Source organism: Capnocytophaga sp. oral taxon 412 str. F0487 (genome assembly GCF_000271925.1).
GTDB lineage: Bacteria > Bacteroidota > Bacteroidia > Flavobacteriales > Flavobacteriaceae > Capnocytophaga > Capnocytophaga ochracea.
On the sequence record NZ_AJZR01000014.1, the window covers coordinates 1 to 57,671 of the forward strand.

Sequence of the window (57,671 nt, forward strand, 5' to 3'; positions counted from 1 at the left end):
TTCAGATGAGCAGACTCAATATTTTGTCACCCGAATTTACAAAGACTCAAAGTATATTTTAGCAGAAGGGAGTCAAGTAAAGAAATTAGCTGAGCAAGATGAGCATCTGCGCTTAATTAGCAGTCAGAAAGTACATCTTTTCACTAAAAGTCAAAAGAAGACAAAAAATACCTTTCGTTTGATAGAGGGTAGACTGCTAAAGAAGGATGAGAAGAGAGGAGAAATTAAAGAAGAGAAGATACTGTTTTTAAGTAACTTAACCGATGATTTTAGTGATGAGCAAATAGCCGGAATTTATAGGAATCGTTGGAAGATAGAGCAGTATTTTCGTTTTATAAAGCAAGAGCTTAACTTTAAACATTTCTTTTCAAGAAATCTCAATGGCATACAAGTGATGATGTATGTAATATTAATAGCATCAATATTACTATTGACATACATAAAAGAAGAAGGATTGAAAGGCTATAAAATCCCTAAAAGGCGATTTTGTTATGGTTTACAAGATGAAATAATTAAAGAAATTGTAATCCATTGCGGAGGAGATCCTTCAAAAATGTATTCTTATTCAGATAGTTAAAAATGTTCCTTACAACCTTAGTTTTAAACTTTGGCAAAGTGTATACCCCTAAAAGTGAGACATCTGAGATATCGGAAGGAAACGGAGAGATTCGGAAGGAGTGATTTAGGAGAGAGGTAAAAAATGAGCTATAAGATGGGTGGGGTTAGCTTATAGAGAGCTTATAGAAAGCTTATACGAATCTTGGACGATTGGTATAGAAAGGGTGTATAAGCAATTGATTCATAGTATAATACAACAAGGTTAAAAATGTTAAAAACGGGGTTTCGAGGCGAAAGAAAAAGAATCCTCACCCCGTCCCTCTCCCAAGGAGAGGGGGAGTGTAGCGACGGAAAAGGGGAGTGTAGCGACGGAAAAGGGGGAATGTAGTGACGGAAAAGGGGGAATGTGGCGAGTCATTTATTCAATAAGCCCCCGAACCCCCGAAGGGGGACAAGCTGGAAAAGAAGACAGGCCTCCCTCCTTACACATACCCAGCTGTCGCGAGGCACATACACAGTTATTGCTGGCTACCTCAAAGAGGGAGAATGTGGGGACGGGAAAACGACTATGAGGTTGTAAATCAGAGACAATTATTTCTCAAAACCTTGATTCTTACTGATAATTTTCTTACATTTGTGCGCTTTCGCAAATTGTGAAATTTGCTCATTTGCTAATTATGCCCTACCTTTGCGCTTTATTACTCAATATGACAATAGATTTTGAACATAAACAGTCGGCGCACTGTGAAAATGGAGTAGCATCTAATTTGTTGCACTTCAATGGAGTGGAACTGAGTGAACCGATGGTCTTTGGGATTGGGTCGGGACTGTTGTTCTTCTACTTTCCTTGGATAAGAGTGAACGAAGCACCTGCTATTAGTTACCGCACAATGCCGGGACACATTTTCAGTAAAGTAGCCAAACGTTTAGGATTTAAGGTGAAACGCCAAAAGTTTTCTTCCCCCGAAAAGGCAGAACAAGCCCTCGATGACAATCTTGCCAAGGGTATCCCTACGGGCTTGCAAGTGGGGGTTTTCAACCTACCTTATTTCCCCGATGAGTACCGCTTTCATTTTAACGCGCATAACTTAGTGGTTTATGGCAAAGAAGACGGCAAGTATCTTATTAGCGACCCTGTGATTCCTTATACTACGACCCTTACGACTGAGGAACTCAGCAAAGTGCGTTTTGCTAATGGGGTATTGGCACCCAAAGGACACCTCTACTACCCTACTCATTTACCCAAAGAGCTTCAGTTGGAAAAGGCAATATGGAAGGGTATCAAGCAGACGTGCAGTACGATGCTCGCTCCTGTGCCCATAGTGGGTGTAGCAGGAATTAAGAAACTCAGCAAGGATATACTGAAATGGCACCGCAAGAAAGGTGCGAAGACTACCAATCACTACCTCGCTCAGCTGATACGTATGCAGGAAGAGATAGGTACTGGGGGTGCAGGTTTTAGGTTTATCTACGGTGCTTTCTTGCAGGAAGCAGGCAAACTCCTGAAAAACGATGCCTTATTAGAGCTCTCCAAAGAAATTACCGATATCGGTGATGCGTGGCGCGATTTTGCGGTAGCCATAGCCCGCGTATACAAAAACCGTAGCACCCAAGCCGATGTCTATAACGCCCTCTCACAACAGTTGTACGCTATAGCCGAGAGAGAGGAAGCGTTTTTTAAGAAACTGAAAGCGGTAAGTAAAAAATAAATCCTTATATTTGCAGAATTAATAATTAAAAACATCATAAAATGAAAAAACTAATTAACGTAACATTTGCATTATTACTACTCTGCTCAGCAGTTACTTTAGTCTCTTGTGGAAAAGATGATGATAAAGGGGGTAAAACTGAACTTCCAGGAGGTGCAGAAGCCCCAGAAGGAACTAGAGAACTCACCCAAAACGGGATTACAGCGAAAATAGATAAAGAAGAATGGCGATTTAATAATACAGTATTGTATGTAACTGTAAAACTGACAAAACCGGATTTCAACTCAAAACCAAAAGGAAAAGTTTATGTGCAAGCGAGAACTACCGATGGAGAGGTTTTACTTGCTTGGAGAAATGGCGTCCAAGGACAAGGTGGGGAATTTGGCAATTATTGGAATGGGAAAGAATGTGAAATTCAATTTTCAATCGCCCTCCTGAATGGGAAACAAATGAAAGCAAACTCTTTAACTATTTTAAAAATTGAAGTGAACTGAAATAAGTGAGGAGTGAAAAGATAAATGAGAGCCACGAGATATTTCCAGAACTCCGATTAAAAAACTACTGATTTATAAAAATGAACAAAATCAACCTTTTACTTTTATTAGGCGTTGTCGCTACAAGCTGGGCGCAACAACAGCAAACCCTCGAAAAAGGGTGGAAATTTACCCGTGAGGACAAACCCGCGTTCTCACAAACCAATTACAACGATGCGAAATGGCAACGCGTAATCGTGCCCCACGACTGGGCTATCTATGGTCCTTTTGATATGGAAAACGATATCCAGCGCACGGCTATCAAGCAGGACGGACAAAAAGCAGCTATTGAACACACAGGGCGTACTGGCGGACTGCCTTTTGTAGGCGTAGGTTGGTACCGCACGCAGTTCAACGTACCTGAACTTACGTCCGATAAGCAAGTGTTTGTACAGTTTGACGGGGCGATGAGTAACCCGGAAGTATTTGTAAACGGACAAAAAGCGGGTGAATGGCACAACGGCTACAATACTTTCTTTTTGGATATCACTCCTTACGTAAAAGCCAATAACAACACTTTGGCAGTGCGACTCAACAACCTTACCCAGATGTCGCGTTGGTATCCAGGGGCTGGCTTGTACCGCAATGTGCATATTATCACTAAAAACAAGACGCATATCCCTATTTGGGGCGTACAGATTACCACCCCCGAAATAACAAACAACTTCGCCAAAGTAGTAGTAAATACTGAGTTTGTAGCTGATAAGAAGACTTCTATTGTAGCAGAAACTGTTATTTTCAATAATCAAGGTGAAAAAGTAGCGTATGCCAATACCAAAGCAACTCCTTACACTACCGATAAGATTTCAGCAGAACTGTATATTGATAATCCTCGCTTGTGGGACATCGGCAAGCCGTACCTCTATAAAGCTGTTACCAAGCTCTATGAAGGTGATACTGTAAAAGATGAGGTAACCACTACTTTTGGGGTGCGCTCTATCGAACTCAAACCTAACGATGGTCTGTACCTCAACGGACGCAAAATCAAAATACAAGGGGTGTGTATGCACCACGATTTAGGTCCGCTGGGCGGGGCGGTAAATGAGAGTGCCATACGCCGGCAAATACGCATTATGCAGGATATGGGAGTGAATGCTATACGCACTTCGCACAATATGCCCGCACCTGAATATGTGCGCGCTGCCGATGAAATGGGTATGCTACTCGCCGTAGAAAGTTTCGATGAGTGGGCTATCCCAAAAGTGGATAATGGCTATCATTTGTACTTCAAAGACTGGGTTGAAAAAGACCTCACTAACCTTGTAAAACACTACCGCAACAACCCTAGCGTGCTGATGTGGTTCATCGGTAATGAGGTGGAAGAACAGAGTGTAGAAAGTGGCTCGCAAGTAGCGCGCTATTTGCAAGATATCATCAAAAAATACGATACTACCCGCCCCGTGAGCAATGGTATGGATAGACCCCACGATGTGCTTAAAAATAATATGGCAGCAACGATGCAGTTAATGGGTTTTAATTACCGTCCGTTTAAGTACAAAGAGGCTTACCGCAAGTTGCCACAACAGCTTATTTTGGGTAGTGAAACCGCTTCAACAGTGAGTTCGCGTGGGGTGTATAAGTTCCCCGTAGAGCGCAAATCAATGGCTAAATACCCCGATATGCAATCGTCGTCTTATGACGTAGAACACTGCGGTTGGTCGAACTTGCCCGAAGACGACTGGATACATCAAGAGGATTTGCCTTATACCATAGGAGAGTTCATCTGGACAGGTTTCGACTATCTCGGCGAACCTACTCCTTACTATGTAGAATGGCCTTCACATAGTTCCTATTTTGGAGCAGTAGATTTGGCTGGGCTACCCAAAGACCGCTTCTATCTCTACCGCTCGCATTGGAATAAGGAAGCCGAAACCTTGCATATCCTGCCTCATTGGAATTGGGAAGGGCGCGAGGGTGAAGTAACTCCTATCTTTGTTTATACTAATTATCCTTCCGCCGAATTGTTTATCAATGGCAAGAGTCAAGGCAAACGTAGTAAAGACCTTTCGGTGAAATTAGAAGAGAAAGAACAAGAGGGTAATCCGTCAGACCTCAACCGCCAAAAGCGTTACCGCCTAATGTGGATGGATACTAAGTACGAACCTGGTACTGTGAAAGTAGTAGCTTACGATGCCAATGGTAAGGCAGTAGCCGAAAAAGAAATTCGTACCGCTGGCAAGCCTTATGCTTTGCGTCTCAGTACTCAATACAAAACAGTGCTTACCCCTAATAGCAAAGACCTCGCTTTCATCACTGTAGAAGCGGTAGATAAGGACGGCAATTTATGCCCAACAGTGAATGACCTTGTGCAGTTCAGCGTGAAAGGAGCTGGCTTTTATAAAGCAGCTGCCAATGGCGATGCTACTTGCACCGATCAATTCCATTTACCTAAAATGCACCTCTTCAATGGAAAATTAGTGATGATGGTACAAGCAGGTGAAAAAGCAGGCGAAATTACTATTGAGGCAAAAAGTAAAACGCTAAAAGGAAAGATTTCAGTAGAAGTTAGAAAATAGAACATAGAAATTAGATGCTGTTATTTTTATATATTTTGCCAAAGGACAAGAGCCTTTGGCAAAGTTTTTTATAGTAGAGGTAAAGCCAAGAACAATTGGTGCATTAACAAAAATATTGTATCTTTGTACTTTCATCTACAAATCGTCCACTTATGAACTACCGTCTTGCCTCTCCCGCCGATGCCCGCAAAGTAGCCACTGTGCTCACCGATGCTTTTGCTAACTACAATATGTATCGTGAGGTGCTCAACTCTTTTTTTACTACCGATAGCAAGTATATCGACTATCTGAACAAATTGCATTATGTGCAAGTGATGAGCAATATCCGTAAGGGTTATTGCTTGATAGCCGAAGAAAACAACGAAATTATAGCCGTCGGAGTGATGCAATCGTTGCAATACACTCGTATTACCCTTTGGGACTACCTACGCTCAGGAGCTTTTGCGCTTTGGCGTTATGCCAAACCTACTCAATACTTTTTACCTTTCTTAGACAAGAGCAGCGAGCACGCCAAAAAACAAACTTCTGAAAACAGATGGTATTTAGAGAGTTTTGTAGTGAGTCCCGCGTAGCAAGGTAAACACATAGGAGGTAGATTTTTAGACGAAGCCGTTTTGCCTTTAGTAGCGCGTGAAGGTGGAAACCAACTCAGTTTGGTTACCAATACCGAAAAAAATGTATCTTTCTACCAAAAACACGGTTTTGAGCAAATCCACCAAACCAAAATAGGAGGCGTAGATGTTTGGACGATGCTAATGGAAGTGAAGAGTTGCTATAAAGCACCTGACAACCCTGATTAGAAGAGTAACTTGGTACTTTGAAACTTTTTTTCTACTTTTGCGCCAAACTAACGTCTAACAACTATGTCAGTAACAGTAACCATAGAGCAAACCAGTCCGCAAGCCAATGCTATTATAGAGATGTTGAGAGCTTTTGATTTTGTAACGTTCAAAGAACCCAAAAAAGCAAAAGCCTTAGCAGCGCCTACCCAGTATGTAGCTTCTGATGAAATATTAGAAGAGGACGAAAATGGTATTCCTTTAGAGCACAAGGATTTTATTTTAGACCTCTCGAGGAAAATTAATAAGAAAATAGCCAAACGCTGGGATGAGCATTTTAACTTCTAAAGAATCTTATTATCTTAAAATTACAAATAAAATAGATGCAAAAAGCTGAATATAAAGATTTTGATTTGTTTATAAATGAAAATAACACTTATAAACCTATTGCACTTGAGAGTAGGCGTTATATAGGGAGTAAAGCCAAACTTACAAGTTGGATAATGAGTATTATTGATTCAGAAACTGAGAATATCCATACATTTTGTGATATATTTGCAGGTACAGGCATAGTAGCCAGTGAGGCTCTAAAGCGATATGCTAAGGTAATTATAAATGATTTTTTATATTCTAACAACATTATTTACAAAGCTTTTTTCGGGAAAGGAGATTATAATGAGCAAAAATTAATAGAAATTGTTAATTATTACAATACACTTGATCCAAGAGAGCTTAGTGAGAATTATTTTTCAGAATATTTTGGAGGAAAATTTTATGAACATCAAACGGCAAAACTTATAGGGTATATACGTAATGATATTGAACAATTACGTACAGAACTTACAGAAAAAGAATATTGTATATTATTAGCTACCCTTATTTACAATATTGATAAAATAGCCAATACTGTAGGGCATTTTGATGCTTACATAAAAAAGCCTATAAAATCTCAGCCTTTATTTTTACGATTAATAGATGCTCATTCATACACTAATGTGGTCATTCATCAAGAAGATGCAAATCTTTTAGTTAAAAAGATAAAAGCAGATATAGTATATATAGACCCTCCTTATAATTCAAGACAGTATAGCAGGTTTTATCATTTGTATGAAACTCTTGTAAAATGGGAACAACCTACGCTTTTTGGGGTTGCACTTAAACCCAAACCTGAAAATATGAGTAGGTACTGTACTACTAAAGCAGCAGCAGTATTTGAACATTTAGTATCTCACTTACAAACACGATATATAGCGGTTTCTTATAACAATACTTATAATTCAAAGAGTAATTCGTCAGAAAATAAGATTAGATTAGAAGAGTTAGAAGCTATTTTACAACGTTGTGGTGATACAAAAGTGTTTGAGCACACGCATCCTTTTTTTAATACAGGGCGCACTTCATTTGAAGACCATAAAGAAATATTATTTATAACAAAAGTGGATGAAGGACGAAGAAGTAAGACGTTCACCCCTTTTTTATGTGGGTGATAAATATAAGTTGATAACTGAAATTAAAACATTTTTCCCCAAACAAATAAAGCGATTTGTAGAGCCCTTTGTAGGAGGAGGATCTGTTTTTTTAAATGTAGAAGCCGAGAGTTATCTATTAAATGATTTAGATAAAAATATTATAGAGATACATCAGTTTCTTTGCTCGCAAAACAAAGAAGAAACTCATTTTTTTGAGGATATTTTTGAAGTGATAACTCATTATGGATTATCGTGCTCTTATAAAAAAGATGTAGTACCTTTATCGCTTAAACAACAGTATAAAAAAACATATTACGCTCATTTTAATAAGGAAGGTTTTACTAAGCTTAAAAACGATTATAACGCATCTGATAGAAGTAATATATTGTGGCTATACGTACTTTTGATATATGGCTTTAATAGAATGTTACGTTTTAATAGTAAGAGAGATTACAATTTACCTGTAGGAAATATTGATTTTAATAAAAATGTATATAGTGCTTTAGTGAATTACTTTTCTATCACTAAAAAAAGAAAAATTTACTGGAAGAGTTTAGATTTCAGAAGATTTTTTGAACAAGAAAAGTTCTCAAAAAACGATTTTATATATTTTGACCCTCCTTATTTGATTACTTTTAGTGAATATAATAAATATTGGACAGCACAGGAAGAGAGAGATTTACTTTTAATACTTGACAATTTAAGTACTAAAGGCATTAGTTTTGCCATTTCAAATGTAACACACTATAAAAACAAAGAAAATAAAAAATTTATTGAATGGGCTAAGAAATACCAATTAAACCCTATTAAAAGCAATTACATAAGCTATCACGACAACACTATCAAAGATTTTAATGAAGTTTTGGTTACTAATTATTAATGATGAACAAGAGAACAGCAGAATATAAACCCTTATTATTTACTACTACTGTTAGAAATCCACAGCGATTAAAAGGCTTATTATGGGTTTTTAAACAATTTGATGGGCAACAACTTACTGATGAAATAGCAACTAATGTAGTAGCAGAAGCCATACGTTATGGATTGTATCGCCCTACGACAGTCACTACTGCGATAAAAGAAAAATGGAAAACTTCTCCTAAAGGAGAGTTTGCCGATAAAATACTTACTGATGAAGAAGTAACCTATTTGTTAGAAAATAATCCACAACAACATAAAGAAGCAGGTTTTGCCAGAGGCTATCCTTCGCGATTTGCTACCTTGTATGATTTTTCAAAGGAGTTAGGCTTTGTTTATTATCAACCTAATGAACCTATTGAATTCTCAACTTTAGGAACAAAGCTTGCTCAAATTTATGAGATAACACTTTCTGATGATAATATCATAACCCAAGAAGTGCATCCTGAATATGAGCAACAAGTATTCCTACAGGCAATGTGTAAATACCAAAGAGCTAATCCATTTGTGAGAGTACTTAATGATAATGTGCCTCTTATTCTGTTATTAGAAACCATTCAGAAGCTAAATGCAGATACCGAATATAACGGAGCTGGTATATCACGCAAAGAGTTACCCTTGCTCATTTTCTGGAAAGACAATAATGCTGAAGCACTTTATCGGCGCATCAAAAAATTAAGAGCAGATTATCAATACAATCCTAGTGATGAGGTCATTATAGATATATGTACCCAAGAAATAATGGGAAATTTCAAGCAATTCAAGCCTAAATCAATTATTGATGAATATCCCGATGAGTTTATAAGAAAAATGCGACTCACGGGACTTATTTCGTTAAGAGGCGGAGGTAGGTTTATAGATATTAATCATAATGAAAATAATAAGATACAATATATTTTAGCCAATTATAGTACTTATACACACTACACTTCTGAAAGAGCTTATTTTGAATATATGGCTCAGATAGATGAGAATTTGTTTAGTATACCTACTTATCAGAATGATGCCTCTAAAAATGAATTGTTATTATTGCAATGGTTAAAACAATACCAATGGGAGGTTATAAAAGAAGAATTGCTTAACTTGGCTCACCGAAAAGTGTCTAAAGATGAAGTGCTTAAGTTTTTACCAAATGCTACACGATTGGAGTTTTTGATAGCTCTTTCTATAAAAGCCAAATTGCCTAATGTAAGAGTAGTCCCTAATTATCCTGCTGACGATACAGGACTACCCACTTCAACCGCAGGAGGAAATAACGGAGATATAGAATGTGTAGAACACCCTAACGGCATACTTGTAGAAGTAACAATGGCTGAAGGAAGAACACAAACAATGATGGAGATATGGCCTATTGAGCGTCATTTAGAAGACTTTAAAAAACAATACAATAACTCACAATGTGTTTTCGTTGCTCCTACTATTTTCAGTGATTCATTAAGGCAAATAAAATTTGTTGAACAAGATAAAAATCTTTTTATTCGTCCTTATAAAATAACAGAGTTTATTTCTTATCTTGAAGAAACAAAAAGGCTGTATAATAGTTAGAAAATTAGTTATTTTGCCTATTATTTTCTACTTTTGCGCCAAACTAACGTCTAACAACCACTGCCCTTGTGGTTCACACTTATGATTAATAATAACCAATATATGAAATTCAACGAGTACAAACACTTAGACCTTACTAAGATAGCAGAAGAAATATTGGCTTTCTGGAAAGCCGCTAACATCTTTGAGCAGAGTATCGCCTCACGTGAGGGCGCTATTCCGTTCGTGTTTTTTGAAGGACCGCCATCTGCCAATGGTGTGCCTGGTATTCACCACGTGATGGCGCGCTCTATTAAGGATATTTTCTGCCGTTATAAAACTCAGAAAGGATTTCAAGTAAAACGCAAAGCAGGTTGGGATACCCACGGCTTGCCCGTAGAATTGGGAGTAGAGAAAGAACTCGGCATCACCAAAGAAGATATAGGCAAAAAGATAAGCGTAGAGGACTATAACAAGGCTTGTAAGGAAGCCGTGATGCGCTATACCGACATCTGGAACGACCTTACCGAGAAAATAGGCTACTGGGTGGATATGGAAGACCCTTACATCACCTATAAACCTAAGTATATGGAAAGCGTGTGGTGGCTTTTGAAACAACTCTATAACAAGCAGTTGCTGTACAAAGGCTACACCATTCAGCCGTACTCACCTAAGGCAGGGACAGGCTTGTCATCGCACGAGCTCAACCAACCGGGTTGCTACCGCGATGTGAGCGATACTACGGTAGTAGCTCAATTTAAAGTAAAAGCGCTATCAACGGCGGCAAGTAAAGCATTGGGTAACCCTACAGCACCTATCCATATCCTCGCTTGGACAACTACCCCTTGGACGTTGCCTTCTAACACCGCGCTTGCCATGGGCAAAGAGATTGATTATGTACTCGTAAAAACATTCAATCAATATACTTTTGAGCCGATTACTATCATCATCGGCAAACCGCTTTTGGCAAAACAATTCGGCAAAAAGTTTGTAGAGGGCGATACTGTTGCTTTGGCGGCTTACACACCCGAAAGCAAGACGATTCCTTATCAAATTATAGGGGAATGCAAAGGTGCTGACCTTGTGGGTACTGCTTACGAGCAACTCATTCCTTGGTGCACTCCTACCGAAAACCCTACTGAGGCTTTCCGTGTGATTGCAGGCGACTTTGTTACCACCGATGACGGTACAGGTATCGTGCATATAGCACCTACTTTTGGTGCGGACGACGCCCGCGTAGCTAAAGAATACGGCGTGCCCCCAATGCTTGTGAAAGACGCACACGGCAATTTGATTCCGCTAGTAGATTTGCAAGGAAAATTCATCACAGGGCACAATATTCCTGAGGCTTTTGCCGGTAAATATATCAAAAATGAGTATTACGATGCAGGGCAAGCGCCTGAAAAGTCGTGGGATGTGAGCTTGGCTATTCTCCTCAAAGAAGAAAACAAGGCTTTCAAAGTAGAAAAATACGTACACAGCTATCCGCACTGCTGGCGTACTGATAAACCGGTGTTGTACTATCCGCTCGACTCGTGGTTCGTACGTGTAACCGATTTCAAAGAGCGTATGTTCGACCTCAATGAAACCATCAACTGGAAACCTAAGGCTACCGGTGAAGGGCGTTTTGGCAACTGGCTCAAAAATGCTAACGACTGGAACCTTTCGCGTTCGCGCTATTGGGGTATCCCGTTACCTATTTGGCGTACAGCCGATAAACAAGAGGAAATCTGCATCGGTTCGGTAGAAGAACTAAAAGCCGAAATACAAAAAGCTATCGCGGCAGGAGTGATGACAGCCGACCCTTATAAAGATTTTGTAGTGGGCGATAACTCCGAAAGCAATTACGACAAGGTAGATTTACACAAAAATATCGTAGATAACATAGTGCTCGTGTCGCCTTCGGGCAAGCCAATGCACCGCGAAACTGACCTTATCGACGTATGGTTCGACTCTGGGTCTATGCCATATGCACAATGGCACTATCCTTTTGAAAACAAAGAGTTTATCGATAACTACACCGCTTATCCAGCCGACTTTATAGCCGAAGGGGTAGACCAAACACGCGGTTGGTTCTATACGCTCCACGCGATTGCTACTTCGGTATTCAACAGTGTAGCGTACAAAAACGTAGTGTCTAACGGATTGGTGCTCGACAAGAACGGACAAAAGATGTCGAAACGCTTGGGCAATGCGGTAGACCCATTCACTACCATTGCCGAGTATGGTGCTGATGCCACTCGCTGGTATATGATTTCTAACGCTAATCCTTGGGATAACCTCAAATTTGATTTAGAAGGGGTAGCGGAAGTGCGCCGTAAGTTCTTTGGTACGCTCTACAACACTTATTCATTCTTTGCGCTCTATGCCAATACCGATAGCTTCACTTATGCAGAAGCCGATATACCACTGGCAGAACGCCCAGAAATAGACCGCTGGATACTTTCGGAACTCAATACCCTCATCAAAGAAGTAGATGCCCTCTATGCCGATTATGAGCCTACCCGCGCTACGCGTGCTATCTCGGATTTTGTACAAGAAAACCTCAGTAACTGGTACGTACGCTTGTCACGTCGTCGTTTCTGGAAAGGAGAATACGAAGCCGATAAAATAGCCGCTTACCAAACCCTTTACACTTGCCTCATAACCATCGCTAAACTGATGGCGCCTATAGCACCTTTCTATGCCGATAGATTGTACAAAGATTTGGTGAGTGTTACTGGTAAAGAAAACAAAGAAAGTGTACACCTCACCGATTTCCCTGTAGCTAATGAAAGCTATATCGATAAATCATTGGAAAGCAAGATGCAGAAAGCGCAGACTATCTCGTCTTTAGTACTATCGTTGCGCAAGAAAGAAAGTATCAAGGTGCGTCAGCCATTGCAAAAGATAATGATACCGATAGCCAACGCTACTGAGCGTGCAGAAATAGAAGCCGTAGCAAACCTTATCAAGCACGAGGTGAATGTGAAGGAAATAGAGCTTTTGGAAGATGCATCAGGTATATTGGTAAAACAAATCAAACCGAACTTCAAGACCTTAGGACCTAAGTTTGGTAAAGATATGAAAGCCATTGCCACAGCGGTACAAGAATTTGGTCAGCAGGAAATAGCACAGTTTGAAAAAGCACAAACGTACAGCTTGCAACTGCCTGACAAAACGGTTACTTTGAGTTTGGACGATGTAGAAATCAGCACCCAAGATATAGAAGGCTGGTTGGTTGCCACCGCTGGTAGTCTATTGGTAGCCTTGGATATTCACATCACCCCCGAACTGCGCCAAGAAGGTATCGCTCGCGAGTTGGTGAACCGCATTCAGAATATCCGTAAGGACAATGATTACGACATCACCGACCGCATACAAATACGCCTCCAAGCGCACCCTGCCCTACAAGAGGCAGTAACTGCCAACGAGGCTTACATCAAGAATGAAACCCTTACCGACAGCATCTCTTTTGTAGATAGCCTGCCAGAGGGTGAAGAAATTGCATTCGATGAAGTAACGACAAGAATAGTTGTTAGCCGGTCGTAATACAACAAGCTGTCACACACTTTGCCAATATCCCTAGATTTTGACAAAGTGATAAGAAAAGCGCGATGTTTAAAATAATAAACATCGCGCTTTTTTATTGACTTATTTACTAATTTTTCTTCCCTTTTCTTTCGTCTCGAAACCCCGTTTTTAACATTTTTAGCGGTGTTGTATTACTTTATGAATCAACTGCTTATACACCCTTTCTATACCAATCGTCCAAGATTCGTATAAGCTTCCTATAAGCTTTCTATAAGCTAACCACACCCTCCTTATACCCTTTTTTCACCAAAACTCCCTTCAACCTCCTTTTGGAAATCTCCGTTTTCTTCCGAACTACTCAACCCTCCACATTTGCTAATTCTCTCATTTGCTAATTTACTAATTTCCCCGCCCCCACATACCCAGCTGTGAGCTCTCGCTGGCTTTGGCTCGCACCTTTGGCAAAGTTAATCGCCCGTCGCTTCTCCCTCTAATACCTATGGACTATGACCTTTTCTAATTAAAAGTATATTTCAAAAAGTGTTTAGGTACTGAAAACTTTTATTTTTAGAATCAGAAAGATAAAAAAGTGAGGTTCAACGGCAGAAATTTTTAGAGCATTTATAACTTATAAAGATAATTTTGTCCTAACTTTATAACTATCAAAACGTTCACTGAAATTGTTAATAACTGTGTTGATAACTATTTTGTTTTTGTTGAAAACTTGTCACTTTATTCCGTATCTTTGCCCCAGCAACTAAGGAAAAAACACTTCCCCTTTTTAGGGAACTTATAAAAGCAACATTATTCAATGCGTTATAAATGAGTGATTTATATAAATCACTCAGCACTTTCTTTCTCTCTAACTAAAAGAAGAGGGTTAAAAATAAAGTTATTAGGCTATACTTGTATTATATAAACATTCCTAATACATCACATACTTGAAAATTGTTAATAAAATAGAGAAATTAGTGACCATTACCATTACAACTTGGAAGCTTAATGCTCGAGAAATTAAAATTTGTATCTGAAATAATAATAAAATAAAAAATTATGTCTAAATTCACTAAGCTTACAGCTGAACAGCTTCAAACAAAGCGTAATTTCATCGAAAATTACCTACAATCTCACAATGCCGCTACTGGGTCTCTCTTCGATGCCAATGCCAATGTGGCACATAAAAACATCGCTACGATGGAGGCAGAACTCAATAAAGATATCAATATCCAAGTGAACCGTTCGCTCGTGTCTCACAAAATCGAACAGCTCTTTGGCAAAGAATTAGCCGATGAGTATATCCGTCAGATTGAGGAACACGAAATCTACGTGCACGACGAAACGAGCCTCAAACCTTATTGTGTGAGCGTTTCGATGTATCCTTTGCTCTTGGACGGGCTCGTAAAACTCGGCGGGGAAAGCAAAGCTCCGCAACACTTAGCAAGCTATTGCGGGTCGTTCGTGAACTTCCTCTTTTCCGTTTCCTCACAATTTGCAGGAGCGGTAGCAACGGTAGAGTTCCTAATGTACTTCGACCATTTTGCTCGTAAAGACTATGGCGATGATTACCTCAACACCCACCGTGAAGTGATAGAAAACGAACTGCAACACGTAGTATACGCTATTAATCAGCCAGCAGCAGCACGTGGCTATCAGTCAGTATTCTGGAACATATCGCTGTATGACCGCCCTTATTTCGATTCGATGTTCGGTACATTCGTTTACCCCGATGGTAGCAAGCCTACTTATGAGTCTTTAGACAAGCTCCAACAGTTCTTTATGCATTGGTTCAACATCGAGCGCACCAAAGCGATACTCACCTTCCCTGTGGTAACCGCAGCAATGCTCACTAAGGACAAACACGTTTACGACGAGCATTTTGCGCGCTTCTGCGCCAAAGAGCTCAGCGAGGGCAATGCATTCTTCATCTATCAATCAGATAATGCCGATTCATTAGCAAGTTGCTGTCGCTTACGCAATGAAATTTCTGATAACACTTTTAGTTATTCACTCGGTGCGGGAGGTGTTTCTACCGGTAGTATTAATGTGATAACCATTAATATGAATCGCCTTTACCAAAAACACTTGTCGTTGGAACGCACCTTAGATAATATCCATAAATACCAAGTAGCTTACCGCGCTATTGTTCAGGATTACAAAGATGCGGGTATGTTACCAGTGTACGATGCGGGCTTCATCTCACTTGATAAACAATTTCTCACCGTTGGTATCAACGGAATGGTGGAAGCTGCAGAGTATTTAGGTATTCGCATTTCCGACAACCCCGACTATAAAGCATTCATCAACAAAAACCTCAAACTAATTTACGACAAAAACAAGGAAGCTAAAGCCAAATATGGCTTTATGTTCAATACCGAGTTTGTACCTGCCGAGAACTTAGGCGTGAAGAATGCTGCTTGGGACAAAGCCGACGGCTTGCAAGTGCCACGTGATTGCTACAATTCATATTTCTATATTGTGGAAGACAGCTCTCAAAACCTTATCGATAAGTTCTATTTACACGGAAACGACTATATACAGTACTTAGACGGCGGTTCGGCTTACCACTGCAATCTCGAAGAATACACCACTGCCGAAGGTTTTTATAAGTTGCTAAATGTAGCCGCTAAAACGGGTTGTAACTACTTCTGCTTTAATATATGCGTAACCGTGTGCAACGATTGTGGCTATATCGATAAACACACGCACGACCACTGCACCCATTGTGGTTCTGAAAATATCGACCACGCGACACGGGTGATAGGCTATCTCAAACGCATTACTAATTTCTCTAAAGACCGACAAAAAGAAGCTAAAATACGTTACTATGGGAACGCTACGGTATAGCAGTTACGATATAGTCCTCCAAGAAGTACCTAATGAGATATCCCTGTGTTTTACCATCACAGGGTGTCCGTTAGGTTGCGAAGGGTGCCATTCCGAATATATTTGGGACGGTAGCAAAGGCTGTGCGCTTACTAATGAAGGTTTGGAACAACTGCTTAGCAAGTATGAAGATATGATAAGCTGTGTGCTGTTTATGGGAGGCGAGTGGCAGGTAGAAACCCTGCTCTCGCTTATCTTCCAAGTGAAGTGCAAACGGCTGAAAACGGCACTCTATACAGGGCTTAATCTTAAACAAGTACAGCGCAAATACCCTGAGCTGTTAGGGTGTTTAGACTACATCAAAACCGGTAAATGGTTACCTAAACTCGGTGGCTTAGACAGCCCCACCACCAATCAAGAGTTTTTAAACCTGCAAACCGGAGAGGTGATGAACAAAGTGTTTTTAAAGGTAAAAGGAAAAGCCTGACTGCAGACGTAGCTAGGTGTGTGAATAAGAAAATAATACCAAGATTTCACACGTACAGCTATCTCCTCTTTTATTGTTGCTTGTGTGATGGGAGTGATAGACTACAAACATACGAAAGACAAACGGGAAGTAATAAAAAAAGAACGACTTAATCAAGTCGTTCTTTTTTTATTACTTGTTTAACACTCTCCTCAGGGTAAGGGTGGCTAATACTAAATATACCAAACACAGTGCCCACATTCCCAGCCAATATGGCATAATGGTAGTGATATGAGCTCCCATCTGGGTAATAGATATAAAACCCTTGCTCCCTAAAGTAGTAGGTACAATATATGAAAAAACACTCAGCCATTCAGGCATCGCTACGGTAGGCCACGAAAAGCCAGTAAGCATCACCGCAGGCAAAGAGGTATACATAATGAGCATAATGGCGTCTTCACGTCGATGTAAAAAGTTCAGCAAGCAAAGTCCCATAAATACAATCGACAGGATAAATGGTATCATAAAAACCATAGTGCTTAGTATCGTGCTACGTACAGGAATGCCAAACAATGGCATTATAATTCCTAAAATAATGAGTAATATCACCATTGAAAAGGCTAAATAAGTAGTAGCTTTCCCCATTACAATAGGCAGAGCTCCCCAAAAACTATCGGAGTTAGGATATATTTTTTTAAGTTTATTACCCTCTCGCATCGTTCCTCCTAACATACCTACGGCAGTGAGTATGGTAGTTTGAAAGATAATCACAAGCACTATGGGAATAAGGAAAGTAGCATAACCCAAAGAGGGATTGTATAAGCTCACTACTTGGGCACTCACGGGCATTGCCTCATCGCGTGCTTGGATAGGGAGTTTGCCTTGTGCCGAAGTGCGTTTCACCTCAACCCCTGCATTCAGGTAAGTAGCCGACACTTTAGCGGCGGTAAGTATTTGCTTGTAATAAAGCATATAAGAAGCATCGGCATAGACCGATATAGTAGGTTGTTCTCCGCGTTGTAGGTCACGTGCAAAACCGTTGGGAATGGCTACTATCCCCCGTATTTTCTCCTGCTGAAAGGCCTTTTCAGCTTCGGTGAGGTTGAGGTAACTGCTGTAAATAGCGGTCTGACTCGTGGCATCAATCATACGCAACAACTGACGGCTTTGCGCAGTATTATCCTCATCTACTACTCCAATAGGAAGCTCTTGCAAAGTCTCTTCGGAATAGAGATAAGTATAGATGAACGACACCGCAATCGCTACAATTACAAACGAAAAGAATACCGCTTTGTCGCGGAATATATATTTGGCTTCCCAAAGCATCGCACGAGTGAAATCGGCTGAACTTTGATATATGTAACTTCTAAACTGTTTCATAACCTCCTGATTTTATCTTTTTCACAAACATAGGATAAGCCACTATAAGCAACAGTCCAAAGAGCAATAATGCCAGAAGCGGTTGCCACGTCATCTCTACAGGAATGCCCTTAATGGCGCGATTTACATAGTATTTCATAAAATGAGCATACGGAAAGATTTGCGCTAAATACTGCATACTCTTAGGAAGCCCTTCCATAGGAAAAGTATAAGCCGCAAATGAGAAGGCAATCGCTGTAAAACCACTGCCTATGGTAAGTGCCGACCTAAAATTAGGCAATATAGAAACGAGTGCAATACCTATAATCTGATAGATTACTACTAGGGCAAAAGTAATAAGCACCACATTCAGCATTGGGATATGCAAAGGAGCCCCGATAAGCTCAAAGAGGAGGTAATTCATCCACCACGCTACAAAAAGGAGCACTAATGTATAAGGGAAGAGTTTCCCCACAAGGGCTTTCAGCGGACTGCCACCTGCTTGCTTGAGCCACTGTTTCCCTCGATGGTAACGAAACTCAACCCCCAATACATACACCGTTACCATCATTACAATCATTTGGAGCATCATAGGCAAAAGTGCTGTGAGCAGGTAATAGGCATAGTTAGCATAAGGGTTAAATAATCCGTGGTCGTCTACCTTTACGGTTTGAGCTTCGGCACGTACCTTCTCGGGTTGTTGGCCTTTTTGCATTTTCTTTTTCATCACCAGTCCGGCAGAGAACATTCCTACAGTAGTTTGAAAATCCTTTTGGATAAGACTTGCCCCCAGCATAAACTGACTATTAGTATAGCAAATCACCGATTGGTTTTCACCTTTGAAGAGTTTCTGCTGAAAGTCGGCAGGGATAACGATAAAGCCCATTATCTGCTGTTGCTGGATAAGGCGTTGGGCTTCCTGTTCATCGGTGAGTTTGATTTTTAGGTCTATATTGGGCGTAGCATCAAGCATACGCAAAAGGTTTTCGGACAGCTGACTTTGGTCGTAATTGATATACGCCATAGGGAGGTCGCGTGGTACTCCTTTGTAAAATACCGCCGCAAAGAACCCAAAGATTACAAAAGGGAACACCAAAACGTAAAACAGCCGTTTGGGCGATAGGAATAGGTTCTTGCATTCTTTTTTAAATAAATACATAATTAATTTGTCAATTAGCTAATTAGTTAGATTTCTTCAGCGTCTTCTAAGTTTTCTATTAGGATAGGTTTTTCTTCTTCAAAGTGAAAAGAAACTCCATAAGGCTCGCAAAAGCTGAAACCACCTTCAGCAAAATGCAATATCCATTCTTTGTTGTCATAAAATAGGAACTGCGGACTTTCAAAAGGAACTTCTTGCAAGGGAACACTTAACAATCGTTTTTCTTCTTCTGAAAGATGAAAGCTATCTGAGCATATTAGCAGTTGTTTTTGAAAATAAAAAAGTGCTTTGGCAACCAACTTATCTGCGCTGACAAGGATTTTTTCAATAAAAGCAATAGTATCAGGTGCGATGGTTTTACTTTTGCTAAACACAGAAAAAGGCAGCTGTAAAGTTTCTTTATAGAAATCACTTTTCCACTGATATGAAGCCTCCCAAAAATACTCATCTCCCACTTTTTGTGAGAAAGTAAGAGTGCCAAACTTGGTGGTATAGTTAGATATGTTCATTGCTTTAACCATTTAATTTCTTCTTTACTAAGGAGAAAATATTTATATACAAAGTTTTCGCAAGCTTCTTGTTCGCTATCAAAAGACTGTTCATCACAGAAGCAACGAGTATCGGCAAGGCATACCACCCATTGGTTTTCTCGTTGCAGAAGACAAGTGTTGCCCACAGCTACATTTCCTTGCTCAAAAGTATTTGTTTTAAAATAACACTGAGCAGGGTTATAGTTCAAGGCTTCTAAAGCTTGTAACAACTCTTTGAATGTGGGAATAGGGAGTTGTTCTTTTATCTGGGCTAAAAGTTGTTGCCTTTTCTTCCTTTCTTGTTTGTTTTTCTTGGAAAACCAAATGAGTATAAACGCCCAAGCCAAAACAGCTATTAATAGAGGGGCAAGTATATTGTAATTCACAAGAGCATTCCACATAGGCTTTTAGGTTTATTCAGATATAATGAACAAAATTGAGGCTATTCTGAGGGTGATTTTGTTATTGTCTTCTTGTTTTTAACGAGTGTTGTAATTCCTAATACAAAAAATAATACCAAAGAAAGTACCACAAAGATACATTTCATAAGAGAAAAATAAGGCGCTAAGGTCTCTATCCATAAGTTTTCAGGATAGTGTGTGAGCATTGTAATGGTACTAAAATTTTCTGAATAATCAGAAATACCTCCTATTATTGGGAAATATGATAAGAAAAGGAGCTTTCTTTGGTTGAGTTTTTCTAAAAAGAAACGTATCAGTTGATAGTAGGTAATAGCAAACAGACCGGGATATATCATATCCACAGGAATTTGTCGGTATAAATAGAAATGGCGACCTTCTTCACCTAAACGCCTAAATAGCTCTTGAATGTAAGAGGCATCATAAAACGGAGGCACATCTAAAATATCCATTCCTCCAGCCATTGCTTTAAGAGCTGGTACGGTTACCAACATCAAATAGGCATATACTGAAGTAGTAATGATAAAAAGTATCCAAAGTTTTTTCTTTTTCATTTCTAATTAATTTTTGTTGTTTTTCTAAATTATCACGGATATTCCCAATCCTAAGAAAGATTACGGAGTTTACACCCCTAACGCTTCTCTTTCCTTCTTTGGTACATTGGCAAGAACTTGTTCATAAGAGTGCTGTACCATTTCTTTGATAAGGACTTCGGGAAGACTCTCTAAAAACACGGTATTCCAATGTTTTTTATTCAGGTGATAGCCTGCTACAATCTTATCGGGGTACTCCTCGCGGAGCTCTACCGCACGCTCAGGTTCGCATTTGAGGCTAACACTCATAGGCACGCGGTTTAGGTTCATCAGTGCAAAGATACGATTTGCTATACGGAAGACCAAAAAGTCCTCCCCGAAAGGCATATCCTCAGTAGTGTGAGGTAAAGTTAAGCAAAAATCTCTAAAGGTTTCTATGTTCATTTCTTTCGAATGTTATATAATTCTCCGCCACTATCACTGTCTTTATAAATCAAGACCCTATCGCCCCAAAGGTCTTTTATTTGTATTATTTTCCGTGAGCTTTTGGTGTTCCATTTAAATTGGATAGAGTCATTGCCTATCTTAAAAGTATAGTATTTATAGCCGTAAGGATAAAACCAAAATGCAAAATGATTTCCTCCGCCCTGATTCCCCAAAACTACCTGATCAAATGAGTACAAATTATTGGTGATTTTATTATCTACTAAATTATAGCTTGGTGTTTGGGTATATTCTATTTCATAAAAAGTATTGTATTTATAATCTTCCGTAAAATATTCGCCTTTGCTTCCTATGCACACAATAGACGTGAAACCTACAGGAATTATTTTTTGTATTACACCTAATTGCTCGTCAATATATTGTCTGCCTATCTTTCTAATAGCTTCTAAATCATATTTTCCATTCTTATCTTTTGGAATAGAGTAGTTTTTAATAATACTATCGTGGCCTAAATACTGTAATTCCTTTACTTTTTCAGCTTTTGTCCAAGGATAAGTGTATTTATAGATAATATCCTTATATTTTTCGCCTATGACCTTGTCATAAAATGTTTTATTTCCCTGAAAAACACCTTTAGCATTTATCTTTTGTTTGATTTTAAAGTTTTTATCAAGTAAAAACCAATCGTATTCTTTGTTTAAATATATAAAATCGTCAGTTGGGTCGTAGATAATCCTATCAGAGCTCATAACATCTTCTTCAGTAAGTAGTGTATCTACTATAAAAAGATTTTTGTCAAAGCCGTTAAACTCAGGAATCTCAGGGTGCTTGTCTTTCCCTGGTACTTCATAACCGCAACTGATACATAAGCATAGTTGTGCTAATAAAGTCGCTGTTTTTAAATGAAGGAATCTCATTATTGTAATGTATTTTATTTATGTTACTCGAAAATCTTGATGATTTATTAGTTTATTCTATTTTTCAGTATTAGAAATAGTTTTTCTTATCTACAAATGCTTGCTTTTATAAAATGTGAATTATTGTTTTATTCTGGTTATCTTTCGCTGAAAGCTTAAACAGATTTCTTCTATTGATGTTTGCTTAGTATTAAACACGAACTAGGAGAATCGCACCAGTAGGGGATAAATCTATTAATGAGCCAATTGGCAAATTAGCTAATTAGCTAATTGCCAAATTACTCTTCACCATCTTGTATTTCTTCCTTTCTCCTTCAACAGTGGCTACTACTTTAAAGCCAAGTTTTGTATAAAGACCTTTAGCTATGGGGTTGTCATCAAATACATTTAGGCTAATAGAATGAACTCTTTTATCCTCAAAAAGCATTGCGATAAATAACTGCATTGCTGAGGTGCCTAATCCTTTTCCTGTAAGCGAAGGATTGATAAGAAATCTACCAATATGTACGTTGCTCCCTTCTACTCTTATTTGCTGAATCATCCCTATAAAACTACCCTCTGCCTCAATACGATAACAATGAGGCAAAGCATTGAGTGCTTCTATGGTAAGAGGATAAGGCAAAGCATCTCCCGCCCATTGTTGCAAGAAATAAGCATCTTTGCTATTTGTCCAGCGTATAATAGCTTGCTTATCTTTAGTTGATAATCCTTCAGTTATTCTCATTTTTCACTTACTAATACTGACATTCCGGGTCTTAAATCCTTTACTTTTTGGGTAGGGTAGGCTTTGATAGCGAAAGTTTTCTTGTCGAAGTCGCCTTTGCTCTTGGTAGCTGTCCAAGTGGCGAAATCGGCTTGTACGGCGATGTGTTTTACTTCCAACTCTATCTCCTGATTGCCAAGGGCGGGTACGATGCCTTTGAATTTAGTGCCTATCTTGAAGTCTGCCATTTTATCTTCGCGTATGTTGAACACCACCCACTCGTCTTGGGTATCGATGAGGTTCATCACAGGGTAACCCGCATTCACGATTTCGCCTTCGTTGGGGATAATGGTTTGTATCTCGGCATCGGTAGGGGCAAACACTTTAGCACCATCTTTATAGGCATTTACCTCAGTAATGACCCCTTGCGCTTGGGCTACAAGGGCTCGGGCAGCGGTTTTATCCTCTACACGAGCTCCGTTTTTCGCCATTTCGTATTGTGATTTGGCTGCTTCGGCTTGTTTTTGTAAGGCAACCATTTGGGTATAAGCCTCATCTTTCTTTTGAGCAGGCAATACCTTTTCGTTATAGAGGTTGCTCACACGCTGATAGGTTTTCTCAGCGAGCTGGGCAGCTGCTTCGGCTTGTTGCCATACATTGTAAGCCCCTTGAATCTGTTCGCTACGAGCTCCTCTTTGTGCTTTATCGGATTGAGCTTGTGCTGCCAAACGTGCTGCTTCGGCTTGAGAGAGTTTGGCATCGAGTTCAGTGCTTTCGAGTTCCAAAAGGAGGTCGCCTTTGTGCACTTGGTCGCCTTCCTGCTTGTAGATAGCTTTCACCCTACCAGGTACTTTTGGGGCAACGTTGATTTGTTTGGCTTCTACTTGTCCTTGCAAATATACAGGTTCGCGGTTACTAAAAAAGTAGATAGAAAGAATAAGAACTACTGCAAATACAGTGATTGTTACAATAAGACCGGTGATGTTTTTCTTTTTCATTGTTTATTTAGTTTAGCCCTTTACCCACTTACTCGGCAATTGCCGACAATCCCGAAGGGGGACAATCCATAAATAGGATAAAAACAAGGGTGTTATTATGGTTATTATTTTTGTAATGTATTAATTCTGCTTGCGGCTTCTCCCCCTTCGGGGGTTGGGGGGCTACCTTACTTGTTCGCTGAATTTATCGCTCATTCCGCAGGTTTCGAGGAGCTGGGCGAGGGTTTTGTCCATTTCAAAAAGGGCTTGGTAGCGTTTGATTTTAATAGAAGCCAAATAAAGGTTGGCATCGGCTACATCGGTGGAGGTGGAGAGACCTTCGGCAAAAGCCTTGTCGCGGGCACGTACGAGCTCTTCGGCAAAACGCAAACTCTCTTCTAAGCTGAGGTATTGTTCGCGTTGCTTTTCAATCTCGGTGTACTGTTTTTTCACTAAGGTTTGTACGTCTTTTTCGGCTTGTGCGGTGATGAGCTCCACACTCTCGCGCATCGCTTTGGCTTGGGCTATCTTGTTTTTGTCCTGTAAACCGTTGAAGAGATTCCACTGTAACCCTACACCTACTACCCAGTTATCGGGTTCGGTTAAAGGTAGATTTTCGCTCCACAAATACTTTTTGCCTACTACGGCTACATCGGGCAAATAAGCGGCTTGTTGCGCTTTTACGCTTTGGGTAGCCATTTGGGCTTTCAGTTTGGCTTGCACAATCATAGGGTAGTGTTCTTTGGCTTGCTGTTGGTAGTACTCAAGCGATTGAAGAGGTGCCACCTCAAAAAGTTCGGTGGTGAGGGCTGTGAGCGGTTGCTCGGTAGTGCCCATTACGCCATAGAGAACTGTTTGCGCTAATTGTATGTCCTTTTCAGCAGCCATCACCTCACGCTCGGCATCGGTAACGGCTTTTTTAGCTTGCATTGTTTCTACGGAAGCTATCATTCCGTTCTTTTCGAGCTTTTGGGCATTTTCATAGTGATGTTGCGCTGTTTCAAACGACTGTTTTCTCACTTCCAACGCTTTTTGGGCTAACTGTACTTGAAAATAACGTTCCGCCAACTCACTGATGAGGGCATTTTCGGTTTTTTTGCTCTCTACGGTGGCTATTTCGGTGTTGAGCGCACTCACGCGATTGCCTACACGCACCTTTCCACCAGCAAATAGCACCCATTTGGCATCGGCGCTTACTTTCCAGATGTCTTGTTCTTGGAACTTATAACGCCAGTCTTGGGCAAAAAGCGGTTGTATTCTGCCAAGTAGGGGGGTGAGTAGCGGACGCATAGGGGCAGGCACTTGGGTTGCGAATCCCTGTAAGCCACTTTGTAAAGGCGACTTATACTCGTTAAAGCTCAACGAAAGCGGGTCGGAGAGGTGCATATAACTAGCGTTAAGACTCAGTTGGGGCAGATAGAGCCCACGGAATGACTTGCGATTATAATCGGCTGCTTCAGTTTGTTTTTCGATGCCTTTGAGTTTTTGGTTGCCTGAACGCATCTGGCTAAGCGCTTCGTCGAATGAGAGCGATTGCGCTCGTAATGAAGCTGTTATCCCTATAACGAAGAGGCATAGTAAAGTATATTTTTTCATAAAAGAAAACTTTTTATTTCTACGGGGCAAAATTACGGCGATTTTTCCAGATGAACGACTCGTTTGTTTGCAAAGTTTTTAAGATAGATTAAAAAATAAAGCCTCTTAATTTATTTCTTCTCTATTTGACAGCCGTATGACTTTGTTTTATCAAAGGTTAAAATATATCGTTTTCCTTGGTAGGTGAATCTTACCCCTATTTGAGCTGTATTTTCAAAGGTTTCAGTGTGGGGTAAATCGGGAAGAGCTGTATCGCCTACTTGGATAATATGCATAAACAAGTCTTCTTTAGAAGCTGTTTGTGGGCTCACTTCTATACGCCAATGTCCCAACTGTGGGTGATTGGCAGGAGGGAGATTCATATTATACCCGTAATCTTGTGGAGTGAGTTTGGGTAGAGGCCAGTTGCGTCCGTCAGACCAGAAATCCTTTCCACTTCCACCTATTTTAGTAAGTGTAGCATTGGCAGGGAATAAAGTACGGCAAATCATCTTACCTCCTTCGGAGGTTTCCGAGAACTCTCTGCTTCCTTTCATCACAGGTTCGTTGATGGTGTGTATCAGCCAGGTTTTGGGATAATTCTTGTCGGTAGATGTTACCCTATCGAACACTACAAAAAGGTCGGGGTAGAAATATATAAATTCACGTACGACTAACGAGGCTTTTTGGCTGTTGTAGCTTTTAGTAGCATCGGAGGCGAGATATACATAATCGTCAGTGATACGCTTCTCTTTCAATACAGAGCCTAATATGTTGTTTTGTCCGCCATCGTTGGGGATAGGTTCGAACTTGTTTTCGGTAGAAGCCCCTCCGCCCCAGTATTCGGGCATTTTCTCATTGGGCATTCTGATGGTTACGCAGTTATGGGCTACCGTACGGGCGTAGTAATGCGACAAATGCCAGCCAGGTTCGGGGCGGGTACCTGTATCTAACGCACGGTAACCTTTTTTGTAGATAGTGAAATGATTGTTATCGAAGTGCTTGTGGTAAGAGGTTTTGCCTCCGCTCACAAAAAGAGCATAAGTGTCGTTTTCACCCGTTCCTGAACGCATAATGACTTCTCCTGTCCCTTCGAAATACACGGCACCTTTACCCGAAGGTGTCGCTCCCTGAGTTCCTTGAGGATATTTTTGTAAGAACGGCATAAAGGGTAGTCGTTCTGTATAGTGTTTCTTATCGAATAAGCCTAACAGGCGTTGTATATTGGTAGAACTTCCATAAAGAGAGGCTATCTCTCTCAGGTGATAATTGATGTCTCTTTCGGGGAGCAAGCAATCGTAGTGATAACTGTCGCCAAAGCCAAACTCGCGATTGTTTGGTAAGCGATTCCAATCGATATAGTCCAAATATTTGAATACGTAGTTGAGCCTTTGAGAGAGGTCTACGCCTGTGGCTGCGCGATGACTGCGAATGAAATTGAAATCGGCGATAGGATAAGCACCTAACGAATAGCCTACACACCCTGTGACAGCCCCTCCGCTCATACCGATAATATCGCGACGATATTCTGCCATTTTCATATTCAGGGCAAATCCTTTTTGAAACATATCTTCACAGCGTGCGTTATCAATACCGTCGTTGTGAAAGGTGATACCTATATACCACGGTAGGGCGTCTGTGCCATAAAATCCTGTATTGTATCCCCCTGTATTCTCCCGATTGCGCTCTGGGCGTAGTCCTTTTCCGTGCCAAGCAATATCCATCATTACCTGATAAAGAGGTTTGCCTATTTGCTCGCGTTCTTTGGGGGTTAAGTAGTTGTAAATCCAATCATAAGCACATAATGCATTGATTTGAGGAAACACATACCAATCAGCATTTAAGTTGTGACTTACCCGAAGGCGGTAATATTCAGTGATTTTTTGTAAGAATTTTTTGGTATAGTCGAGATATTTTGCTTCACCCGTTATCAAATATAATATGGCGACTTGCGATACTTTGGAGATTTTCAAACCGTTATCAGTACCATTCACCGCGGTAGGATTTTCAAAAGAAATAGGTTCATTTAAGAGCTTATCCACATCTCTTTTAGTTTCGGTATACGTATCCAGAGCCGAGCTTTGGGCAGCGTTTTTGATATTCGGAATATCTTCTTTAGTAATAAAAAGGCGTGGGTGTTCGGTGCGAACAACGCCTGTTATCTCTTGCTCATCAGGGTCTGTATCTTTACGACACGATAGCATCGCTATTAGCAGAGTCCATAGCATCATAAATACTGTTTTTTTCATAAGTAAATAGAATGTTTTTAGTTTATTTAATTGTTCTTGTTGCTTTGCTATATTTAAGGTGAGTTCGACGTAAGAAAAGTGTAGCTTACGCTACAGAAATCTTACAAATATTTACAAATCAAACAAAAGGGCAATAAGTTGCCTTTAGACACATACTCTGCTATGCCAGCTCGCAGACTACACACAGATTACACGAGTTTGACTCGGATATTGTTTATAAAATGGAATATGATTTGTTTTAACGATGCAAAGTTACAATGAAAAGATGAGATAAGCAACTGTAGCAAGACAGGTGCGAGCCGCACAGGCAGTGTGAGCCACACGGGCAGATTAATTAGGAAATTAGAGAATTAGCAAATGAGGAGGGTTGAGGAGTCCGGAAGAAAACGGAGATTTCCAAAAGGAGGTTGAAGGGAGTTTTGATGAAAAAAGGGTTTAAGGAGGGTGGGGTTAGCTTATAGAGAGCTTATAGGAAGCTTATACGAATCTTGGACGATTGGTATAGAAAGGGTATATAAGTAATTGACTTATAACACAATACAACAGTGCTAAAAATGTTAAAATCGAGGTTTCGAGGCGAAAGAAAGAGGAAGTAATAGTGCTCTCACCTGCCCTCTATTTAAGAAAAGGGATATAGAGAGGTAAAGGTTGGGGCGGAAAATATAAAAGTACGAAAAACTTTTTTAAAAATCAATATTGACGGGTGTTTATTTTTTTTATATCTTTGTACCTTATTAAGGTTATACTTTGTATTTTTTAAAGACTTAAGATATGAAAGCAAGAAATATTATAATCTTTATCTTAGTTTGCATTGCGTTGTTTTTCTATGTAAACTTCTTTTATGCTATAGAAGTTCCTTATTTTAGCTATGAGGCGATGTCGAAAACATTTTCTGTGCTAATCTTCCCTTTTGTGGGGATGTTTGTGTTCTTTTGGTTTCAAAAAAGAGGTTCTGAGCATTCTTGAGAGTCCTCTTCCGCTATGCTCTCAAAAAGAATTGATAATCAAAGTTATATCGACGTCGGTTAGACATAAAGTAGCCGGCGATAGTTGGGTATGTGAGAAGCTAAGCATCGGAAATCAAGGCTACGAATTACGAAACGGCTTTTTAAGACTTCGCTTGAAGATTAGAATTTGGGCAAAGTTTGAGAGATTATCAGAATGAGAGACACAAAGGAAGAAAAAAAGTAGCTAATATATGATATTGCTTCAACGTATTTTGTGATTATGTATAATATTATAAGTATAAACAAATTGAAATAGAGATATGAAGACAAGTGTTATTTTATTTATAGTAGGTGTTGTGCTTATTGTTTTAGGAGCTCTTGCTAAGATATTGCATTGGGAAGTGCCTGTTAGCGGTTCTTTATTTATAGCATTAGGTTTTATACTGGAAATTATAGCTTTATGCTTGCTTTTAGCAAGAAGTAGGAGAAGCAGATAGTCTTTCTTGATAGTTAGAGATTTTCTTTATAAAAGGAAGTAAAAAAGCACCAAAGGTAAGGGAGAATAGTTCTTCCTTACCTTTGGTGCTTATAGAAAACGGGTTTTAGGTTCTATTTTTTGCTATTTTGCTTGCCTAAATAATGGTCGAGTGCTACGGTCATTGAGGGGCTCTCAGGTGAGGGAGCTTTAATATCAATGATAAGACCGGCTTCTTCGGCGGCTTTTAGGGTCGCATCGCCATAGACGGCTATTTTGGTTTTCTTCTGTGAGAAATCGGGGAAACTTTTAAAAAGCGCCTCTATTCCTGCAGGCGAAAAGAAAGTAAGAATGTCGTACTTATTTTCTTTAATGGCTGAAATATCGCAATATACAGTGCGATAGAACACTACGCGTTCCCATTTTATCTTGATGTCGTTTAAAGCTGCGGTAGCCTCTGGCTTAGGGGCATCGGAACCTGGGAAGAGGAATTTCTCTTCTTTGTATTTTTTGAGGATAGGCAAAAGGTCAGCAAACTCTTTTTTACCTACGTATATTTTGCGTTTACGATAGGTAATATACTTCTGCAAATAGTAAGCGATGGCTTCGGACTGACAGAAATATTTCATAGTTGTAGGCACCTTAAAGCGCATTTCTTCAGCAATACGAAAATAGTGGTCTACCGATTTACGGCTAGTGAGGATAACGGCTGTAAAATTAGTAAGGTCAATCTTCTGCATTCTGACGTCCTTAGCGGTCATTCCTTCGACCTTAATAAAGGGCACAAAATCCACTTTTACCTTGTGGTTTTCAATAATTTGTGCATAAGGTGAGCTTTCGGCTTTCGGTTCTGGTTGCGAAACTAATATCGATTTTACCTTCATAAATGTTATTTCTTTACACCTCCTAACGCCCTATTATGAAACAAATTGAGCCATTTTCTGTACTTCAATTAAGTATTCTGTTCCATAGATGAGAAAGATATAGGGTGCGATTTCGAGGGTGCAAAGATACAAAATAAAATAGAATAAATAGGGTTTTATTTCTTTTTGATTGTTTTTTATGATTTTAATCCAACCTAATACATTGATTGCTAATAATATGGATACTAACACGAAAAGTAATAAAAATAGCTGTTTTTTATTGGTAAAAGGGATATAAACTCCCAAAAAGAGGAGTATAACCATTACAATTGCGGCATAAGATGAATAAGAAACCCTAGTGAAGATGTAATCTCTTGCGAAATCATAAAGGTCGAACAGGCTACTAATCCATTGTTGTAAGAGGAGTTTTGTGATTAACAGTGAGAAGACTATAAGCACCAATTCCAGAAACATAAACTGAGAGTTGTAAAGTTCTGTGATGCCAAAATTCTTTAGCATAACATAGAAAAGAAGAGCTAAACACACACATTGCAAGAGAAAAAGCACTGTCATAAAGAGGTGCAATCGGCGTTCCTTTTTGCCGTAAATTACAATATATTTATTGTTAAACAGTAAGTTTTGATAATCGGCAAAGTGTTTAGGGTAGAATATACGCAGGAAAGCCACCAACCCAAAGATGAGTAGGAAGGCAGGAAATATCCACGAAAGATAAGACTGATGTAGTTCTAAGGCTTCCAAATACTGTATTTTATTATGGTTCGACTGTTGCTGGGTTCTCTTTTAGGGATTCAGAGGGTAGCTTTCCAATGCTATCGCGTTGTTTTTTGAGTTTTTCTTCTACCTTTCTCACTATACGGTCATAGTCTTTAGGCAAGGAGGCATAATAGACCATATTTTGTGCGAGCAAAAGGCTATCGAGCTGATATTTCTTATAGATGAACTGTTTCGAGTTGAATTGTAAAGAATCTAGCATTTGGGCTTGTGAAACCTTCATAGATTCTAAAACAGCCAAATCGTAAAGCAGACTTTCCATTTGCTTTTCGTCTAAAAACTTATCGGGTTTAGGTACGATGTTCTTTTTGCAGGCTACTACAATGAGTAGCAAAGCGAATATATAAATGATTTTTCTCATAGTCTTATCTGTTAAAAGTGATGCGTTGCCCCTGAGGCTCTGCAATTACCTTGCCATTGTGGTACACCTCTTTGCCATTTACGAAGGTACTCACTACAGCCGAGTGAAATTGTTGCCCTTCGAGCGGACTCCAGCCACATTTATACAGCAGGTTGTTTTTCTGTACTGTCCACTGTGTATCCATATCCACCAAAACAAGGTCGGCGTAATACCCTTCGCGTAAGAAACCGCGGTCTTTTACCTGAAAAAGAATAGCGGGATTATGACACATTTTTTCTACTATTTTTTTGATAGAAATGCTACCTTTATGAGCTTTCTCGAGCATTGCCACGAGCGAGTGTTGCACCAAAGGCGCCCCCGAAGGGATATTCAGATAGCCCTTGCGCTGTTTTTCTTCGAGGGTATGAGGTGCGTGATCGGTAGCAATCACATCGAGGCGGTCGTCTAAAAGGGCTTGCCACAGCGCAGTACGGTCATCGGCAGTTTTTACCGCAGGATTCCATTTGATGAAAGCTCCACGAGTAGTATAGTCTTCATCAGTAAACCACAAGTGATGCACACACACCTCAGCGGTGATTTTCTTGTCCTTTAGCGGAATATCATTGCGGAAGAGGTCGGTTTCTTTAGCCGTAGAGAGGTGGAACACGTGGAGATGTGCACCCGTTTTTTCAGCCAAAGCAATGGCACGTGAAGAGGACAGATAGCAAGCCTCAGCACTGCGAATATGAGGGTGCATCGCAATAGGGATATCCTCGCCGTACAATTCTTGATAGTGGGCTAAGTTCTTTCGGATAGTCGCTTCATCTTCGCAATGAGCAGCGATGACCAAATCTACATTATTGAAAATAGCTTCTATGGTTTTCTCGTTGTCTACAAGCATATTCCCCGTAGAAGAGCCTAAGAAAAGTTTCACCCCTGCACAAGCGTTTTTATCTAAGCGTTTCAGTTCTTCGAGGTTGTCGTTTGTTCCTCCCAAGAAGAAAGAATAGTTTGCAAACGACGATTGTTTGGCAATGGCAAATTTCTCTTCCAAAAGCGGAATCGTTACGGTTTGAGGTACGGTGTTAGGTTGCTCAAAAAAGGTAGTTACACCACCTGCTACCGCAGCACGGCTTTCGGTAGCGATGGTAGCTTTATGAGTAAGCCCAGGTTCGCGAAAGTGCACTTGATCGTCAATCACCCCAGGGAGGAGGTATTTGCCTTCGGCTTCCACCACCTTATAATTCCCTTTGGGAGTGATGTGAGTACCTATTTGGGCAATGCGCTCTCCCTCAATCAGGAGGTCGCCTTGAAAGAGGGTATTTTCGTTTACGATGATTGCGTTTTTGATGAGGGTTTTCATTTCAATTATTCATTGTACACAAGGTGTTTATACGTTCCGCCAGCGAGGGCTTGGTGGTTTACATACGTAAATCCTAAACGGGTGTAAAGGCGTTCGGCAGCGGGGTTTTGTACATCTACGAGTAAGCCTATGGGCTGAGTAGTGACCTTTTTGAGGTGGGCTACCAATTGTGAGCCTATGCCCTTGCCTTGAGCAGTGGGCAATACGCTAAGGGTGTCTATATAAAGTTCACCTTCGGCGGTCTCGTCCTCTAAAACAATATCAATACCATAGCTACTGCGAATGAGTGCTAGCACAGGGGCACGCAAGGTGTGCAAGTGAGCACCATCATAGGCAATAACCGACCCTATTACAGTATTATTTTCCTCGTATACCCAAGCATTCTGGTAGGAATACTGATTGCCTTCCTGCTCAAAGAGATTTTGGAGTAGTGCAATAGCATCTTCTCTATGTTCTTTGCCAATCATCTTATAGACGATTTCTTCCATTGCTTGAAACATCAGAGGGGCGACAGCAGAGGCATCGGTAGGGGTTGCGGGTCGTATCATCAGTTTAAAAATATCAGTTTTTGAATGAGAGGTTCCCCTAAACGTTCGTTGAGGTTATCAATAATCTTGCTCTTGCCATAACTGAGTTCGTTACTGAGTGCAGGCGAGGTAAGGCGGACGTATAACGTACTGCCTTTTAGCTCTACTGAGGAGGTATACTTAGCGATTGCTTTGCCCATCAGCTCATTCCACAGTTCTGGTAACGAGGCTTTCTGTAGTCCGTACGTTAAATGATTTTGTTTGACAATTTGCTGAATGACCTCTGAAAGAGTATTTGTATTTCCGTCCATAAATGCAAAGGTACAAAATAATTGCGAATAATGAATATTTCTATAGCTCTCCGTCTTTAAAATCTAATAATTTTAACTCCTCACCATCGAAAACGGCATAGGTAAAGTAGTGTATCCAGTCGCCGGTGTTGATATAAGTGCTTTCCTCCCCTACTTTGATAGTCATTGGTAGGTGGCGGTGACCAAAAAGGAAATAGTCGTAATGTTGCGTCTCAAGTTTGCGTTTGCAATACTGTACCAACCATTCGTTATCTTCGCCCAAGAAACGCACATCTTCATCACCTGAGATGAGCTTGTTTTTCACTGAGAGGTATTGCGCCAATCGCACACCTATATCGGGGTGTAACCAGCGGAAGAGCCACTTACAAAACGGATTGGTAAAGACTTTCTTCATCCGCTTGTAGCCTTTATCACCGGGACCTAAACCATCGCCGTGTCCTATCAAGAAGCGTTTACCATTAGATTCCACTTCTAGCGGACGACGGTATACGGGAATGTTCAATTCGGTTTGGAAATAATCGTCCATCCACAAATCGTGATTGCCTACGAAAAAGTAGATAGGAATACCACTATCTCGCAGTTCAGCGAGCTTGCCAAGAGTACGCACAAAGCCTTTGGGGACGACCATTTTGTACTCAAACCAAAAGTCGAAAAGGTCGCCTAAAAGGAATATTGCCCCTGCATCGGTTTTGATAGTATCAAGCCATTGCACAAACTTTGCTTCGCGGGGTTTACTTTCGGCAACAGTGGGTGCTCCGAGATGATTATCGGAAGCAAAGTATATCTTTTTATGAGGTGGCAGTGGTAACTGTAACATTATTTCTTTTTTTAGATATCGGACTTATCAGACTGATAAGACAAGTATGTCTGGTTTGACGAGTAATAGTTAACGACTAAAAACTAAGCACTAACGATTCATCAGTTCAGTGAGGTCTTTTTGTAAGAACTCGGTATCGATATATACTTCTTTAGGGTCTTGAGGGTTGTAATACACATTGATATAGCCTTGTACATTGAGCTTTACTTGCGCTACACTGGCGTCTATATCGGCAACAGTAGTTTGATATACTTTTACAGGAGTAGTAGTTTTATCGTAACACCTTATATAACTAAGCTTCAATTTTTCTTCTCCTAATCGCAATTTACTGAATAACATTGTCTCAGTGAGAAGCATTGTTTCCTCGAAATCACTTTTCATACGATTGTTTTCTACAGCGTGCAAATCGAAGGTTGTATTTTCATTCATCACATCGCAATGTTCAGCATCAATACGCTTTTCTCGCCAGTGTTTACGAATATAGTTTGGTGTATTCCTGTTTAAGGTCTTTTGAGTAAACGAATTGCGCAAACGTTTTTTGACATTTGTTTTGTAAAACCAAAAGATAATGCTTAATATAATTATTAGTACAAGTGCCATAGTTTACATATTTGTGTTATGAATTTTTTTAAAGGATTAATTGCCATTAGCCCCTACAACAGAACGTAAAAGCAACTGATTGTCGATATAATCAAATTATCCAAAGGTGCGAGCCGCACAGGCAAAAACTTTGGCAAAATGTATAACGCCTTACTTTCCTCTTAATTATCTGAGGCGAACCATTCGGCATAGGAGCTTTCGGTTTCGCATAGGCGTACTGAAAATAGCTCGACTCCGGCGGGTAGTTGGTAGGCGATGCGTCGGGCAAAGTCGGTTACGAGGTTCTCGCTGGTGGGCTGATAAGGCACCGTGATGATGCGATGACCTTTGGCGCGCAGTTCTTCGGCTAATGCCTTGTGAGGTGAATGTTCGTTGAAGACCATAGCGTGGTCGAACGCTTCGATGATTTGCTCCTGCACGATGCGTTTGAGGTCGCCAAAGTCTATTACCATACCGTTTTTCACGTTATGGGGGTCGGTAATAGGTTCGCCTATGACAGTTACGTAGAGCTTATAGCTGTGTCCGTGCAGGTTTTTGCATTTGCCATCGTAGCCGTAGAGCGCGTGTCCTGCTTCAAAATCGAATTTTTTAGTAATACGAATCATAGTTTAGATATTTGGGTATAGGAATTAAAGTGCAAAGGTATGAAATAATTAGGAAATTAGAAAATTTGGAAATGAGAGAATGGGGTACTGGCTACAAGAAAAGCACCAACGGAGGGAGTTCTGAAGAGAGGAAAAATAAAAGAGATAATGGTGAGATATGTGGTTAACAACTTTGGTAAAATAGGGAATAAAGGCTTTGAGAAATTGGTAATTTGAGAAATTATCAGTATTTTTGCACCTATTAAAATCACATTTATTAAATGTCAATAAGTAATGAGAAGGGTATTTTTGTTTTGGCTATTAGCTTCCTCTTTTGTTCAAGGGCAGACTTCCATTTGTATAGGTGAACAATTATCGGTTTCTTCTAAAGTGTTAGGTGAAACGCGTACTATAAGTGTGTATTTGCCTGATTCGTATTACGACTCTACTTTAAAAAAGACAAACTATCCTGTGGTGTATCTGCTTGATGCAGAAACAAACTTCAACTATTTTACTACTTTGATGGAGAAATTGGCTCAGGGAATCCCTAATGTACCTGAAATGATTGTCATTGGAATTGAAAACACACAGCGCGAAAGGGATTTTGGGAGCGATAGTGACCGTTTTTGGCAGTTTATGGCTGATGAGCTTATTCCTTTGGTTAAAAAGCAATACAGATGTAGTGATTTTCGCATTTTAGTAGGTCACTCATTGAGTGGATTGGCGGTGGTTTCAGCTCTTAACAAACATACAGAGCTATTTAATGCTTATATTGCACACGACCCGAGTTTGTGGTGGGGAGAAAACGATGGAGAGCGGTTGTTCGAAGCGAATAAAGGAAAGGATTTTAAACATCGGATTTTTTATTTATCGTATTCGGGGAAGAAGGTGCGCAACAATGGACGCAGTAGGCATCGAGAGGCGATAGAGGCGGTGCAGACAATGGCTGCAAAGGGAGCTTTTAAGAATTTGGAGACTTATTTTGTTGAATACCCTAACGAGAATCACGGCACAATACAAGTGGTAGGAAATATGGATTTGATGCGGAGGCTTTTTGCAGAGATGTTCATCGACCGCAATGATATTGAGGAGAATCCAGCAGTTATCCAGCAGCGGTATGAGGCGCTTTCTGAAAGGTTACATTATAAGTTTGTGCCGAGTGAGAAGTATTTAAGAAATACCGAGAAATGGCTGAAGAAAGTAAAAAGTGAAAAGTAAAAAGTGAAAAGTAAAAATAGAAAAGGTGCTTAGAGAGATTGTTTTCCAAGCACCTTTTTGTTTTATTATTTGAAGTGACCGATAGCGTTGATGAAAGAAGCGCCTTTTACAGTGAGACCTTTGGTGGCTACATTGGTAGCAGGATCAATTACATAGATAGCAGGGTCACTGTTTTTTACATTTACTGGTAGATAGACTTTACCATTATAGACAGCAAGTTCTACGGGGTTTGACGTCATATTAGCAAAATCAGAGAGAGCTGGCAGTCCGGTTACCCAGTTGAAAGATTTAGCTTCCATATCTACAATAGCAAAGCGGTTTACATCTACTCCATTGAGGGCAGCTTTTGAAGCATCATTAAAGAACTCAAGCAAGAACTTATTACCGGTGATATGCCATACACGACGGAAGATTCCGTTACCGGATACTGCTGAAATATCAAAGAAATAAAAGCTATCAAAGTCGGTAGCACCTTGTTTGATACGCAAAGCACCTGCAGGTTTTGTTGAAGCAACATCGGGGGTTTGAGGAGCTTTTACTTTAGGAGGATTCTTAGCAATTGCTCCTGAGAATACATATACATCGCCATTATCGGCTTTACCCATTTCTAACAAATATTGAGATTTGAAACGACCTGCACTATAACTGAGCTTATCGCTTTTATAGCTGCGTTTGAGGTTCAAATCTTTATCGAGTACTCCTACATATACTACATCGGGATTGTGGATTTTACCGGTACTTGAACCTTGAGCTACTTGCACATCTTTGTAATCAGAAACTATCATACCGCTGAAGAACTCACCGTTACCATTGTCTAAGATACCAGCAAACGACACGATTTCTTGAGTAGAAGAGGAGGTGTTCATCTCAGGAAGGAGATTTGCTGTATGGATAGTTTTGGTAAAAGCTTTGGTATAATTGTTGGCATTGCGGAAGTTGAAGGTTGCACCGTCTTTTTTGCCTTCGTATTCTTGTCCGCCTACTACAGTTATCCAATAATCACTGAAGAAACCGAAAGTAGTGGCACGTTCGGCTACGTCAAAATCAGTAAGATGTTTTACACCTTGAGCTGTTTTTTCGTAAGAAATACCGATACCAGCTCCTTTAAAGCCATAGGATAGACCTACTGCTGTGTTCTTGTTGAACTGCCAGAAATAGCCATTAGCTTCTTTGAATTGTTCTTGGTTAGCAGAAAGAGGGAGTTCACCATTTTCTACGTTTTTAGCGACCAACAGATAACGAGTTTTATTTTGATCACCTCCAGCATCGATGAAGAAGTTAGCTCCCTCGGCAGAAGGAGGAGGAACTGGAGTATTATCGTCTTTTTTGCAAGACGTAAGGGCTACGAAGCTAACTAATGAGCCTACAAGTAGCGTTTTTTTGAATGTTTGAAAATTGATATACATATATTTAGAAATTAGTTGTTAGAAATTAGGGGTTAGTAGAATCGGTAGGAGAGTTTGGCATAGAAAGCGCGACCGGCTTTTTGGAGGCTGTAGTTATCGTACAACAATTCATCGGTGATATTTTTGGCTTCTACGGAAAGACTTAACCGTTTGTTAGGGGTGTAGTAGGTAAGACTGACATCGTGTGAGAGTTGGCGAGGGACTTTAATTTTTGTTCCTTCGCTTTGCCACGAGGTAAAAAACTCTTCGGTGAAAAAGAGATTATAGTTTAGTGATAGTCTGTCGCGTTTAGCAATGAGGCTTTCTATATTACAAGTAGCATCGGCGTTACCAAATAGATAAGGCATATTGGGCAAACGGTCGTTATAAATAGCGGAAGGGCGACCTGTTTCAGTAAATTCTTCTTTGTTGCGCAAGTTCATATAAGACAAGTTGCCTCCTACTGAAAATGCATCTTTATAGAAGAAATAGCGCAGGGTAGCATCGACTCCCATATTGAGTACCTTACCGTGATTTCGGCTTCCTGCGGAGCCTTCATTAGCTCCTGCACTGATAATACTTCTGATGATATAATCTTTGATATAACGATAGGCAAAACCCACTTCTACTAAGAATGAATGCACTTTGAACGCAGGTTGATAAGACAGATTTACATTCAGGTTATCGCTATTTTCGGGTTTGAGCTTATAGTTGCCAATCTCTAAATCGCCATCGCCAAAGAGTTCGGTATCAGTAGGTAGGCGGAAGCTTTTTTCATAAGAAAGTTTGGCTTGTAGAGGCTTTAAGAGCTGATAAGTAGTCGCCCCACCATACCCCCAAGCCTGAGTGTGATGAGTTTCCTCTTCATATACCGCGCGACTTCCATATCCACTAACAATCACTGGACCTGTTACAGCTGTATTGTAATATTTACCGAAAGCTAATATATTCCAACGCTCGGAGGGGGTGAACTTATATGATAATCCAGATATATTTTTCTCATTGACACGCCTCATAAAATCGGAATCGAGGGTATAGTTGGTAATGAGCATATTTTTGTTGCGTCGAATGTAATTACTGAATGTGTGTGTGAGTTGAAAGGAGTGTTTTTCATTGAGTTGATAGTCTAAGTGTGAAGTAATATAGCCTGTTTTACCTTCAAAAATAGTATTCTGAAGTTGCGATTCACCACGAGTAACCATTGGTTCATACTCACCCGTCCAGCTATAACGGCGAGCTTCTTCATCTACATTCTGAGTGGTGGTAAAATCATAACGTCCTGTAAGGAAGAAAGAGAGACCTTTGAGGATATTCTTTTTCTCATATTCTACTGAAGATGAATAGTTATGAGATTTGCGGTACTTACCTCCGAAGACTTTTTGCATTAGGTTGGCGTTTTGGAGTTGTTTATCCTCTTGACTATAATTGAGCGCAAAAGAAAGTTTATCAGCCCATTTTTCATCGAAGATATTCACACGACCTATGATAGCCTCGTTGTGATAACGGTCGTGAAAGCGTTTGAACCAGCGTTTTTCTTTAGAGTAAGAGCCTGTTTGGAGATCGAGATATTCGGTAAATACTTTATAGCTGTTATCGGAGTAATTTTGGTAAGCATTGAGTTCTACACTGATGTTATCGGTGAGGAATTGCCCGAGGTTTAAGGTACTTTTATGGGTGTTGAAAGAACCAAAAGTATAGGAAAGATTGCCGTAGTTGTATCGGCTTTTGCGTGTTACTACATTGATAGCGCCTCCAAGAGCATCGGCACCAAAAGTAACAGGCACCACACCTTTGTAAATTTCGATACGTTCGATAAGTTCAGCGGGAATATTATTAATGCGAAAAGAGGCATTAGCTTCGTTCATAGGTACCCCATCGATAAAGATACGTACGTGACGACCGGTAAAACCATTAAGATTGATTGCTGTCTCTGCCCCAACCCCACCAGTTTCGCGCATCTTCACCCCCGATACACGAGCAAGCATATCGGCAGCATTACTGTTGAGATTGCGGAGCTGTTGAGCTTCGATAGCAACTACGTTGTAAGCTGCTTTTTGCACTTGCTTGATAGGTGATTGCCCTGTGAGCACAACCTCACTGAGTTGCGTAACTTCTTCTTCAACAGGTTGAGAGAAGAGTTGAGTTGCACAAAAAGGAGTGAGTAAAAGGATTATATTTTTAGGTGATAAAGGCATTAATATTATTTCTGATGAGAAAAAAAGAGGGTGCAAAGATAGTAAATAAAATGGAATGATTCTAAAAAAATAGAAAATATTTAATGTTAATAATCTCAGAAGTGCTAATAATCAACCTTTACAAAGTTTCAAACTTAGGCAAAGTGTGTATTGTTAAAAGTGATACATTAGGAGTTTTCAGATTTTTAGGAAAATCTCGCAGGGACTAGGGGTTTTCGGAGGAAAGTTTGGAAGAGAGCAGAGAGCTAAGGAGGTTCGGAAGAAAACGGAGATTTTCAGAAGGAGGTTGAAGGGAGTTTTGGCGAGAAAAGGCTTTTAGAAGGGTGGGGTTAGCTTATAGAGAGCTTATAGGAAGCTTATACGAATCTTGGACGATTGGTATAGAAAGGGTATATAAATAATTGATTAATAGCTTAATACAACAATGCCAAAAATGCCAAAAATGGGGTTTCGAGGCGAAAGAAAGAGGAAGAGGCACTAGGCCTTAGGCCATAGGCACTAGGAGGGAGTATGACGGAAAGGAGAAGGGATAATTAGAGAATTAGCAAATTTGGAAATGAGAAAATGGGGTGGTGCGAGCCACACGGGCAGTTAAATTAGGGATTTTGGAAATGAGAAAATGGGGTGGTGTGGGGTCTTAGGGAATAGGTAATAGGGGGAAGTATGACGAAAAAGGGAAGAAATGACGAATGACGAGGGACGAATTGAGTTGGACGTAAAGGAAGTGTAGCTTACGCTACAGAAATCTTACAAATCTTAAAAAAATCAAACAAATAGGCAACAAGTTGCCTGAATGTCTGGCACAGATTAAACGGATAGTCTTTCAATTGATAATTGACAATTGACAAATGTGATGGGTACAAATAGGCAACTTCGTTACTGGATTTCACAGATTACAATGTAAACACAAGTGTAAATCAGTATTGTATATATAGAACTGATGTTGATTAACAAAACATTTATATCCAAAAGTATGTGAGATATTGGAAAAATGTGTACCTTTGCAGTCTGTTATTACTCATACTACCCTGCTAACGCAGACTTTACCTGAAAAATGAAACTTTTCTATTCTAAAATACTCCTCTTTGGCGAGTATGGCATTATCAAGAACTCCAAAGGCTTGGCAATCCCCTATAACTTTTATAAGGGGACACTGAAGAAGTGCGAGTCGCACAAACAGTGTGAGCCACACCCGCAGTGCGAGTCGCACGGACAGTGTGAGCCACACCTGCAAAAAGAAGAAGAGGCTCGCAAATCGAATGAGGCTTTGCGGGAGTTCGCTACTTACTTACAAAACCTTATGGAGGAAGAAAACCCGATTGTGCGCTTCAATCTTGAAAAGCTCAATGCTGATATAGCAGAGGGTATGTACTTCGATAGCAGTATCCCACAAGGCTATGGCGTGGGCAGTAGTGGTGCCTTGGTAGCTGCTATTTACAGCGAATATGCTATTGAGCCTATCAGTGCAATGGAAAACCTTACCCGCGAAAAGCTTTTGCAACTGAAAGCGATTTTCGGCAAGATGGAATCGTTCTTCCACGGCACTTCTTCGGGCTTAGACCCACTGAACAGCTACCTGAGTTTGCCGATACTTATCAATTCGCACGACCATATAGAGCCTACGGGCATTCCCTCGCAAACGCCTAACGGAAAAGGCGCGGTGTTTTTGCTCGACAGTGGTGTGATAGGCGAAACTGCTCCTATGGTACGTATCTTTATGGAGAATATGAAAAACGAGGCTTTCCAGAAGATGCTCAAAGATGAGTTTATCAAATATACCGATGCTTGTATAGATGACTTTTTGAAGGGACGATTTAAATCGCTGTTTGGGAATATCAAGAGTCTATCGGGTATTGTGCTGAACCACTTCAAACCGATGATTCCGAAAGAGTTTCACACGCTCTGGAAACAGGGAATCGACTCGGGCGATTATTTCTTAAAACTATGTGGTTCGGGTGGTGGAGGCTATATTTTGGGCTTTACTGAGGACTTAGAGAAAGCCAAGCGAGCTCTTAGCAACCATAAATTAGAAGTAGTATATCAATTTTAAAACCTATATAAAGGCGTGCCTATGCAACGCCTTTTCTTATTTGTAAATGAGTGACACTATCAAACACGAGTGCGGGATTGCTCTTATCCGCTTGCTCAAACCTTTGGAATATTACAAAGAAAAATACGGCTCTGCCTTCTATGGCGTCAATAAAATGTACTTGATGCTGGAAAAGCAACACAACCGTGGGCAAGATGGTGCAGGAGTGGCGAGCATCAAGCTGAATATGCAACCCGGAGAACGCTATATCAGTAGGATTCGTTCCAACGAGGCGCAACCGGTGCAGGATATCTTTACGCGCATCAACCAGCGTATCAACGAAGGGTTTAAGGCGAATCCTACACTGAAAGACAATGTGGCATTGCAGAAAAGAGAACTCCCCTACATAGGCGAAGTGATAATGGGGCACGTGCGTTACGGTACCTTTGGCAAGAACAGCATCGAGAATGTGCACCCTTTCTTGCGCGAGAACAACTGGATATACCGCAACCTCATTATGGCGGGTAACTTCAATATGACCAATGTAAACGAGCTCTTCGAAAACCTCGTACACCTTGGACAACACCCCAAAGACAAAACCGATACTGTGATTGTAATGGAAGGTATCGGTCATTTTTTAGACGATGAGGTAGAAAAGCTCTATCTCCAACTGAAAGAAGAGGGCTATACCAAACAGGAAGCGTCGCCTTTTATTGCCGAACGGCTGAATATAGAGCGTATTTTGAAGCGCGCTGCTAAGTATTGGGACGGTGGTTATGCAATGGAAGGAATGATAGGTAACGGCGATGCTTTTGTACTCCGCGACCCTGCGGGTATTCGTCCGGCGTTTTACTATCGAGATGATGAAGTGGTAGTGGTAGCGTCGGAACGTCCGGCTATACAAACGGTCTTCAATGTAAAATACGAGAATGTACACGAGTTGCCTCCTGGGAATGCGATTATCATCAAGAAGAGTGGTGAGGTGACAGTAAAAGAGATTCTTACCCCAAGGGCACGCAAAGCTTGTTCGTTTGAGCGCATTTACTTCTCTCGTGGTAGTGACCAAGATATTTACCGCGAACGCAAGATGTTGGGTAAGCTACTCTTTCCTCGCATTGCCCAAGCGATAGACCACAACTTGAAAGATACAGTTTTTGCTTATATTCCTAACACGGCTGAAACATCGTATTTGGGACTTATAGAAGCAGCGGAACAATACCTCAACGAGCAGAAAGCAAAACAATTAGCAACCGCCAATGAAAGTGACATTCTTACGATTCTCTCTGAAAAAGTACGCACTGAAAAGGTAGCGATTAAAGATGTGAAGTTGCGCACCTTTATCACCGAAGACAGTAGCAGAGACGACCTTGTGGCGCACGTGTACGACATTACCTACGGTTCGGTACAAAAAGGCGACACTTTGGTAATTATAGACGATAGTATTGTGCGGGGTACGACCCTTAAAAAAAGTATTTTGAGCATATTAGGCAGGTTAGAGCCTAAAAAGATAGTGATAGTCTCTTCGGCACCTCAAATACGCTATCCCGATTGTTATGGGATAGATATGGCGCGTTTAGAAGACCTTGTAGCTTTCCAAGCAGCTTTGGCTTTACACCACGAAAGAGGGACTTACCACATTGTGGAAGAAGTATACCGCAAGTGCCTCACCCAAGTAGCGCTAAGTGATGACAAGGTAGTGAATTACGTAAAAGAAGTGTATGCTCCTTTCAGCGATGAAGAGATTTCGGACAAGATAAGAGATTTGCTTTTGCCAAAGAACTTCACCTCAGAAGTAGCAGTAATTTTCCAAACGGTAGACAACCTGCATAAGGCTTGCCCTAAGAATTTGGGCGATTGGTATTTCACGGGTGATTACCCTACCAATGGTGGCAATAGGGTAGTGAATAGGGCGTTTATTAACTTTTATGAAGGGAATAAAGAGAGGGCGTACTGAGGTTTAGGTAAAAGATAAAAGGTAAAAGGTAAAAGATATGAGGGTAATTAGGAAATGAGAGAATGAGGAAATGAGAGAATGAGGAAATGAGAGAATGAGGAAATTAGAAAATGAGGAAATGAGGAAATGAGGAAATGAGAGAATTAGAGAATTAGAGAAAAATCGACTAAATAAATTAGGTGTGAGTAAAAAGTAGTGGCGGTTATTAGGGTGAAAGACAAGGGTTGCTCGAAGGTGGAGCGGAGGTAAGATAAAGGTAAGGCGAACGATGAGTGGGTCTACAGTGGCTCTACAGTGGGTCTACAGTGGCTCTACAGTGGCTCTACAGTGGGTCTACAGTGGGTCTACAATGAATGATGAACGAAGGAAAGGTGAAGGTAAGTTAAAACTAAAATAGAGATAAAAAGAAGGTTTTTAGTGGACTTCAACTTTGCCAAAGTTTTGAAACTTTGGCAAAGTTCATACAAAAAACAGTGCGAGCCACAGGGACAAGTAGTGAATGAGCGAAGGAAAGGTGATGGTAATACACTAGAAACCTCCCCCTTTACACATACCCAGCTATCGCTGGCTACCTCCAAAGGGGGAATATAGCGACACAAAGGTGAAGGAAAGGTGAAGGTAAAGGGGTTTTAAATACTGTTTTGTTTGTATCGTTTTAATTTATTACCTTTGCAGTTCATATTACCTTATCATTTCATTGAGCAACTATGAACATCGCTTTTGACGCTAAACGGGCTTTCCATAACACACGCGGACTGGGGAATTACAGTCGGGATTTGATTCGCATACTACAAGAACACAAGGTGGGGCATTTATACCTCTTCAACCCACAAAAACGCGAAATTCAGGGAGTGGTGATTGATGAACACACCACCGAAATCACTCCACAATCTTTCTTCTGGCGCAAGCTAAAATCATTATGGCGGAGTGTAAAAATCACTGATATAGCTAAACAACTTCCCATTGATATTTATCACGGACTTTCAGGAGAAATTCCTAAGGGAATTTATAAACACATACCTACGGTAGTTACTATTCACGACCTTATTTTTATGCGTTATCCTGAACTGTATTCGTTTTTTGACAGAAAAATACATTATCGCAAGTTCTTGTATGCCGCACAACATTCAGAACACATCATCGCTATTAGTGAGCAGACTAAACAAGATATCATCAGCTATTTAGGTATTTCGGAAGAGAAAATAACAGTGGTATACCAAGGCTGTCACCGAGCTTTTAAGAAAATATATACCGAAACACAGAAGGAAACTATACGCAAAAAATATCATCTTCCCGAAAAATTTGTATTGAACGTAGGCGCTATTGAGCCCCGCAAGAACGCACTTGAAATAGTGAAAGCTATTGAACCTCTGCGAGATATTTCGTTAGTTTTGGTGGGTAAGCAAACGGCTTATTACCAACAAATAGAGGCGTATTGTGAAGCACACCAACTTAAAGACCGCGTGCAAGCACTGAGTAACGTGCCTATGGAAGACCTCGCTATTATCTACCAGCTTGCTGAGGTGTTTTGCTATCCTTCGATTTTTGAAGGTTTTGGGATTCCTATTATAGAAGCGTTATTTAGCAAAACCCCTGTAATTAGTTCGCAGGGCAGTTGTTTTGCCGAAGCAGGTGGGACACATTCGGTTTATGTAAACTTACAAAACGCTGAAAAAGAGATACGTAAAGCTATTGTAAGCATTACTACTGATGAGGTGTTGCGCAGGCAAATGGTAGAAGAGGGTTACCGACACGCTCAGCATTTTACCGACGAGGCAGTGTTTGAAAACTTGATGAAAGTGTATAAAAAAGTAAAAAGTGAGTAGTAAAAGATAAAAATACGACAGCTGATAACTCGTTTAACTTATTGACTTTATGATATATCATAAATTTTTCTTAAAAAAAAGTGAAGAAAAATTTGTTTGTTAAAAAAACTTCCGTAACTTTGTACCAATTTTAACACTTATAAAGCAATAAAAGATGAGAAAGATGATCTTGTTGATGAGCGTTTTTGCTATGCCCCTCGCTATGGCACAGCAACAAAGCTCGCCAGACGGCAATGTAGTACTCACTTTTTCACTGAAAGCTGATGGAACGCCTTCGTATAAGGTGACTTACAAAAACAAAGCAGTGATCAACGAAAGTACTTTGGGCTTTACTCTTAAAAAAGCCAAACCATTGACCCAAAACTTTAAAGTAGTAGACACCAAAAAGTCTACTTTCAAGGAAACGTGGAAACCTGTATGGGGAGAAGAAAGCGAGATTCTCAACCATTACAACGAACTTCTCGTACAATTACAGCAAGAGAAGACCCAACGAAAAATGAACATTCGTTTTCGCGTATACAACGAGGGAGTGGGCTTCCGCTATGAGTTCCCTTCACAAAAAGAACTCACCTATTTTGTAATAGAGGAAGAACTCTCGCAGTTTGCGATGACCGGAGACCACACCGCTTGGTGGATTCCTGGGGACTACGATACCCAAGAATACGACTATACGGAAAGTAAGCTCTCCGAAATTCGCGGATTGATGAAAGAAGCTGTTACCGAGAACGTATCTCAGTTCGCTTTTTCACCTACCGGCGTACAAACTTCTTTAATGATGAAAACCAAAGACGGCTTGTATATCAATCTTCACGAAGCTGCCTTGGTAGACTACTCGCTAATGAACCTAAACTTAGACGACAAGACTTTCGTCTTCCAATCGTGGCTAACGCCCGATGCACAGGGAGCTAAAGGCTATTTGCAAGCCCCTTGTCACAGTCCTTGGCGTACTATTATGGTGAGTGATGACGCTCGTAAAATCTTGGCGTCACGCCTTATCCTCAACCTCAATGAACCTTGCGCTATTGCCGATACTTCGTGGATTAAACCTGTGAAGTATGTGGGCGTTTGGTGGGAAATGATTACCGGTAAAAACTCTTGGAGTTATACCAACGACCTTCCTGCAGTAGACCTTAATACGGTGGATTACACCAAAACCAAACCTAATGGTACCCACGGCGCTACCAACGAAGAAGTGCGCAAATACATCGATTTTGCGGCGAAACACGGCTTCGACCAAGTGCTCGTGGAAGGTTGGAATATAGGTTGGGAAGACTGGTTTGGTCACAAAAAGGACTATGTGTTTGACTTTATAACTCCTTACCCCGACTTCGACCTTAAAGCACTGAACGACTACGCTCATTCTAAAGGTGTAAAACTGATGATGCACCACGAAACTTCGGGCTCTACGCGCAACTACGAGCGCCATATGAAAGCCGCTTACGAGTTGATGAACCAATACGGTTACAATGCCGTAAAAAGCGGGTATGTAGGCGATATCCTCCCTGTGGGTGAACACCACTACAGCCAATCGACTATTAACCACTACCTCTATGCGATTAAAGAAGCTGCGAAACACAAAATAATGGTGAATGCGCACGAAGCCGTACGCCCTACCGGTATTTGCCGTACTTACCCAAATATGATAGGTAACGAATCAGCTCGCGGTACTGAGTACGAGGCTTTTGGTGGTAACAAAGTATTCCACACCACTATCTTGCCTTTCACTCGTTTGCAAGGAGGACCTATGGACTATACTCCTGGTATTTTCGAGACCGAAATGAAGTATGTAAATCCTAACAATAACAGTCAGATACGCAGTACCTTGGCACGCCAATTAGCGTTGTATGTAACAATGTACAGTCCGCTACAAATGGCAGCCGACTTGCCAGAGAACTACGAGAAGCATATGGACGCTTTCCAATTCATTAAAGATGTACCCGTAGATTGGCAAAAGAGCGTATACCTTGAAGCAGAACCAGGACGTTATATCACCATTGCGCGTAAAGATAAACACAGCAACGATTGGTACGTAGGCTGTACAGCTCACGAAGGCGGACATACCTCAGAGCTTCTGCTCAACTTCTTAGACAAAGGTAAGAAGTACGAGGCTACTATCTATGCTGATGCTAAAGATGCCAACTGGAAAACCAACCCGAAGGCATACACCATCACCAAACAAAAAGTAAATGCTAAAACCAAATTGAAACTTACTGCCGCTCAAGGCGGAGGGTATGCGATACAAATTAGAAAATTAGAAAATTAGAAAATGAGAGAATTAGAGAATTAGCAAATGAGAAAATTAGAAAATTAAAGAATGACCAATTTATGGATAAACCGAATATAATTTTAGAAAAGACTTTCTTGTTTTCTCTTAGAATTATTGAGTTATGTAATGTTCTGGAAGAGAATAGAAAGTATGCTATTGCAAATCAATTATTAAGGTCGGGTACTTCCATAGGAGCTAATATAAGAGAAGCTCAGAATGCTGAAAGTCAGCAGGATTTTATTCATAAGTTTAAAATCGCGTCTAAGGAAGCTGAAGAAACAATGTATTGGTTAGATTTGTGTTTGTATTCGAGGGATTATCCTAACACAGAAACGGAAAAGGAAGAACTATTAAGTATTATTTATATTATTAATACTATTATAGGAACAATGAAGAAGAAATTAGAGAATGGGAAAATGAGGAAATGAGAGAATGAGAAAATTTGAATTTGCTAATTTACTAATTCACAAATTTTCAAATTAATATTATTATATATGAAAGTAAAAATGAACAAACTACTTTGTACAGTAATGTTTTTCTTGTGTGTAGCTTTTGGTTATGCACAGCAAATCACTGTAAAAGGAACAGTGAAAGACGGCTCTGGACAACCTTTGATGGGTGCCAGTGTGCTTGTAAAAGGTACCTCTCACGGTACTGCTGCCGATTTTGACGGTAATTTTGAGTTAAAAGTAGACAAAGGGGTTACCCTTGTGGTCTCATCAGTAGGCTATAAAAGCCGAGAAGTAGCTGCTAAAGCAGGTACTATGAACATTGTTCTCCAAGAGGATACACAACAATTGGAAGACGTGGTAGTCATTGGGTATGGTGCTATAAAGAAAAAAGACTTAACAGGCTCTGTAAACTTGGTGACCGACAAAGACTTTAACAAAGCTCCTTCCGTAAATGCTGACCAGCTTATCCAAGGTAAAATAGCTGGGGTACAAATGACCTCTGCTAGTGGAGCTCCTGGTGAAGGACAAACTATCCGTATCCGTGGTAATGGCTCTTTGTCCTTAACTTCTAACCCGCTAATTGTAATTGACGGTGTGCCAATGAACGATGGAGGCGTGGGCGGTTCTCGTAGTATCTTCAACTCTATCAACCCCGAAGATATCGAGAGTATGACCGTGCTAAAAGACGCTTCGTCTACCGCTATCTTTGGTTCACGTGCTGCCAATGGGGTTATTATGATTACCACCAAAAAAGGAAAAGCAAACCAAGATTTGAAGATTAGCTTCAATACTAGCATCGCCCTACAAGATGTAAACAAATACGTAGATGTAATGAATGCTAACCAATTCCGCCAAACAGTAAAAGGATTGAATAACCCTGCTGCCGAAGCGCTCTTAGGAAATGCCGATACTAATTGGCAAAAAGAAATCTACCAAACTGCTCCAATGAGCAATAGTACTTTGGTGCTCTCCGGCGCTTACAAAACTTTGCCTTACCGTGTATCAGTAGGACATTCGTATGCCGATGGGATATTGCGTACCGATAACTTCAAACGTACCAATGCCAAAATTAGCTTGAACCCTACTTTCTTTGATAAATCATTGAAATTAGAATTGAATGCCAATGGTACTTATATGCAAAACCGTTTTGCTAATAAAGATGCTATTGGGGCAGCCGTAGAGTACGACCCTACTCAGTCAGTGTTTGGAGGTCTCGCTAAATATGGAGGTTACCACGCTTGGGTGAACCCTAATAATGGCAGCCGTTACGACTTAGCTCCTAACAACCCTATGGCAATGCTAAAGTTTTTAGACGATTCTTCTAAAGTGTATCGTTTTATTGGGAATGCTAAAGTAGATTATACCTTGCCTTTCTTTAAAGATATTACCGCTAGTGTAAACGTGGGTATTGATTACAGTAAAGGGGAAGGTGATAAAATAACCGACCGCCGTATGCCTACCTCTACTCCTGATTTCGACGGAGCTAAAACTACTTATACTAATAAAGCTACCAACAAGCTCTTTGATGCCTATATAAACTATATGAAAGACATCAAAGAAACTCATAATATAGGGCTAATGGTAGGACACTCTTATCAGTCATTTGAGTTTGACGATAATTCCACTGATTACTCTTACTTCACTAACCCAGGTGATAACAAAGAGGTGCCTAACATCAACAAGAGTAGAAACGTATTGATGTCTTTCTTTGGTCGTGCAAATTATAGCTATAAGAATCGTTACCTTCTTACCGCTACCCTTCGTGCCGACGCATCTTCTAAACTAAACCCAGACGACCGTTGGGGTTACTTCCCTTCAGTAGCCTTGGCTTGGAACGTGAGCAACGAGAACTTCCTTAAAGACAACAAAACTCTTAACGAACTCAAACTGCGTTTTGGTTATGGTGAAGTAGGGAACGTGAATGGTTTGGGCGACTACCTCTTCCTTACCAATTACACTCGTAGCCAAGACGGAGCTTCTTATCAATTGGGCGATAGCTTCTATCAAACTTACCGTCCTGGGGTAACCAATAAAAACCTACGTTGGGAAGTGGGGAATACCCTCAATGCTGGTATTGATTTTGGATTGTTAGACAACCTCATCACTGGTACCCTCGATGTGTATCGCAAACAAACCAAAGACCTGATAGCCGAAACTACTATTGACCCCTTTACCAACTTTAAAAACCGTGTAAATGCCAATGTAGGGGATATGGAAAACAAAGGTATTGAACTTGGTTTGACCGTAACTCCTATCCGTAATATTGAGAAGAATATCCGTTGGAGTTTCAACTATAACATAGCTTACAACGAAAATAAGATTACCCGTATGCCCGACGACCAGCCTACTGGAGGTATCTCAGGAGGTACTGGTAACCGTGTACAACTACACCGCGAAGGTGAAACCCCTTACTCTTTCTTTGTATACCAACAAGTGTACGACGCACAAGGCAATCCAGTAGAAAATGCTTTTGTGGATAGAAACGGTAATGGCAAAATAGACGAAGGCGACCGCTACTTGTACAAATCGCCTTTTGCCCCTGTGACAATGGGCTTTGGCACCGATTTGAACTACAAGAATTGGGATTTAAACATCACTACCCGTGCAAACATCGGTAACTATGTGTACAATAACACCCAATCACGCTTAGACCAATTCGGCGAAATTACTGCTAACAGTGGTTTCTTGCGCAATATTAAAGCGAATAGTAATTTCCAACGCCATAACGACCAATCGTGGTTAAGCGATTACTACTTAGAGAACGCTTCATTCTTCAAGTTAGACAATATCACCTTGGGATATACTTTCCCTCATACCGATAAAATGTACATTCGCCTTTATGGTACTGTACAAAATGTATTGACTATTACTAAGTACAGCGGTTTAGACCCAGAAGTATACGGTGGTATCGACAATAACTTCTATCCACGCCCTCAAACTTACTTGTTGGGCTTGAATGTTAACTTTTAATGAATATAGAGTATGAAAAAATATATCAAACATAGTATCTTTGGGGTAATATTAGCACTTTCACTTAGTGCTTGTATGAAAGATTTAGACCAAGAGCCTATAGACCCCGATAGCTTTACTGAAAAAGACGTGTTTAAAAACGCTACTGAAGCTAAAGGTGCCTTAGCTAAAATTTATGCCTCATTATCGCTTACTGGGCAAAAAGGTCCTGCGGGTGATGGCGATATAGCAGGTGCCGATGAAGGTTCTACTGGATACACTCGTATGCAATTCTACTTACAAGTAGCCAGTACCGATGAGGCTATCATTCGCTGGAGTGATGCTGGTGTGCCCGACTTCCACAATATGAGTTGGACACCTGCTAACACCTTTAACAATGCCTATTACAACCGCTTGGGGCAACAAATCGCTTTTGCGAACTCGTTTATAGATAACGCACAAGCCTTAGCTTCTGACCCCGAAGTAGCTTATTATATTGCCGAAGCGCGCTTTATCCGTGCTTATGCTTATTACAACGTAATAGATGCTTTCGGGAAAGCACCTTTGGTAACCTCCTCTAAGGCAGATTTAAAACCTGCTCAAAACACACGTGCCGAACTCTTTAACTTCGTAGAAAGTGAGTTAAAGGATTTAGAGGGCAAACTAAAAGCCGCACGTGCTAATGAATACGGACGCGTAGATGTGGTAGCCGCTCAAGCGCTCCTCGCTCGTTTATACCTCAACGCTAAAGTGTATATAGGACAAGATAAATATACCGATTGTATTACTTATGCTAAAAAGGTAATTGCCTCTTCCTATAGCTTAAACACTACCGATGCCAATAACAATGGTACCGCTTACGATGAGTTGTTCCTTGCTGATAACAACAGCAATGGCGCTCAAAACGAGTTTATATTTTTAGCAAGTTTTGATGGGCTTAATACCAAAACCTATGGAGGTACAGCTTTCATTATACACGGAGCTACCGGAGGAAATATGAATGCTTCTTCCTTGGGTATTAACGATGGTTGGAGTGGTCTTACAGCTCCTAAAGAATTCGTTAATAAATTTGAGGTATCAGCACGCAATAGTAATAACGAGCCTACCGCTTGGAAAGACAAACGCGCGATGTTCTATACCGATGGACAAACCTATGAGAACACAGACTTAAAAGACTTTACAAAGTCAGGTTATGCCATTACTAAATTCAAGAACATAACCTCTACAGGAGCCGCAGGTAAAGACCCCGAAAAGAAATTCCCCGACACTGATTTACCGCTTATCCGCTTAGCCGAAGTATATCTTACTTATGCTGAAGCCGTGCTACGCGGTGGTACAGGAGGTGATAGAGCTACTGCCTTAGGTTATATCAACCAATTGCGCACTCGTGCTTATGGTAACGCTTCTGGCAACATAGCTGATAGCAACCTTACCTTAGATTTTATCTTAGACGAACGCGCTCGTGAATTGTACTGGGAAGGATTGCGCCGTACCGACCTTATTCGTTATGGTAAATTTACAGGAGGTGCTTACCTTTGGTCTTTCAAAGGAGGTGCCGCTTCAGGTGTAGCAGTGCCCGATTATAGAAACTTATATCCTATTCCTCAAGATGCACGCACCGCTAATGACAACCTTACTCAAAATACAGGATACTAAAAAGAGAATACTATGAAAAATATACTTAAAACAGCAGCACTATGTATGGGGCTTATCTCATTGGTAGCCTGCGAAAAAGACGAAGAAAAGGCAACCCTTAATGCCGATGCCAAAATAGAGGCTTCCCTATCTACCGACAACGTAGTACTTACACAGGGCACCGCCTCTCAAACAGCTCTTACTGTTTCTTGGGAAACGAAAAACCTCAACATAAACCTTGCTCCTAAATATACCGTTAATTTTGTAAGAAAAGATGGAAAAAAGGAGAAATCTATTTCAGTTGAGAAATCCCCTCTTGCTATCACAGGTAAAGAGTTAAATGACTATCTCATAAGTGATTTAGAAATTACAGCAGGAACAACCACCGAAGTTACCGTAGCGGTAAGATTAGTTCTCAGCGACCAACGTAATTTTTCCTCCGAGCATAAATTGAAAGTAACCCCTTTCCTTGATGAAATCAAACCAAGCGATTGGGGAATAGCTGGTGATGGTGCTAACGGTTGGGATCCAGATAAAGGATTAGATATTAAAATGTGGAAAGGTGACGATGGTGCATTAGTAGCTTATGCTACTTTAAAAACTGGTAGTATCAAATTCCGTAAAGATAATAAATGGGATCTTAATTACGGTGGAAGTAACGGTAAATTAGTGTCTGGAGGAACTAATATTGCTGTCTTAGCAGGTACTTATAAGATTACTTTCAACGAAAAAGCGCTTACTTATAGTATCGAAAAATACTCTTGGGGTATAGTTGGTAGCGGTGCTAATGGTTGGGACGAAAATAAGGATTTAGACATCAAGCTATCTTACAATGGTGCTTTTAACCAATGGGAAGCTAAAAATGTTAGTCTAAAGGACGGAGAAATTAAAATCCGTTTAAATAACCAATGGGGTACAAACTTCGGTGCTGATAGCACTGATAACCCTGCAACCGCTCTTAGTGGTAAGCTTAAAGATGGTGGAAATAACATCAAAATAAGTGCAGGCACTTACAACGTTTCTTTCTCTTTTGATGTAAAAACCAAAGAAGGTACTTACAAGATAGAAAAATTATAACAGAATACAGGCTGTCCGACAGTGTCGGACAGCCTGTATTATATCATTTAAATACCAAAAATATGAAATATTATATATACCTTCTCGCAGGATTGCTCGCCTTTTCCTGCGATAAAAAAAGCAACAACGACAACCCAGAACCCCAAAATACAGTTCCCTTAGACCTTACCAAAATAGACAACGGCAACCGTGTGATGATGCAAGCCTTCTATTGGGACGTAACACCTCTTGGCGAATGGTGGAATACCATTACCCCAAAACTCACTGAGTGGAAAGCCAACGGGGTAGACCGCATATGGCTACCTCCTGCCACCAAAGGCGCTTCTGGGGGCTATTCTATGGGCTACGACCCCTCCGATTATTTCGATTTTGGCGAATATAACCAACACGGCACTGTAAAAACCCGCTTCGGCTCACGCGCTGAACTCGAAAACCTTATCAGCAAAGCCCACGAAAGTGGCTTGCAAGTAATTGCCGATATCGTTATAGGGCATAACAATGGCGGAGGAAAAGAGTGGAACCCTTACCGCAATAAAGAAACCTACACTCTTTTCGATGAAACCCACGGTAATGCTTCTGGAAGATTTAACCGCAACTATGAGTGCTTTCACCCTAATAAATATGTAACTTCTGACGAAGGAGCTGACTTTTACGGGGAACAAGACCTCTCGCATAAAGTGCCCTATGTGCGTGAAGAACTTTGGGAAAAAGATAATTCAATGGCAAAGTACTACAAGAATACAATGAAGTTTGACGGTTGGCGTTTCGACTACGTGAAGAGCTTTGGAGCTTGGGTAGTACGCGATTGGCTAAAAGCAGTAGGTGGTTTCGCTGTAGGTGAATTGTGGGACGGCAACCCCGAAACGCTTAAAAAATGGGTAGACGAGAGCGGTGCAAGTGCTTTCGACTTTGCCTGTTTTTATGCTCTCGAAAAGGCATTAGACCGCAATAAAGATATGCACGAACTAATGACCGATACCCACCCAATGCTTAGAACCTTGCGCCCCGAGAAAGCTGTCACTTTTACAGCTAACCACGATACCGAAAAAGACAATATTGCCGATAATACCATTGCGCCTGACAAAAAACTAATGGCGTATGCCTATATCCTTACTCATAGTGGCTACCCTTGTATTTTCTATTCCGATTACGAAAATGAGGCTTTCAAAGCCAAGCTACAAAAGCTAATGCTCATCAACCGCAGTTTGGCAGTAGGCGAAGAGAAATTTCACTTAGCTTCTAATACGGAGTATGTAGCCTCACGTCTGGGCAACGAGAAAAGTCCAGGCTTAGTGCTCTTTATCAACAACAGCACTCTCCCTGCCAAGCGTACTATTACCACCCATTGGAAAAACAAAACCTTGATAGATTACTCTGGTAATAGTCATTTATTTTTTGTTACCGATAGCGATGGCAATGTAACTATACAAGTACCCGCCAATAGCTACACTGTGTGGTCAATAGGTAAATAACATAAAGTTATACAGATAAAAAAACGAGCTACCTCGCAATGAAGTAGCTCGTTTTTTACTTAAGTTTTAAATCTTCTGTTTAAAACGCTTGTATCTCCAATATAAATAAGCTAAAACTACGAGCAATAACAACCAAAGAACATATCTTAATGGTGTACTTTGGGTGTGCTTTTGTATTTGCTCAGCTTGCTGTATTTCGTGCTTTCGAACTTCAGTTTGAGCACTTGCGTAGGATTGTTTATAAAGAGTAGTATCAGCCTGCTGTAAGCTCTTAGAATGGGCTCTGATAGCTTTTATTTTCACCTTGCCATTGCGTACCCTTATAGTCTCACTATTGCCGTCCCGAGTGCGGGTATAGGTGAGCTCTTTAGCATTGCCAAGACTGTCTTTGTCGTTTTCGAGTTCAATCTCGAAAGACGTGGCGGACAGGTCAGACCATTCAGACTTGAGAGACTGCTGAACAAAGAGCTGGGAGCTATCTTTATTGGTGATAAAGTGCTCTTTCTGGACTTGCCTTTGTGTGTAGGTTTCTACTTTTTTGGTACTGCAACCAATCACTGACAAAAGGAGTAACATTGATAATAAAACTCTTTTCATACATAGTTATTTTGCTTGTTCAATCATTTTAATCACTTTTTTCAAAGTATCCGCATAGTTAGGAGCAGTAGCGTAACCCGCTTTAGCAACCTCCTCTGCAAACTTATACGGGTTGCTTCTTACTAACAATGCCTTTGCATAGCGTTCGTTTTTGATGAAGAATTGAGCGTGGTCAGTGAAACTCTCTTCTGGGGTATCGTACTTCCTAAACCAATCCCTCACCACGTACAGATATTTGCCGTCCGCACGCTTAGTAATGCTGATAATCTCAGGAAAAAGTCCCTTTGTTACTATAGGCACGGAAAGTACCTCCGTAGTACGCACTAACTGCTTCTTACTTGCAGGTGTATCCTTGCTAGCTTTCACGCCGAACATCATATTTCCAGGCACATTCTTGCCCCAGCCCGTCTCTAATGCCGATTGCGCCAGTATGAATAGATGTGATATTCCCGTTTTACGCTGAGTCTCGAGGGCGTAAGGCTTGTATTTTGTTATAAATTCTTTCATATTAATTTATGATATTAATGATAATTCTGACTTCACGAGGGTCCGTCTGGTCAAGAGTTTGTTCATCGATGAGTTGTACATAGAAATTACATTTTACCTGGTTCTCTTCTATCCATACATTCTCTAACAGGACTCTTTCATAGGGTTCATAGGAGGAGGGAAGATAAGGTGTTGCTTCTTGGGTATATAGGTAAGCATCATATGACATACTTGATGAACCTTCTATCCGCCATCTATCATTAGATATTCTTAGGTAATAAGAGGCGTGCAATTGAAGCCTGAATACAGTAAGTTCTCGTGCTATTCTGTTCTTCTCTTCCTCTGATAGGTCATTATGCCACTTGCCGTTAGTATCTATTTCAAACGAAAAACTTTCGCTATTGTCTGAAATATGAAACATTTGGTCGGAAGTATCTACATTATTGCCTTGCTGGGTATCGTACATAGAGATAGAGAGTGCACCATCAGGTACGTCTATCTTTCTTAATATAATATCAAATGAGAAGTTGTGCAAATTGCGCACTTCAAAAGGGGTAGGGTAGGAAGGTACAGAGCACAAGAAATTACATATTTTTCGATTTTCGTTTTTATATACATCTAGTATTTCATAAGATAGTTCGTTACTCAAAAAACTTATACGGGTTTGTGTATAGTCTTCTGAGGTGAGTATCTTGTTGTAGATAAAAAACTGTATGTTAGTAACATCAAAGGTATTAGGTATTACTCCTAAAGCCTTGTAGAAGGTGCATTCATAGGTATAGAGTCCCTCCGATACATTACTTGACAATAGACGCACCTTTATGTCAATATCTTTACT

At 40.5% G+C, this 57,671-nt stretch carries 48 protein-coding genes and 1 pseudogene (1 of these 49 running past the window's edge); 24 read left to right on the top strand and 25 right to left on the bottom strand.

The features are described 5' to 3' along the window. The 13 genes and pseudogenes from HMPREF1321_RS02190 to nrdG all read left to right on the top strand — a co-directional run. Window positions 1-577 (top strand): IS4 family transposase (locus HMPREF1321_RS02190; protein WP_009421172.1); only part of this gene is annotated, 577 nt, incomplete at its 5' end. Between the two features lie 385 nt (window positions 578-962). Beyond that, window positions 963-1,130 carry a phosphinothricin acetyltransferase gene (locus tag HMPREF1321_RS12120; RefSeq protein WP_083832711.1) on the top strand — a complete coding sequence of 56 codons (168 nt, stop codon included), beginning with the start codon at window positions 963-965 and terminating at the stop codon, window positions 1,128-1,130. Window positions 1,131-1,265: 135 nt separating this feature from the next. Next, on the top strand, window positions 1,266-2,267 hold the full coding sequence (locus tag HMPREF1321_RS02195; protein WP_009421192.1) for a BtrH N-terminal domain-containing protein: 1,002 nt from the start codon (window positions 1,266-1,268) through the stop codon (window positions 2,265-2,267). A gap of 41 nt (window positions 2,268-2,308) precedes the next feature. Further along, window positions 2,309-2,761 (top strand): hypothetical protein, encoded by a 453-nt coding sequence (locus tag HMPREF1321_RS02200; protein WP_009421240.1) that lies wholly within the window; start codon window positions 2,309-2,311, stop codon window positions 2,759-2,761. A gap of 80 nt (window positions 2,762-2,841) precedes the next feature. Beyond that, a complete protein-coding gene (locus HMPREF1321_RS02205) occupies window positions 2,842-5,316 on the top strand; it encodes a DUF4982 domain-containing protein (RefSeq protein WP_009421174.1) in 2,475 nt (824 codons plus the stop codon). Window positions 5,317-5,468: 152 nt separating this feature from the next. After that, window positions 5,469-6,116 (top strand): annotated as a pseudogene (locus tag HMPREF1321_RS12380) (GNAT family N-acetyltransferase). Window positions 6,117-6,179: 63 nt separating this feature from the next. Beyond that, the gene (locus HMPREF1321_RS02215; protein WP_009421200.1) at window positions 6,180-6,443 is read left to right on the top strand and encodes a hypothetical protein; all 264 of its coding nucleotides are present in this window, start codon (window positions 6,180-6,182) and stop codon (window positions 6,441-6,443) included. A gap of 35 nt (window positions 6,444-6,478) precedes the next feature. Beyond that, entirely contained in the window at window positions 6,479-7,582 is a 1,104-nt protein-coding gene (locus HMPREF1321_RS02220) for a DNA adenine methylase (RefSeq protein WP_009421168.1), read from the top strand. After that, on the top strand, window positions 7,536-8,444 hold the full coding sequence (locus tag HMPREF1321_RS02225; protein ID WP_009421196.1) for a Dam family site-specific DNA-(adenine-N6)-methyltransferase: 909 nt from the start codon (window positions 7,536-7,538) through the stop codon (window positions 8,442-8,444). Before HMPREF1321_RS02220 ends, HMPREF1321_RS02225 begins: the two co-directional genes overlap by 47 nt. Continuing rightward, window positions 8,444-10,027: an AlwI family type II restriction endonuclease gene (locus HMPREF1321_RS02230; protein ID WP_009421169.1), complete on the top strand. Its 1,584-nt coding sequence runs from the start codon at window positions 8,444-8,446 to the stop codon at window positions 10,025-10,027. Before HMPREF1321_RS02225 ends, HMPREF1321_RS02230 begins: the two co-directional genes overlap by 1 nt. A gap of 102 nt (window positions 10,028-10,129) precedes the next feature. Next, window positions 10,130-13,537, top strand: coding sequence for an isoleucine--tRNA ligase (gene ileS, locus HMPREF1321_RS02235; RefSeq protein ID WP_034575537.1), 3,408 nt, complete (start codon window positions 10,130-10,132; stop codon window positions 13,535-13,537). Window positions 13,538-14,572: 1,035 nt separating this feature from the next. Continuing rightward, on the top strand, window positions 14,573-16,363 hold the full coding sequence (gene nrdD / locus HMPREF1321_RS02240) for an anaerobic ribonucleoside-triphosphate reductase (protein WP_009421221.1): 1,791 nt from the start codon (window positions 14,573-14,575) through the stop codon (window positions 16,361-16,363). Further along, window positions 16,344-16,829 (top strand): anaerobic ribonucleoside-triphosphate reductase activating protein, encoded by a 486-nt coding sequence (gene nrdG, locus HMPREF1321_RS02245; RefSeq protein WP_009418616.1) that lies wholly within the window; start codon window positions 16,344-16,346, stop codon window positions 16,827-16,829. Before nrdD ends, nrdG begins: the two co-directional genes overlap by 20 nt. A 171-nt stretch (window positions 16,830-17,000) precedes the next feature. Here nrdG and HMPREF1321_RS02250 read toward each other — a convergent pair whose 3' ends face one another. From HMPREF1321_RS02250 to HMPREF1321_RS02300, 11 genes are all read right to left on the bottom strand, one after another. Further along, window positions 17,001-18,188: an ABC transporter permease gene (locus HMPREF1321_RS02250; protein WP_009421181.1), complete on the bottom strand. Its 1,188-nt coding sequence runs from the start codon at window positions 18,186-18,188 to the stop codon at window positions 17,001-17,003. Then, on the bottom strand, window positions 18,175-19,326 hold the full coding sequence (locus tag HMPREF1321_RS02255) for an ABC transporter permease (protein ID WP_009421230.1): 1,152 nt from the start codon (window positions 19,324-19,326) through the stop codon (window positions 18,175-18,177). The genes HMPREF1321_RS02250 and HMPREF1321_RS02255 overlap by 14 nt, the downstream gene beginning before the upstream one ends. 26 nt (window positions 19,327-19,352) lie before the next feature. Next, complete coding sequence (locus tag HMPREF1321_RS02260) at window positions 19,353-19,835, bottom strand: hypothetical protein (protein ID WP_009421205.1); 483 nt, start codon at window positions 19,833-19,835, stop codon at window positions 19,353-19,355. Then, a complete protein-coding gene (locus HMPREF1321_RS02265; RefSeq protein ID WP_009421223.1) occupies window positions 19,832-20,257 on the bottom strand; it encodes a hypothetical protein in 426 nt (141 codons plus the stop codon). Before HMPREF1321_RS02265 ends, HMPREF1321_RS02260 begins: the two co-directional genes overlap by 4 nt. A gap of 41 nt (window positions 20,258-20,298) precedes the next feature. Then, the gene (locus HMPREF1321_RS02270) at window positions 20,299-20,829 is read right to left on the bottom strand and encodes a hypothetical protein (RefSeq protein WP_009421226.1); all 531 of its coding nucleotides are present in this window, start codon (window positions 20,827-20,829) and stop codon (window positions 20,299-20,301) included. 69 nt (window positions 20,830-20,898) lie between these two features. Further along, window positions 20,899-21,252, bottom strand: coding sequence for an MmcQ/YjbR family DNA-binding protein (locus tag HMPREF1321_RS02275; RefSeq protein ID WP_009421218.1), 354 nt, complete (start codon window positions 21,250-21,252; stop codon window positions 20,899-20,901). After that, window positions 21,249-22,169, bottom strand: coding sequence for a hypothetical protein (locus tag HMPREF1321_RS02280; protein ID WP_009421187.1), 921 nt, complete (start codon window positions 22,167-22,169; stop codon window positions 21,249-21,251). The genes HMPREF1321_RS02275 and HMPREF1321_RS02280 overlap by 4 nt, the downstream gene beginning before the upstream one ends. Window positions 22,170-22,431: 262 nt before the next feature. Continuing rightward, a complete protein-coding gene (locus HMPREF1321_RS02285) occupies window positions 22,432-22,893 on the bottom strand; it encodes a GNAT family N-acetyltransferase (protein WP_009421182.1) in 462 nt (153 codons plus the stop codon). After that, window positions 22,890-23,870, bottom strand: coding sequence for an HlyD family secretion protein (locus HMPREF1321_RS02290; protein ID WP_009421237.1), 981 nt, complete (start codon window positions 23,868-23,870; stop codon window positions 22,890-22,892). Before HMPREF1321_RS02290 ends, HMPREF1321_RS02285 begins: the two co-directional genes overlap by 4 nt. A 162-nt stretch (window positions 23,871-24,032) precedes the next feature. Then, on the bottom strand, window positions 24,033-25,445 hold the full coding sequence (locus HMPREF1321_RS02295) for a TolC family protein (protein WP_009421208.1): 1,413 nt from the start codon (window positions 25,443-25,445) through the stop codon (window positions 24,033-24,035). 110 nt (window positions 25,446-25,555) lie between these two features. After that, window positions 25,556-27,673 carry a heparinase II/III family protein gene (locus HMPREF1321_RS02300; protein ID WP_034575522.1) on the bottom strand — a complete coding sequence of 706 codons (2,118 nt, stop codon included), beginning with the start codon at window positions 27,671-27,673 and terminating at the stop codon, window positions 25,556-25,558. Between the two features lie 1,267 nt (window positions 27,674-28,940). Between HMPREF1321_RS02300 and HMPREF1321_RS11970 the strand changes: the two genes are divergently transcribed. Further along, window positions 28,941-29,117: a GldL-related protein gene (locus HMPREF1321_RS11970; RefSeq protein ID WP_009421233.1), complete on the top strand. Its 177-nt coding sequence runs from the start codon at window positions 28,941-28,943 to the stop codon at window positions 29,115-29,117. Between the two features lie 112 nt (window positions 29,118-29,229). Here the strand turns inward: HMPREF1321_RS11970 and HMPREF1321_RS02310 are convergent, their stop codons facing one another. The 9 genes from HMPREF1321_RS02310 to HMPREF1321_RS02350 all read right to left on the bottom strand — a co-directional run bounded on the left by HMPREF1321_RS02310 (window position 29,230) and on the right by HMPREF1321_RS02350 (window position 35,313). Beyond that, on the bottom strand, window positions 29,230-29,979 hold the full coding sequence (locus tag HMPREF1321_RS02310; RefSeq protein WP_009410955.1) for a uroporphyrinogen-III synthase: 750 nt from the start codon (window positions 29,977-29,979) through the stop codon (window positions 29,230-29,232). Between the two features lie 33 nt (window positions 29,980-30,012). Next, the gene (locus HMPREF1321_RS02315; RefSeq protein ID WP_009419605.1) at window positions 30,013-30,717 is read right to left on the bottom strand and encodes a DUF4271 domain-containing protein; all 705 of its coding nucleotides are present in this window, start codon (window positions 30,715-30,717) and stop codon (window positions 30,013-30,015) included. Between the two features lie 13 nt (window positions 30,718-30,730). Beyond that, window positions 30,731-31,111 (bottom strand): DUF4296 domain-containing protein, encoded by a 381-nt coding sequence (locus HMPREF1321_RS02320; protein ID WP_009421176.1) that lies wholly within the window; start codon window positions 31,109-31,111, stop codon window positions 30,731-30,733. A gap of 4 nt (window positions 31,112-31,115) precedes the next feature. Further along, entirely contained in the window at window positions 31,116-32,453 is a 1,338-nt protein-coding gene (locus HMPREF1321_RS02325; protein ID WP_009421193.1) for a dihydroorotase, read from the bottom strand. 5 nt (window positions 32,454-32,458) lie between these two features. Further along, window positions 32,459-33,001, bottom strand: coding sequence for a GNAT family N-acetyltransferase (locus HMPREF1321_RS02330; protein ID WP_009421204.1), 543 nt, complete (start codon window positions 32,999-33,001; stop codon window positions 32,459-32,461). Continuing rightward, window positions 33,001-33,291 (bottom strand): DUF721 domain-containing protein, encoded by a 291-nt coding sequence (locus HMPREF1321_RS02335; protein ID WP_009410950.1) that lies wholly within the window; start codon window positions 33,289-33,291, stop codon window positions 33,001-33,003. The genes HMPREF1321_RS02330 and HMPREF1321_RS02335 overlap by 1 nt, the downstream gene beginning before the upstream one ends. Before the next feature lie 40 nt (window positions 33,292-33,331). Further along, the gene (locus HMPREF1321_RS02340; RefSeq protein ID WP_009421219.1) at window positions 33,332-34,108 is read right to left on the bottom strand and encodes a UDP-2,3-diacylglucosamine diphosphatase; all 777 of its coding nucleotides are present in this window, start codon (window positions 34,106-34,108) and stop codon (window positions 33,332-33,334) included. 90 nt (window positions 34,109-34,198) lie between these two features. Further along, window positions 34,199-34,708 (bottom strand): hypothetical protein, encoded by a 510-nt coding sequence (locus HMPREF1321_RS02345; RefSeq protein WP_009421217.1) that lies wholly within the window; start codon window positions 34,706-34,708, stop codon window positions 34,199-34,201. 161 nt (window positions 34,709-34,869) lie between these two features. Continuing rightward, complete coding sequence (locus tag HMPREF1321_RS02350) at window positions 34,870-35,313, bottom strand: 6-pyruvoyl trahydropterin synthase family protein (protein ID WP_009410945.1); 444 nt, start codon at window positions 35,311-35,313, stop codon at window positions 34,870-34,872. 273 nt (window positions 35,314-35,586) lie between these two features. Here HMPREF1321_RS02350 and HMPREF1321_RS02355 point away from each other — a divergent pair, with 273 nt between their 5' ends. Further along, complete coding sequence (locus tag HMPREF1321_RS02355) at window positions 35,587-36,510, top strand: alpha/beta hydrolase (RefSeq protein ID WP_009421215.1); 924 nt, start codon at window positions 35,587-35,589, stop codon at window positions 36,508-36,510. 65 nt (window positions 36,511-36,575) lie between these two features. Here the strand turns inward: HMPREF1321_RS02355 and HMPREF1321_RS02360 are convergent, their stop codons facing one another. Both HMPREF1321_RS02360 and HMPREF1321_RS02365 read right to left on the bottom strand, forming a co-directional pair. Then, window positions 36,576-37,916 (bottom strand): DUF4374 domain-containing protein, encoded by a 1,341-nt coding sequence (locus tag HMPREF1321_RS02360; protein ID WP_009421203.1) that lies wholly within the window; start codon window positions 37,914-37,916, stop codon window positions 36,576-36,578. 32 nt (window positions 37,917-37,948) lie between these two features. Then, complete coding sequence (locus HMPREF1321_RS02365; RefSeq protein WP_009421231.1) at window positions 37,949-40,090, bottom strand: TonB-dependent receptor; 2,142 nt, start codon at window positions 40,088-40,090, stop codon at window positions 37,949-37,951. A gap of 1,054 nt (window positions 40,091-41,144) precedes the next feature. On the opposite strand from HMPREF1321_RS02365, the gene HMPREF1321_RS02370 reads away from it, so the two are divergent. The 9 genes from HMPREF1321_RS02370 to HMPREF1321_RS02410 all read left to right on the top strand — a co-directional run bounded on the left by HMPREF1321_RS02370 (window position 41,145) and on the right by HMPREF1321_RS02410 (window position 55,750). Further along, complete coding sequence (locus HMPREF1321_RS02370) at window positions 41,145-42,140, top strand: mevalonate kinase (protein WP_009421227.1); 996 nt, start codon at window positions 41,145-41,147, stop codon at window positions 42,138-42,140. 46 nt (window positions 42,141-42,186) lie between these two features. Next, entirely contained in the window at window positions 42,187-44,073 is a 1,887-nt protein-coding gene (locus HMPREF1321_RS02375) for an amidophosphoribosyltransferase (RefSeq protein WP_009421236.1), read from the top strand. A 707-nt stretch (window positions 44,074-44,780) separates the two neighbouring features. After that, a complete protein-coding gene (locus tag HMPREF1321_RS02380; RefSeq protein WP_009421241.1) occupies window positions 44,781-45,899 on the top strand; it encodes a glycosyltransferase family 4 protein in 1,119 nt (372 codons plus the stop codon). A gap of 154 nt (window positions 45,900-46,053) precedes the next feature. Continuing rightward, window positions 46,054-48,162 (top strand): glycoside hydrolase family 97 protein, encoded by a 2,109-nt coding sequence (locus tag HMPREF1321_RS02385; RefSeq protein WP_034575525.1) that lies wholly within the window; start codon window positions 46,054-46,056, stop codon window positions 48,160-48,162. Window positions 48,163-48,224: 62 nt separating this feature from the next. Then, window positions 48,225-48,593 carry a four helix bundle protein gene (locus tag HMPREF1321_RS02390; protein WP_009418620.1) on the top strand — a complete coding sequence of 123 codons (369 nt, stop codon included), beginning with the start codon at window positions 48,225-48,227 and terminating at the stop codon, window positions 48,591-48,593. A gap of 66 nt (window positions 48,594-48,659) precedes the next feature. After that, window positions 48,660-51,587, top strand: a complete 2,928-nt coding sequence (locus tag HMPREF1321_RS02395) for a SusC/RagA family TonB-linked outer membrane protein (RefSeq protein ID WP_009421232.1) — start codon at window positions 48,660-48,662, stop codon at window positions 51,585-51,587. A 12-nt stretch (window positions 51,588-51,599) separates the two neighbouring features. Continuing rightward, window positions 51,600-53,222 (top strand): RagB/SusD family nutrient uptake outer membrane protein, encoded by a 1,623-nt coding sequence (locus tag HMPREF1321_RS02400; protein ID WP_009421210.1) that lies wholly within the window; start codon window positions 51,600-51,602, stop codon window positions 53,220-53,222. A gap of 12 nt (window positions 53,223-53,234) precedes the next feature. Continuing rightward, a complete protein-coding gene (locus HMPREF1321_RS02405; RefSeq protein WP_009421202.1) occupies window positions 53,235-54,278 on the top strand; it encodes a SusE domain-containing protein in 1,044 nt (347 codons plus the stop codon). 62 nt (window positions 54,279-54,340) lie between these two features. Then, on the top strand, window positions 54,341-55,750 hold the full coding sequence (locus tag HMPREF1321_RS02410; RefSeq protein WP_009421177.1) for an alpha-amylase: 1,410 nt from the start codon (window positions 54,341-54,343) through the stop codon (window positions 55,748-55,750). A gap of 66 nt (window positions 55,751-55,816) precedes the next feature. On the opposite strand, the gene HMPREF1321_RS02415 is transcribed toward HMPREF1321_RS02410, so the two are convergent. The 3 genes in view from HMPREF1321_RS02415 to HMPREF1321_RS02425 are tightly spaced (at most 6 nt apart) and all read right to left on the bottom strand, a layout consistent with a single transcriptional unit that may run on beyond the window. Beyond that, window positions 55,817-56,347, bottom strand: a complete 531-nt coding sequence (locus HMPREF1321_RS02415; RefSeq protein ID WP_009421188.1) for a hypothetical protein — start codon at window positions 56,345-56,347, stop codon at window positions 55,817-55,819. A gap of 6 nt (window positions 56,348-56,353) precedes the next feature. After that, the gene (locus tag HMPREF1321_RS02420; RefSeq protein ID WP_157461764.1) at window positions 56,354-56,860 is read right to left on the bottom strand and encodes a glycoside hydrolase family 73 protein; all 507 of its coding nucleotides are present in this window, start codon (window positions 56,858-56,860) and stop codon (window positions 56,354-56,356) included. Further along, window positions 56,856-57,671, bottom strand: the 3' portion of a protein-coding gene (locus HMPREF1321_RS02425) for a hypothetical protein (RefSeq protein WP_009421213.1). 159 nt of this gene lie beyond the right edge of the window; 816 of the gene's 975 nt are visible here — the last part of the coding sequence; the start codon falls outside the window, past its right edge; the stop codon is at window positions 56,856-56,858. The genes HMPREF1321_RS02420 and HMPREF1321_RS02425 overlap by 5 nt, the downstream gene beginning before the upstream one ends.

Coding starts and splice junctions, on each gene's coding strand:
- HMPREF1321_RS02340 (WP_009421219.1), bottom strand. CDS start 34,108: ATGTTACAGTTACCACTGCCACCTCATAAAAAGATATACTTTGCTTCC.
- HMPREF1321_RS02320 (WP_009421176.1), bottom strand. CDS start 31,111: ATGAGAAAAATCATTTATATATTCGCTTTGCTACTCATTGTAGTAGCC.
- HMPREF1321_RS02255 (WP_009421230.1), bottom strand. CDS start 19,326: ATGTATTTATTTAAAAAAGAATGCAAGAACCTATTCCTATCGCCCAAA.
- HMPREF1321_RS02225 (WP_009421196.1), top strand. CDS start 7,536: ATGAAGGACGAAGAAGTAAGACGTTCACCCCTTTTTTATGTGGGTGAT.
- HMPREF1321_RS02335 (WP_009410950.1), bottom strand. CDS start 33,291: ATGGACGGAAATACAAATACTCTTTCAGAGGTCATTCAGCAAATTGTC.
- HMPREF1321_RS02215 (WP_009421200.1), top strand. CDS start 6,180: ATGTCAGTAACAGTAACCATAGAGCAAACCAGTCCGCAAGCCAATGCT.
- HMPREF1321_RS02230 (WP_009421169.1), top strand. CDS start 8,444: ATGATGAACAAGAGAACAGCAGAATATAAACCCTTATTATTTACTACT.
- HMPREF1321_RS02410 (WP_009421177.1), top strand. CDS start 54,341: ATGAAATATTATATATACCTTCTCGCAGGATTGCTCGCCTTTTCCTGC.
- HMPREF1321_RS02285 (WP_009421182.1), bottom strand. CDS start 22,893: ATGAGAATAACTGAAGGATTATCAACTAAAGATAAGCAAGCTATTATA.
- HMPREF1321_RS02345 (WP_009421217.1), bottom strand. CDS start 34,708: ATGGCACTTGTACTAATAATTATATTAAGCATTATCTTTTGGTTTTAC.
- nrdG (WP_009418616.1), top strand. CDS start 16,344: ATGGGAACGCTACGGTATAGCAGTTACGATATAGTCCTCCAAGAAGTA.
- HMPREF1321_RS02270 (WP_009421226.1), bottom strand. CDS start 20,829: ATGAAAAAGAAAAAACTTTGGATACTTTTTATCATTACTACTTCAGTA.
- HMPREF1321_RS02205 (WP_009421174.1), top strand. CDS start 2,842: ATGAACAAAATCAACCTTTTACTTTTATTAGGCGTTGTCGCTACAAGC.
- HMPREF1321_RS02265 (WP_009421223.1), bottom strand. CDS start 20,257: ATGTGGAATGCTCTTGTGAATTACAATATACTTGCCCCTCTATTAATA.
- HMPREF1321_RS02290 (WP_009421237.1), bottom strand. CDS start 23,870: ATGAAAAAGAAAAACATCACCGGTCTTATTGTAACAATCACTGTATTT.
- HMPREF1321_RS02295 (WP_009421208.1), bottom strand. CDS start 25,445: ATGAAAAAATATACTTTACTATGCCTCTTCGTTATAGGGATAACAGCT.
- nrdD (WP_009421221.1), top strand. CDS start 14,573: ATGTCTAAATTCACTAAGCTTACAGCTGAACAGCTTCAAACAAAGCGT.
- HMPREF1321_RS02195 (WP_009421192.1), top strand. CDS start 1,266: ATGACAATAGATTTTGAACATAAACAGTCGGCGCACTGTGAAAATGGA.
- HMPREF1321_RS12120 (WP_083832711.1), top strand. CDS start 963: ATGTGGCGAGTCATTTATTCAATAAGCCCCCGAACCCCCGAAGGGGGA.
- HMPREF1321_RS02400 (WP_009421210.1), top strand. CDS start 51,600: ATGAAAAAATATATCAAACATAGTATCTTTGGGGTAATATTAGCACTT.
- HMPREF1321_RS02200 (WP_009421240.1), top strand. CDS start 2,309: ATGAAAAAACTAATTAACGTAACATTTGCATTATTACTACTCTGCTCA.
- ileS (WP_034575537.1), top strand. CDS start 10,130: ATGAAATTCAACGAGTACAAACACTTAGACCTTACTAAGATAGCAGAA.
- HMPREF1321_RS02365 (WP_009421231.1), bottom strand. CDS start 40,090: ATGCCTTTATCACCTAAAAATATAATCCTTTTACTCACTCCTTTTTGT.
- HMPREF1321_RS02360 (WP_009421203.1), bottom strand. CDS start 37,916: ATGTATATCAATTTTCAAACATTCAAAAAAACGCTACTTGTAGGCTCA.
- HMPREF1321_RS02390 (WP_009418620.1), top strand. CDS start 48,225: ATGGATAAACCGAATATAATTTTAGAAAAGACTTTCTTGTTTTCTCTT.
- HMPREF1321_RS02260 (WP_009421205.1), bottom strand. CDS start 19,835: ATGAACATATCTAACTATACCACCAAGTTTGGCACTCTTACTTTCTCA.
- HMPREF1321_RS11970 (WP_009421233.1), top strand. CDS start 28,941: ATGAAGACAAGTGTTATTTTATTTATAGTAGGTGTTGTGCTTATTGTT.
- HMPREF1321_RS02380 (WP_009421241.1), top strand. CDS start 44,781: ATGAACATCGCTTTTGACGCTAAACGGGCTTTCCATAACACACGCGGA.
- HMPREF1321_RS02395 (WP_009421232.1), top strand. CDS start 48,660: ATGAAAGTAAAAATGAACAAACTACTTTGTACAGTAATGTTTTTCTTG.
- HMPREF1321_RS02330 (WP_009421204.1), bottom strand. CDS start 33,001: ATGATACGACCCGCAACCCCTACCGATGCCTCTGCTGTCGCCCCTCTG.
- HMPREF1321_RS02220 (WP_009421168.1), top strand. CDS start 6,479: ATGCAAAAAGCTGAATATAAAGATTTTGATTTGTTTATAAATGAAAAT.
- HMPREF1321_RS02275 (WP_009421218.1), bottom strand. CDS start 21,252: ATGAACATAGAAACCTTTAGAGATTTTTGCTTAACTTTACCTCACACT.
- HMPREF1321_RS02355 (WP_009421215.1), top strand. CDS start 35,587: ATGAGAAGGGTATTTTTGTTTTGGCTATTAGCTTCCTCTTTTGTTCAA.
- HMPREF1321_RS02280 (WP_009421187.1), bottom strand. CDS start 22,169: ATGAGATTCCTTCATTTAAAAACAGCGACTTTATTAGCACAACTATGC.
- HMPREF1321_RS02350 (WP_009410945.1), bottom strand. CDS start 35,313: ATGATTCGTATTACTAAAAAATTCGATTTTGAAGCAGGACACGCGCTC.
- HMPREF1321_RS02370 (WP_009421227.1), top strand. CDS start 41,145: ATGAAACTTTTCTATTCTAAAATACTCCTCTTTGGCGAGTATGGCATT.
- HMPREF1321_RS02300 (WP_034575522.1), bottom strand. CDS start 27,673: ATGAAAAAAACAGTATTTATGATGCTATGGACTCTGCTAATAGCGATG.
- HMPREF1321_RS02310 (WP_009410955.1), bottom strand. CDS start 29,979: ATGAAGGTAAAATCGATATTAGTTTCGCAACCAGAACCGAAAGCCGAA.
- HMPREF1321_RS02415 (WP_009421188.1), bottom strand. CDS start 56,347: ATGAAAAGAGTTTTATTATCAATGTTACTCCTTTTGTCAGTGATTGGT.
- HMPREF1321_RS02375 (WP_009421236.1), top strand. CDS start 42,187: ATGAGTGACACTATCAAACACGAGTGCGGGATTGCTCTTATCCGCTTG.
- HMPREF1321_RS02405 (WP_009421202.1), top strand. CDS start 53,235: ATGAAAAATATACTTAAAACAGCAGCACTATGTATGGGGCTTATCTCA.
- HMPREF1321_RS02325 (WP_009421193.1), bottom strand. CDS start 32,453: ATGAAAACCCTCATCAAAAACGCAATCATCGTAAACGAAAATACCCTC.
- HMPREF1321_RS02385 (WP_034575525.1), top strand. CDS start 46,054: ATGAGAAAGATGATCTTGTTGATGAGCGTTTTTGCTATGCCCCTCGCT.
- HMPREF1321_RS02250 (WP_009421181.1), bottom strand. CDS start 18,188: ATGAAACAGTTTAGAAGTTACATATATCAAAGTTCAGCCGATTTCACT.